This is a genomic window from Sinomicrobium pectinilyticum, assembly GCF_003725735.1.
In the GTDB taxonomy this organism is placed as follows: Bacteria; Bacteroidota; Bacteroidia; order Flavobacteriales; family Flavobacteriaceae; genus Sinomicrobium; species Sinomicrobium pectinilyticum.
Window position 1 is genome coordinate 1 of sequence record NZ_RJTM01000013.1, and the last position, 57,671, is coordinate 57,671.

The following is a 57,671-nucleotide window of genomic DNA, read 5'->3' on the forward strand; positions in this document are numbered from 1 at the left end:
TGGTTTACCGTCAAAGCAGTTGGTTATGACATCAGAAGCAACCCCAACCCGGTTAGCGGTTAACGTAACCCGGTTTACCGTCAAAGTAGTTGGGTATGACATCGGAAGCAAACCCGTTAGCGGTCAATGTAACCCGGTTTACGGTCAAAGTAGTTGGTTATGACATCAAAAGCAACCTGTTTAGCGGTTAAAGGGAATGGGTTAGCCGCTCAACCAACTACTTCCGGCGTCAAAGGGATTGCTTTAATGGCCATTTTCCGGGCTTTAAAGCGGGAGTAATGGGTTGGGTATTGTTTTGATCTTATCACCGATATGTATATATGCTACGGGCTGTGCCTTTCTTTGCTTTCTGTCGGAAAAATGCTTGCCCGGCGTATAATTCCCCTATAAGAAAAACCCGGGTTAATCGTGAATTACATAATTAACTTTATCAACCCCGGTATTTCCGCTTTCGGGATTATAAGCGTAAACGGTCAATTCGTAATTTCCGGCCGACTCCACAGGGATATTCCCCTCAAACAGGTTTGTCTCGGTTAGTGACATATCGATGTTTTTGATATGTTTTCCGTCCTTTTTAAGGATCCCCTTGACTTCCATGTCTTCGGAATCCCATGTACCGCCTTTGTTTATAACACATCCGCACATCATGACAATATTGGCTTTGACCCGGATAGGGGTATCTTTTACCGTACTCAGGGAAATATACTGGTGGGTACGGGGTTTTAAAATATCGATGATAAACCCGGGAATTTCCAGGATAATGCCCTCCCCCAGGATATGCTTGCCCGGAATGAGCCATAATTCGGTAGTTGCCTTCACCTGTGCCTGTTTATTGTTGAAAGGAGATAGCACTTCTATATTGACAAATGTCGGCTCATCGATATTAATCGTAGCCAGGAACCTGGCCGTCTGTTCATCTGCAATTGAACTCTCTCTTTGTTTGGGAGTGTTCATTATAAGGTCGGTATTTCCCGTGCTGCCACTGGTTTTCCCTTCGGCCAGAATACGGTTATTGGTTTTGTCCCTGATGATAACATGGGCACCCCCCAGGGAGCTGCCTATAAATTTGGCGTCTTTTGCTTTTGCTCTTACGATTATTCTGGTCTCGGTAGCGGAGGCCGTTATACCGGAAAGCAGTATAAGGGCAAGAAGAATGGATTTTTTCATAATGTTTGATTATCAGGTTAAAGGTTCGAGTCCTGCTTCCGATGGCCCCGATAGCTCTATCGGAATCAGGATTATTGAAGTTACTTTAGGTTCTGTAAATTTTTTGCCACGAATACACGAATCTCTATAGGAACTCGTCTTGAGTTGTTTCATTTAGGCGAAAAGCCACTATTTTGCAGCAAATTATAATAACTCAAGACGAGTTCTATAACCCATAGTAATGTGAAAAAATGATTCGTGAATCTCCCGGTTTAGGGTCGGGACAAGCTGTGGCAAACAGATCTTCAGTTTCTATCCAGTCTGTACATGAGCAGAAATAGCGTATAGAAACCTTTGGTAATGCTTTTCCGTAAGACCTTAAAAGCCTTACCGATCTGGTTCTCTACGGTATTGATGGAAATGCCCAGGTATTCCGCAATTTCAATATTGGTAAGGCCGCTCTTTTTGCTTAACATAAATATTTCCTTACACTTCGGAGGGAGCTGTTCTATAGTGTCGAAGACCTGTTTTATAAGCTTCTCGTTTCTCTCCGTATCTTCAGATTCTACAATGGTATTAAGATTACATCATCATCACCCCGAATATGGAACTGCTGGGACCACCCCAGCAATATACGGATACGGAAACCTATTACAACTGGCTGAAAAAAGGAACAACAGCCGTAAAATAAATTTTAACATAAAATGACGGGACATTTGGGGGTGGTAGGGGTATTACTATAATAGAGTATCACTTAAATAACCAGGTCCTTTTTAATAATGATCGTTTAGTGTATGGCAAAATTTGTTTTGGATAGCGTTGATAAGGGATTGAATGAGATTGATGGGAGATTGAGTAAAGATCGATTCTTAATTATAGGTTCAATCTTCCGGCGTAGTCAGGTCAATCTCCTATCAATCTTTAGACTGTCCGGGGTAAACTGATTTTCCGGCAAAATCAGGGAAAAACAAATTTTGTCATATACCAAGTAATAATCGGTAAAATTTTTCCACCCATTCAGGTTATTTTGGAGTCATAAGTATGTACAGATCGATTAAAAATTAAAAATAAACAGATGAAACCGATATGATTATTTTGATCATCAAAGGTTCCGTTCCTGTGCTGAGTTTATCGAAGTATGACCATTGAAAAACAATAAAATAAACACATGAAAATGAAAATATTAAAAACCCTGAGCCTGTTTTTGTTATCGGGTATTTGTTTGAATACGAATGCCCAGACCAAGGAAGAAGTTCCGTTTGATCCATCCATACGGCACGGGATTCTGCCCAACGGGATGACCTATTACATCAAACACAACGAAGAACCCAAAGAAAGGGCTTCCTTCTACTTTGCCCAGAATGTGGGATCTGTCCTCGAAAAAGAATCGCAACGGGGACTGGCCCATTTCCTGGAACATATGGCCTTTAACGGTTTGGAGCATTTTCCTCAGAAGAAGATGCTGGAATACCTGGAAAAGAACGGGATAAAGTTCGGGAGTGAGATCAATGCCTTCACCTCCTTTGATGAAACGGTCTACAACATCAGCAAGGTGCCGGTGACCAACGAAAAGCTGCTGGATTCCACCCTGCTGGTGCTGCACGACTGGTCCGGTTTCCTTTCCCTGACGGAGCAGGAGATCGATGCCGAAAGAGGGGTGATCAACGAAGAGTGGCGAACGCGCAACACCCCCGGTTTCCGGGTCTCGGAAAAGGTATGGACCGAAGGGGTAATGCAGGGCTCGGTCTATGCCAACCGTATGCCTATCGGGCTTATGGATGTGGTCAACAATTTTAAATACGACGAACTTCGGGACTATTACAAACGCTGGTATCGTCCCGACCAGCAGGCGGTTATTGTGGTCGGGGATGTCGATGTGGATAGGATGGAATCGAAGATCAAAAAGGTCTTTTCGTCTATCCCCCTTAAAAAGGACCTGCCGGAGCGAAAAACCTTTGATGTTTCTTTAGATGGAGATATCAACTTTATAGCATCGCTGGATAAGGAGATCGGAAGTACAAGTATCGAATTCATCGTAAGGAATAAGGCCAAAAAACTAAAGGGATATGATTACCTGGACCATGAGATACTGAAAAATGTGGTCTCGTATATCCTGAACAACAGGTACAAGGAACAGACCGTAAAGAAAGACTGCCCGGCATTATCGGTCAGTTATTCCTGTTCGAATTTTATCAGGCCGCTGGATATTCTGGGCCTGTATATTGAGCCCAAGACCGACAGGGAACTGGAGAGTTTCGAATTTGCCCTGACTGAACTCCTGCGGTTTGTAAGGCACGGGGCTACGGAGGGTGAATTGCAAAGGGCAAAACTGTCCATCAAAAACAGTAGCCTTTCTTTTTTAAAAAATAAGGATAAGATAGATAGTGATACCTATGCCCATAATATTTACCAGCATTTCTTTACCCGGAACCCTTTACCGGACGTCACCCGGGAGGTGAACTATACGATAGATCACCTGGAAACGATTACCAATGCGGATATCCTGGCCTATATGCGTACAGTATACAAGGAAGAGGATATCGTGATAGCCCTCAAAGGTTCCTCCGAACATACACACCCGGCCGGAGACGAATTCATAAAGCATTTTGAGAAGGTCAATGCACAGGAGTTGAGTCCGTATACGGATACCACGGACGACCAGCCTTTGATCGCCGCCGATCTTAAGGAACAGCCGGTAGTAAAGACCATGGAGATTACCGGGCTGGATGCCCGCCAGTATAAACTGGGCAACGGGGCTAAAATCATTATTTACCCGACTCCGTATGATAAGGACAGGATCTATCTGCAGGCTTATAGCCCGGGAGGAAGCTCCCTGCTGGACAAGGACCTTTTACCTTCCGCGGATGTGGCTGTCTATGTAGCCTCTCAGTCCGGGTTGGGAAGCTTCGATAAAATAGCCTTGGAAAAAAAGCTGGCCGGTACGGACACCGCTTTGGAACTTTCCATAGACGAGTTGTCAGAATCCCTGTCCGGGAACAGCACCAAATCCGATATCGAAGTATTGTTCCGGAAAATATACCTCAGTTTCGAAGCCCCGCGGTTTGACCGGGAAGCCTATGACGTTGCGATGGAAAGTTTTACCAAAAACCTGGAGCAGAAACAAAAGTATAAAAAGAGTATTTTACAGGATTCCATGTCCCTGGCCCTGACCGCACATCACGCGAGAACACTGGTATTCAATCGGGAATTCCTGGACCGGATAGCTTTTGAAAAATTAGAGGAGATCTATACCGACCGGTTTCGGGGGATTGATGATTTTACCTTTGTCTTTGTAGGGGATATCGATGAAGCGCAATTGTTAAAACTGGCCCAAAAGTATATCGGGAATATAAAACCGGACAAGCGCAAAGAGCAATATGTGGATCACAATTACGCACCTGTTAAAGGTAAGACCGCATTCAGGATTGTGGAAGCCATGGAAACGCCGCAGGCCACGGTCAATATGGTTTTCAAAGGAAAAATGGCTTACAGTTTTGAGAATCGTTTAAAGGTAGGTATTGCCGGGCAATTACTGGAAAAGGCTTGTCATGAGGTCATCCGGGAAGAAGAAGGAGGAAGCTATGGCGTCGGCGCCCGGGCCGTGTTAAACGATATCCCCAAAGCCCAATACACCATATCAGTAGGTTTTGACTGTAACCCGGATATGGTGGACCGGTTGGTGAAGGTGGTATATGACCAGGTGGATAAACTTTCGGAAACCATGGATGCCGAGGACCTCAGGGAGGTCAAGGAATCGATGATCAAGGCGCGTAAAGAAGCTGTTAACAATAATAGTTACTGGATGAATGTACTGACGTCCCATGTTTTTTACGGCAGGGATATCCATACCCTGGAGGACTATATCCATGCTATTAATGGCATAACCCCGGCAGCTATTAAAAAAACAGCAGGTCTGATGCGTAAAAATGCCGATGTTGTTGAGGGCGTATTGGTCCCGCAGAAGTAAAACCGCGGATTATTCGCTGTATTTCCGGGAATAGGAGCGACCAGCTCAGGAAGAAAGTAATATTGTAAATCAGCGTTGAATTTATGAAAACGGATTACCAGGCCATGGAGACCGACTGTCATTTTAAAAGTTTTAAAACACAGGTTATCGGCGGCCATCAGTGCAGTTTTGAGTCCCCCTACGGCCGTCAAAAGGTATTATATGCGGACTGGATCGCCACGGGAAGGTTATACGGGCCGATAGAAAAGAAGATTGTAGAAGAAGTGGCACCATTCTTTGCCAACACCCATTCCTTTTCGAGTGAAACCGGGAAAATCACAACCCATATCTATAAAGAAGCGCGTAGAATAATTAAAGAGCATGTTCATGCTCATGAAGATGATATCCTGGTGACTACAGGTTCGGGAATGACCGGGGCGCTGTCCTGCCTGCAACGGATCATGGGCCTCCGGAAATACCAGTACTGGGGTTCCGAGGAAAAGCCGGTGGTGTTTATAAGCCATATGGAACATCACTCCAACCAGGTATCGTGGCTGGAAACCCATGCTGATGTTGTTATTGTCCCACCGGATAAAAACTTAAAGCCGGATGCAGGACATTTGGAAAGCCTGCTGGAGAAATACAAAGACCGCAAGCTGAAAATAGGCTCCTTTACGGCATGCTCCAATGTCACCGGGGAGATCGTGGATTACAAAACGCTGGCTAAAACAATGCATGCCCATGGCGGACTGTGTTTTATCGATTTTGCCGCCTCGGCCCCTTATGTACACATGGACATGCACCCGGAAAACAAAAAAGAACAACTGGATGCGATCTTCTTTTCCCCGCATAAGTTCCTGGGTGGCCCGGGAGCCTGTGGGGTGCTTATTTTCAATAAAAAACTGTACGGGAATGAGGCACCCGATCACCCCGGAGGCGGAAATGTCAAATGGACCGATCCCTGGGGCGGCTATGCGTATTTCGAGGCTATAGAAGTAAAAGAAGACGGGGGAACCCCCGGGATTTTACAGACCATAAAAGCCGCATTGGCCATCAGGCTCAAGGAAAAGATGAACCCCGACCTGATGGCGGTAAAGGAAGAACATCTGATAAAGCTGTTTTATGAAGAATTAAAGGATGTAGCAGAAATAAACTACCTGGGAGATTGCCAGGCTCAACGTATCGGGTGTATTGCCTTCAACATTGAGGGGATGCATTACAACCTGGTGGTACGGTTGCTGAACGACCGTTTCGGTATCCAGGTGAGGGGAGGCTGGTCCTGTGCCAGTACCTATGCCCATTACCTGTTTGGCCTTGATAAACCATCTTCGTCGGTAGTGATGAAAGAGATAGACGAAAAGAACCTGGAGCACAAACCGGGTTGGGTACGAGTTTCCCTGCACCCCACTATGGATGCCGGAGAAGTGAAATATATCGCCGGGGCTCTCCGGGAGATCATCCGGAACAGGGAAGACTGGCCAAAAGATTACAGGTATAACCCGGCAACGAATGAGTTTGAACTTTTAAATGATGTATCCTATCCCAACATACGGTTAGCGGAGGTCTTTGATATTTCATAAAAAACGAATAGAAAAATAACACAACCATAGCTCCCGGAGGGGAGGACATACGAAGCAATCAAAAAAAATATGACAAACGAACGCATTACGTGTCTTATCATAGGATCAGGACCCGCGGGATATACGGCGGCGATCTATGCCGCCAGGGCGAATATGAACCCTGTTCTATACCAGGGGACCCAACCTGGAGGACAGTTAACAACCACCAACGATGTGGAGAACTTTCCCGGGTTCCCGGGGGGTATCACCGGCCCGGAACTGATGGTTCAGTTACAACAACAGGCCGAACGTTTCGGGACGGATATCAGGAACGGGTGGGTGACGCGGGTAGATTTTACCGGTCCGCTACACAAAGTGTGGATTGAAGAAGAAACAGAACTTCACTGCGATACGGTGATCATCGCTACCGGGGCCTCGGCAAAATACCTGGGCTTGCCTTCCGAGCAAAAATACCTTGAATCGGGAGGCGGAGTTTCGGCTTGTGCCGTATGCGACGGTTTTTTCTACAGGAACCAGGAAGTTGTTATCGTTGGGGCCGGGGACTCGGCCTGTGAAGAAGCCCATTACCTGTCAAAACTCTGTAAAAAAGTGACCATGCTGGTCAGGCGAAATGAATTCCGGGCTTCCATCATTATGGAGGCCAGGGTCCGGAATACAAAGAACATTGAGATTTTATTCAATACGGAAACGGAAGAGGTTCTGGGTGATGGCCAGTTGGTAACGGGAGTCCGTGTTAAAAACAATGATACAGGGGAGACCAGGGAAATACCGGCAACCGGTTTTTTCGTGGCGATAGGACATAAACCCAATACAGATATTTTTAAAGGGCATATCCGCCTGAATGAAACAGGATACATCATTAATACTCCGGGCACGGCACAGACCGGTGTGGAAGGTGTTTTTGTATGCGGGGATGCGGCAGACCATGTGTACCGGCAGGCTATTACGGCGGCCGGGACCGGGTGTATGGCCGCCCTTGAGGCCGAGAGATATTTGTCTTCCGTGGAGGTTCATGCCATGGGGTAAGGATATAAAACCAATTTGCTAAAATAATGTTCAGTTTTTGTTAGTATTAGGGTAAAACTGATGTTGTCAGAAGAAACTATATTCAACTTTTGTTCTCATGTCACTTTATCAAAGGTTGGTTATTTGAATTAGCTACGGTTTCTTTTGAAATAAACCCGGGGTGAGGTGAATTCACTCCGGGTTTTGATTTTTTGACCAAAATCAATGTTAAAGTTTTTTCAATGGCCTCTTTTCTAGCTTTAGCACCCGTTGGTAAGATCGGCCTGAAGTTTTTAAACCGTGATCATGGTATCCCGTAAGCCCGGGCATGATCTTATCCATTATTCACGTTAAATTAAACAAACCTTAATTCGGGAATCATATATGGCAACGGTAAAAAATGTAATTTCATAACAGAACTTAAAATCCTCTTTATCATGAAACTTTTATTTGCTTTGCCATTTCTTTTTTATGTAGGCTTAACTTCTTTAAATAAAGAAGAAACAGAAGAGACCTTTACCGTATTTGTAGAAGTGACACATTACCAACCTGATGGTTATGCGGCTAAAAACCTTTCTACCAACGAATGGATCTATACCGAACGGGGACAAAATTTTTTTGAAAATTTACCCGAAGGCACGTATAGGTTTACAGCTTATGAAGGCTATTTTTGCGGGGCCTCAAGTAAAACGGTTACCATTTCCGATGATATAGCGGTTAACGGTGAAATAACGGTAGAATTATCAGGTTGGTGTGAATAAACGTTCGGTAATGTGAGAAAGAGCTATGTAGCTTTTATCAGATAATTACCCGTTGTCATTTACCGGTCTCAAAAAAGTTTAAAACCGGAGCTGTCTAAAAAGTCCCGGACTTCTGTTAAAACCACAAAGCGCACAAACCTGCCGGCAAAGGCAGGGTAGGCACAAAGAAACCAAAGCGTTGAATATAGCGTAATCAAACGCTTATTCCTTTGTAAACTTTGTATATTCTTTGCCGATTTTGTGATTAAAAATCTTTTTAGACACCTTCCATCCTTTCGGGTTCTAAAGGTTATTTACGTTATGAATTCACGAATGAATATGGGTTTGTACGTATAAAAATATCGGTGAATTCGTGGCCAAACAGATTTTCAGCCTGCCACAAACCAATGGACTTTAGGTCCGTAGTAGTTTGATTGAAGAACAGTCTGAACTCAATATGCCGGGAACGGCGTATTGAGGTTTTATTTCATGCCCGCCTATTTCCGTGAATCCGGTTTAAAAATGCTTTTTATCTTTATAGCCTATTAAAAAGCAGGAAGACGGGCCATGGCTTCCTGCAAAATGTCTCAGATCGGATATGAAAGAATCTATAGGGATCAAACAGATTGCAAAACTGGCGGAAGTATCTATCGGTACTGTGGACAGGGTGCTCCATAACCGGGGAGGGGTGTCCAAGATCACGGAACAAAGGATACTGGATGTGGTTAAGAAAACCGGGTATAAAAAAAATACGGTAGCCAGCCGTCTTCGGCTCGGCACTCATAAAAAAGTAAAAATAGCCGTGCTGATTCCCGAAGCCACGGATAATTGGGGGTATTGGGAACTCCCTAAGAAGGGAATGGACAAAGCAGCAGAAGAATTGAAGGACCACGGTATCGAGATTACCTATTTTTACTTTTCCGACCCGCTTGTTTTTATGTCCATGAGCCGGAAAATGCTCAGCACGCATTTTGACGGTATAGTCACGGTCCCCTTTTTCACTCCTGAAAGTGACCGGTTATTCAGGAAAGCGAGGGAAAAGAAGGTGCCTGTGGTATTTCTCGATACCCGGATAACCCTCGGTCACCCGGGTTACTTTATCTGCCAGGACGCACACCAGGCAGGATTGGTCGCGGGCAGGCTGCTGCACGGGCTGGTAGGAGAAGGGGTCTACATCGTATTGAACATAGTCAATGCCAAAGGGCTGCATGAAAACAACAGGCAGAGGGAAAACGGATTCCGGGAATTTTTAAACGCCGTTAACAGGAAAGGGAAAATAGAGGTATATACCATAAACTACCCCTTAAACCAACCCCTGGAAGCCATCCCCGATGTAGCGAAATTGTTGAAAGACGAAAGAAGTAAAGGGGTGTTTGTGACCAATTCGCGGGCGTATATGCTTCCGCCGGTTTTTCGCAGGTACGGTGTAACGGATGTCCCTGTGGTAGGGTTTGACCTGAACAAAGAGAACATGGAGTGCTTAAAGCGTGAGGAAATAGCTTTTCTCATTAACCAGAAACCGGAATACCAGGGCTATAATGCCATAAAAGGATTGTTTAAGTTCTTAACGGAAGAGGATGCTTCCGAACTGCATGTAGATATTCCGGTTGAAATTGTCGTAAAGGAAAACCTGCATATTTTTTAGAAGCATCCCCTGTGTATAATATATGGAGGAACCGCAACCTAATCGGGGTATCCCGGGTTTTGGGGATATTCGTTCACGGTGCGGTCTATCTGGTCGAGCGGGATGGGGCGTAGGGAATGATAATCCTTGATATTCCCGGCTCCTACGGGATTGTGAAGCCGTACCCTTTCCACCAGTTTTCCCGTCCTTACGAGGTCCCACCAGCGATAGCCTTCGCCGTAGAGTTCACGTGCCCTTTCATCGAGTATAAAATCAAGGGTGATGTCCGATGCCATTACTTCCATTTCCGCTTCCATGCCCGGTTGAGCTGCCCTGTGCCTTACCACATTAATATCTTCGGCAGCACCTGTGATATTATTCTGCATTAACCTTGCTTCCGCCCGGAGTAAATAGGCATCGGCCAGGCGCATGAGAATATGATCGCGCTGCGATGGCTCTCTCTGGTGATCGGGACGGGTGGGATCCAGCCATTTCAGTACGCTCGGATAGAGCCGTTCCGTGTATTCGTCTTTCGTGATAACCATATAGGGCTTTGTATCCTGCCGGGATTGCGGCCATAGTTTATCTTTCCCCGGACCGGGAATATAAACCGCCGTATCCCCCAACTGGAGCTTTTGGCTGGGGTTGTTCGTATACCAGACATGAGTAAAACCTTCGTCGTATCTCGTGTCTTTTTCCCTGTCCCACAAGGAGAGTAAGAAATCGGTGGGCTTGAACCTCTTCCAGGGCCGCCCGTTTTCCACATCCCTGGCCATGCCGGGTAAAATATCATATTCCATCAGGAAAAAGAGGTGCCCGCGGTGCCCTAATTCATCCGTTTCATCATCGACCTGGGTTTTGGAGTTGATGACCGAGAGTATGACCTCGTCATTTTGTTTATTGCCGATATCCCACAGGTCTGCGTAACGGTCCAGGAGCCTGAAGCCGTAATCTTCTATAACATGCGTAAAGAGGGTTTCCGAACGGGTGGCGTCATCTCCTTCGGCCGACTGGGTATAGCTCCTGGTAAGAAGTACTTTACCCAGCAGGAACTGGGCGGCCACTTTGGTAACACGCCCGTAATCCGATTGGGTGTCGGGTAATGCGCCGACGGCGTATTCGAGGTCGGGAATAATGGCCTGTTTATAAATTTCCGCACTTGCCGTTCTGTTGGCCTCGATTTCCACACCCTCCGATTCTTCCAGGCTGAGATGGGCATCGCCGTAGGTGGTGATAATATTGAAATAAAATAACGCGCGTAAAAAACGGACTTCCGCAAGGCGGGTGCTTTTCAGGTTTTCGTCCATTTCCAGGCTTTCGGACCGTCCTATCACGGCATTGGCCTGGTTAATGCCTTTGTACCACTCCCGCCAGGCGTCGCGGACATAATCGTCCGAGGCATTAAGGCTGCCGTCATAGATGTTGTAATATTTATGTCCGCCGTCCGAGCCGTTGGTAAAGATATCGGTACCGAAGGTGGTCATGGTGAAGCCTGCTTCCTGTCCGTAAAAGGTCTTTAACCGGGCATAAGTGGCTTTAACGGCATCCTCAAATCCTTTTTCGGTTGTGTAATGAGACGATGCGGAGATATCGGTTACAAGATCTTCTTCCAGGAAATTATTACAGGAAGTAATAAGGAACGCCTGAAGTATGGTAAAACCCAAATATATTTTTCTATTCATGATTTATGGCATTTATCGGTTAAACGGGTCCGTAATATTTTTTCGGGGAGCAGGGCGATCTGTAACAGGTATTTTTTAAAAGCCCACTTTTAATCCCACGAGGTACATCTTGTTGCTGGGAATGGTATTATCGTTTAATTCCCCGTTACTATCCGGATTCCCGGTGTTCTCCGGATCGAAGGTGTCAAATTTGGAAATAAAGAACAGGTTTTGTCCGGAAACATAGAGCCTTAAAGAGGATAGTCCCAGGCTTTGGGTTACGGATTCGGGTAAATTATACCCCAGGCTCACATTGCGTAATTTTATAAAGCTTCCGTCAAAATAACTCATGGAGGAAGCATCCCTGGGCCTCTCCTGGTTTTGATTGGGACGGGGGTAATCGTTTGTGGGATTGTCTATGGTCCAGTAATCCACATCCAGGTTATTGAACCGGCCGAAAAGGGTATTATTGTCGTCGTGGAAACGGCTGCGTACCATTTGCCCCTGCCGGAAATAGAAGAAAAAGCTGAAATCGATTCCTTTATATTCAAAACTGTTGGTGATACCCCCATAAAAATCAGGCACATCGGAACCGAGTATCATCCTGTCATCGGGACTTATTACACCATCACCGTTCACATCCCGTAACTTTATCTCTCCCGGGACCTTTCCTTCGGTGGCAGCCGCCAAATCTACTTCATCAGCCTGGTAGATACCCGCTTTTTTGTAGTCGTAAAATACATTGATAGGTTTTCCTATGAACCATTGGTTGCCGACGTCATCTATGGGCCGGCCGTTCTCATCCCTTAAGGCCAGTTCGGTGATCTTTTCCCTGTACCCCGCAATGTTGAAGGCCAGGTTCCATTTAAACCCTTCCGGATGGTCTATGATATTGGCATCGATATTGAATTCCAGTCCCTTACTGCTTGTTGCCCCGATATTCTGAAGAATGTTTTCATAACCGGAGGTATACGGGAGACTGCGCTCCAGGAGAATATCGGAAGTTTTGGTATGGTACCAGTCGATACTTCCCTGGATCCTTCCCCGGAACAGGCTGTAATCCAGCCCGATGTCTATGGTTCTGGACACTTCCCACCCGAGGTTGGAATTGGCTATTTCATTCAACCCCAGGCCGAGAGCGGGACTGTTGCCAAAGGCATAAACCGTACCCTCCAGCCTTCCCGCGGTCTGGTACGGATCTACGGAAGTATTCCCTACTTCCCCGTAAGATGCACGCAGTTTGAGGTCGTCGAAAAGCCGGGAGCCCTGCATAAAAGGTTCTTCGGAGATACGCCATCCCGCAGAGAAACCCGGGAAAGCGTTCCATTTGTTGCCGGGGGCAAGCCTGGACGAGCCGTCTGCCCTTAGCGATGCCTGGAAAAGGTATTTGCCGGCAATGTCATAATTTACCCGTCCCATAAAGGATGCGAGACTCCATTCTACCAGTCCGGAAGTAATATCGCCTTTGACAGATGCCGAGCCCAGGTTGTAGAATTGTTGTTCTTCATAGGGGATATTGGATACCCCGGCAAGCGAGTTCTCCGTTCTGGATTTCTGGATACTTTGCAGTAGGGTCACTTTCAGGTTGTGATCTTCACCGATGGTCTGGTTGTAGGTAAGAAGGTTTTCCAGGGTGTACCCGAAATTGTCATTGTGTTCTATGGAGGCATTTCCGGGGCCTCCCCGGTTGGCATTGGTATAACTGCCCTGGAACAGGCCGCGCCGCCTGTAACGTATATCGGGCCCGAAGGTCGTGGTCCATTTCAGGTTGCTGTTGATATAGATGTCCAGGTATACCGGTGCGAAAAGGCGGGTGAATTTACGTTCGTCTATATAAGCCCCTTTTACAAGTTCGCTTAAAGGATTGGTCCGCAGGCCGTCATTCGTAGGCAAAAAGATGAGGTCGCCGTTGGCGTCGCGCGGGATACCCAGCGGATTATTCAATAATGACTCGGAAATCGCAGCCGAAGAGCCCCAGTTTTGTATGGCATGCGATATGGAAAAGGAAATACCTACCTTGAACATATCGCTTATCTTGTGATCGAGGTTTACCCGCCCCGTATAACGTTCGTAATCTATGGTGGGAATAATCCCCTCTTCTTTAAAATAGCCTATGGAGGTGTTGAACGTGGTTTTTTCCGATCCGCCGCTGACACTGATCTGGTGATTGGTCTGCCAGCCGGAGCCAATGACTTCATCGAGCCAGTCCGTTGACCTTCCCTCGGCTATGGATCTAAGCTCAACGGGATCTAAAAAGATCTTTTCGTCACTTGGTATCGTCCCGTTCCAGGAACTTCTTTGGGATTCCCGTTTCATCCGGGCAAACGCTTCCCCATCCATCATATCTACCAGCTGGGTAGCTGATGTTATTCCGAAATGACTGCTGTATGATACCAATGTTTTTCCGGCTTTCCCCCGTTTGGTAGTAATGAGGACGACCCCGTTGGCTCCCCTGGAACCGTATATAGCTGTTGCGGCGGCATCCTTTAGTACCTGCATAGACTCGATATCCTGCGGGTTGATGTCGGTAATGGAACTCGTTCCGCTGATCTGGGGGATTCCGTCTATAACATACAGCGGGTCGTTGGAAGCCCCGATGGACCGGCGCCCCCGTATCCTCACCGTGACATTTTCCCCGGGTCTTCCGCCCTGGGGAACGATATCCACGCCGGCTACCTGGCCTTTTATGGCATCCACACCGCTGGAGGTCGCTATTTTTTCGATAGCCCCGGCATTTACCGAGGAAATCGCCGCGGTTACTTCGCCTTTTTTCTGGCTGCCATACCCCGTAATGATAACCTCATCGAGCGATTCATAGTCTTCTTCCATAATTACTGCTACAGGGCTGTTGTCCGTTATGGTGACGCGCCGGGTTCGCATTCCTATATAGGAAAATTCGAGCACATCACCGGTTTTCGCCTCTATACTGAAATTACCGTCAAAATCTGTGACAACTCCCCTGGTCGTGCCTACCAGTTGCACGCTGACACCGGGAAGGGGGGTGTTGTTGGTATCGTGGACCGTACCGTTTATTTCCTGTTGGGTGTACATAGGTATTCCAGGACCTTCGGCCGCTATGGTACCGGATAGAAAACATCCTCCCAGTAAAAATTGCAGAATGAGCGACCTGCAGCGGGATAGTACAGGAATGAAAATCCTGGCCTTGAGCTTTTTCTTCATGGCTTAAGTTTTGGTTTCGTATTTGGGGATCGTTAACGTTAACGAATGACAAATATATAAAACAATTGATGTTTTTTTGTCATAAATTCTGTTTTATGATTAAAATGAAACAGAATTACCATAATTTGTAAATGCTGCCACATGTTTTTTACAGGAAACAGTTCTCCCGCCGGAGCGGGTGTTTCAGCGTTGTACAGCAGATAAGAAAAAAGTGTGAGGTCCAAAAAGATTTTTAACCACAAAGTCAGCAAAGAATACACAAAGTTCACAAAGGACAATCTCAAATTAAAAGAACAGAACAAGACTATAAATTATAATGTTTATCAATATTAATGCATCACCAGCATTGCATGACCTATAATTACTTTAGCTTTTATCCTGAAGTTTATAAGGAAATATTTTTCTATATGTTATAGGTCAATTCCTTAGTATCCCGTACATACTTTTCTTTTTACACGAAATGAATATAAGATTATTTTTGTAGTCCTGCTATTCACCTTCTGCCGGGGTAAAACCATCTGATTTTCTTTTTGTTGTATTTATTGTACAAATAATTGGCAAAAGAATGTAATTAATGTTAATTTTTTTGTCTTTATATTAGCATATATTCTTTTAATATAAAGAAACGAGTCGTTCATAAACAAAATCATGTCGTTGGTATAAATTTTTTTTAAGAAAAATTTAATAATCCTACTTTAAACTTTTCTTAGAAGCCGATCTTTTTCATAAAAGGAACACGGGTGTTTTTTATTCCTGCTTTTTGTGAAGAAACAGCTTATTCATAATATCGGAAAGACCCTGGCTGAAATCATCTTTTTGTCAAATCAAAAGAGTAAAAAAACAACGGATAATAGTATTTAAGGGATTTCTGCCTTGTTGTTTAGCCGGTTTTATGTATAGGAACGCACTTAATTAAACAACTAACAAACTTTACTTTATGAGAAAAAAAACCTTTACGAAAGTTCGTATCGTGCTGCAAAATGCCATGGGTGTTTTGCTTTTTTGTTGCGTGTTCCTGGTGTCAGGGCACGCATCCGGGATATCTTCGGATGGAGTGACTCCGGCTTTTTTATCTGTCTCGGGAAAGGTAACTTCCGAGGATGGCGCGCCCCTGGTTGGTGCGAGCATCATGGAGAAAGGGACGACCAATGGTGTCGTGGCCGATTTTGACGGGAACTATACCATAGAGGTAAGTGGTCCGGATGCCGTTTTGGTAGTGTCTTATGTAGGTTTTAAAACCTCCGAAATACCCGTAAACGGGAGGGGAGTAATAGATATCACACTCCGGGAAGACCTGGCACAGCTGGATGAGATAGTGGTTATAGGTTATGGTACACAACGGAAACAGGATCTTACGGGTGCCGTGGCCGTGGTGGACGTAAACGAGCTGAAACAACAACCCGCTGCCAGCCCCGTCGAAGGTTTACAGGGAAAGGCCACCGGTGTGCAGATCATCAATAACGGGGCACCGGGAGCCACTCCGCAGATACGTATCCGGGGTTTCAGTACCATCAATAATAACGATCCGTTGTATATTATTGACGGTATGCCCTACGAGGGGAAACTGAGTTGGCTGAGTGCTAATGATATCGAAAGCATGCAGGTGCTAAAGGATGCTTCTGCGGCATCCATTTACGGTGCCCGTGCCAATAACGGTGTGGTTATCGTTACCACCCGTAAAGGGGTAAAGGGGAAGCCCCGTATTACATTTGATACGTACTACGGAACGCAGGTGCCGAACCGGAACCGTTTCCCGGATTTCCTGAACCCGCAACAGTACGGGGAGTATGTGTACCGGCAATATATCAATAAGCCGGGAGCCACGCCCGGCACCGATGGCACTACCGGATCCAATTACGGTTCGGACCCGAACCGGCCCACGCTGCCGGAATACCTGCTGGCGGGGACAAAAACAGGGCACAATATTACCGCGGCAGATGCCGATCCGGCGAAGTACCGTTATGTGATGGACCCGGAGCAGTATTATACCATTGTCAAGGCTAACCAGGCCGGTACTAACTGGTTTGAGGAGATTACACGCAGTGCGCCCATACGAAATCACCAGTTGAGCATACTCGGCGGCGGTGAGAATGCTACCTATGCGTTCAGTGCGAGTGCCTTTAAGCAGGACGGGACTTTCCACCATACAGGATTTGAGCGGTACACGGTTCGCAGCAACAGCCAGTTTACCTTTCTCGATGACCGGTTGACGATCGGAGAGAATATGCAGTATTCCGCGACCAGAGGCGTCGGGTTCGGTGTCAATGAAAACACATCCGGCGAATATCAGGCCGAGGACTCTCCCATCGGCTGGGCCTATCGTATACAGACCATTATACCGGTATATGATATCAACGGCAACTTTGCCGGTACTAAGGGCGATAAAATGGGTAACGCCGATAACCCGCTGGCGGTATTGTACCGTGCCAAGGACAATGTCAATAAAAGCAACCAGTTTTTCGGGAGCGCTTATGCTGACCTCGAACTGATCGAAGGCCTTAACTTCCGGACCACTTTCGGCATACGTTATGAGAGCTTCGACGGCAGGTCTATCGGGTATCCCAATCCGGAACGCTCGGAAGGGAGTTACACCAACAATACCCTGGAGGAGTACCAGGGCTATAATCGTGAATGGACGTGGTCTAATACCGCTACGTACAAAACTACGTTCAACGATATACACAATCTGACAGTGCTGGCAGGTACCGAAGCGGTAGAGTCCAATTTCCACCAGCTGACCGGTAACGGGAATGACTTCTTTATATCGGGTGATCTGGATTATTATTACCTCGGTACGGCAGCCAATACTTCGGCCACCAGTGAAGGGGCTCAAAGTTCCCTGTTCTCTGTTTTCGGCAGGGTGGATTATTCGTTTGACGACCGGTACCTGTTTTCGGCCACCGTTCGGCGCGACGGATCTTCCAACTTCGGACCGGACAACCGGTATGGTACTTTTCCGGCAGCAAGCGTTGCCTGGAGGCTGTCCAACGAGAATTTTATGGAGTCGGTTTCCTGGATGGACGATCTGAAATTCAGGGTAGGTTACGGGGTTACCGGTAACCAGCGCATCCCCACCTTCCAGTATCTGAGGCGGTACGCCTCCGGGATTAACCAGTCCTTCTACCCCATCGGCGGGGGCAATGGCCTTAGCAGCGGGCTGTGGACCAGTGATTATGACAACCCGGACGTGAAGTGGGAAGAGCTGAAATCGATAAACCTGGGCCTCGATTTTACCCTGCTCGACAATACGATAGACGGATCGATCGAGTGGTTCGACCGGCGTACCGACGGGGTGCTGTATCCCGTTCCGCAACCCTCTGCTGCCGTGGGTACCGGCAACTCGCCCTTTATCAATTCCGGGAAGATCAAGAATGCCGGTATTGAGATCGGGGTGAATTACCACTTTAACCCGTATGCGAGCGAAGACGATTTCCGGTTTGATGTAGGGGCCTTTTTCTCCAAATACAACAACGACGTCATGGAACTGGCACCGACTGTTACCGAACAGCCTTACCTGACGCTGCGCGGTGTAACAACCTCGGTACTAAAAGCCGGGGCTCCGTTCGGGGCTTTCTATGGCTATCAGGTAGATGGTATTTTTCAGAGTGCGGAGGATATTGCCAACAGTCCCTCTTATGAAGATGCCCGGGTGGGCGGCTTTAAGTTTGCCGATATTAACGGCGATGGAACGATTGATGGAAACGACCGTACGGTGATTGGTAACCCACACCCGGATTTCATTTATTCCCTCAGCCTGAGTGCCGAGTACAAACGCTTTGATATCAATATGTTCTTCAACGGGTCACAGGGCAACGATATTTTTCAGTTGACCCGCCAATACACCGACCTCTTTGCATTCCCCGGTGCGGTAAGTACCCGTACGCTGAACGCCTGGAGCCCGGAAAACCCGAATAGCAACATACCGTCGGCTTATGCCGATGCGCCGACTTTTGAGCGCCAGTCCTCCAGTTATTATGTGCAGGATGGCAGTTTCTTCCGGATGAAAAACCTGCAGGTGGGATACACTGTGCCTGTGGAGGAGATTTTTCAGGGATATGTGTCCAGGCTAAGAGTTTACGCCAGTGCTACCAATCTGTTTACCATTACCAACTACACCGGTATGGACCCCGAGGTGAGTCAGTACTCTTCTACGTTTTCGGCCCCCGGGGTAGATATGGGGGTTTACCCGGTGCCACGCCAGTATTTACTGGGATTCAGTGTTACGTTTTAAGACATGAGACATGAAATCTGAGAATATTTTAACCAATACAAATTTTTCAATGATGAACATACGATATACAATAGTTGTGGCGGTTGCACTGCTGCTGGGGATGGGGGGCTGTAGCTCGGATTTCCTGGAGCAGAAGCCGCAGGGAAAACTGATAGACGAACAGCTGAACAATACCAAGGCAGTAGAATGGTTGCTTACCGGAGCTTACGGCCTGATGAACGGTAACCGTGATGGTACCTGGGGTAATTATGCGGCGGCCCCGAGCCAGTGGCTTTTCGGGGATGTGGCCGGGGGAGATGCCCATAAGGGAAGTGAAGCTGCAGATCAGGCTACCATGTTTGATATTGAGCAGCATACGGCTATCCCGGTGAATGAACACCTGTCCACCATGTGGAACAATTACTACGAAGGTATTAACCGGTGCAATACGACCTTACGCCGGCTGAAACTGGTGCAGGAAACTGCCGAAGAAACCTTCAGCGACGAACGGGCTACGGAGATCGAAGCAGAGGCTAGGATGCTGCGCGGGCATTATTATTTCTTCCTGTGGAGGGTATTCAGGAATATTCCGTATGTCGATGAGACCCTTTCTACCGAAGAAGCAGCCCAGACACCCAACAATGTAGATGTATTGCCGTTTATCGAAGCAGATTTCCGGTTTGCTGCGGACCATCTTACGAATACCCCGCCAATGGGGGATGAAGGAAGGGTAGACGGGATTGCTGCAAAAGCCTACCTGGGCAAGTTATACCTGTATGAACAGAAGTATGCGGAAGCTCTTGCCTTATTCAAAGACGTTATAGCCGACAGGCCGGACCTGCAGACATTACCGTTCCTTGACAATTTCAACATCAATACGGAAAACGGCCCGGAGGCCATTTTTTCGGCCCAGCATGCCATCAACCCGAATGGCAGCGGTGATAATGCCAATGTGGGGGATATGTTGTCGGGACTGTACGGTTCGGCGCCGGTGAATTGCTGTGGCTTTTTCAACCCTTCCTTTGACCTGGTCAATGCATTCCGGGTTACGGGAGAAGGGCTGCCTATGCTTGATGGCGATTTCCGCAATGATCCCTATACATCGGATTTCGGACTGACCGGCGATGCCCAGGAAAATTACCAGGTGGACCAGTCCCTTGCGGTGGACCCCCGGCTGGATTATACCGTAGGGCGAAGGGGTGTGCCTTATCACGACTGGGGGATCATGCCTGGCAATGAGTGGATGCGTGATCCTGCTTTTCACGGCCCTTTTGTGTCCTATAAGCGCCTGTTGGATGAGGCGGATTTTGCAGGGAACACCCAGTCCGGAGGGGTCACTTATGTGACCGGATTGGACGTTCATATTATCCGCCTGGCGGATGTGTACCTGATGGCGGCGGAATGTGCGGCGGAAACGGGCGATCTGCCTTACGCACAGACTATGGTCAATGCCGTACGGGAACGGGCGGATAACCTCCCGCGTAAAAAGATAAATGGCAGCGATGCGGCTGCGTATAGCGTAGAACCCTACCCGGCATCGGCATTCGGTTCGAAAGACGACGCCCTGAAAGCCATCCGCTTTGAGCGCAGGCTGGAACTCGCGCTGGAAGGACACCGGTTCTTTGACCTGGTACGCTGGGGTATCGCCAAAGAAGAACTGGAAACCTACTCTGCATTCGAAGGCAGCCTTATTGAGGTATATAACGGCCTCTCCTTTTCGGAAAAAAATAATATTTTCCCGATTCCACAGGATCAGATCGATCGCAGCGGTGGAAACCTGCAACAAAACCCCGGCTACTAGTCCCGGTTTTACAGGTTTATATCTGAACAACACCCTCCCGGCATTTCCGGGAGGGTGTTTTCTTTTACGGACAATAGTGCGATGGTCAGTATTTCGGTTGATCTTCTTTTTCAGCAAAAGGGATTTCCGGGTCGCATATTTCACTGATCAATCGATAAAGCTGTTCTTTGAAATTCCGGAATGTTTCTTCGGTAATGCCGTAATCTTTTTCGGATCTGGACGCTCCTTTTTTGGCAAATTTCAGAAAGCCTTTCTGAAGGTTTTTAAAGGAAATGATGGCTGCTTCGGCAGGAAGGGAATACGAACTGTTACGGGTGAGCATATACGAGTAACACAACAACTGGAAAGCTTTACTGTACTTGTAATCGATGATGAGGTTTTCCCATTCCGCGAGTTCCACATCCGCCTGGTCCACCCTTCCGGTTTTGTAATCGATAAAGCAGAGTACGCCGTTGGTCTCTTCTACACGATCTACTTTTCCCTTCAGGTATACCGGGTAGGAGATACCGGGAACATCTATGGGGACCTTCAGATTACTCTCGATTTCAATAATTTTTATAGCATTTCCGTCCCGGATGCGTTTTGCTTCTGCTTCCAGGAAATTTTTCAGGTATTGTTTGGCCACTTCATAGCTGAGCAGGTTTTTTCCGCGGCTGAAATCCCCACCTTTGTAAACTTCTGCGAATTTAAGGGCTATGACGCCGTTTACTTTACTTTGCATGTCCGCCACATGGTCCGGGGTCAGTACCTGGCCGGTAAGAGGCTTGTAGAGGTCTTCGAGGGTATCGTGAATGATGGTCCCCAGGGTATTGGCGGCAATGGTTTCTTCCACTTCGTATTCGTCGCTCACTTTCAGGACGGACTGTTTATAGAATTCTATAGGGTTCCGGATGTAATTGCTGAGAGAGGTCGGGGAAAAGCCTTTCTCTGCCATAATCCGTATGGTTTCCATAAGGGAGGGGGTTTTTTGAACGGGGGCCTGTGGCCCCGGGAGGTTTCCGACCTTAGGCACGGCGATTCGCTCGCGTATGCTGTGGTTTTCCTGCCGGAAGGTTGTCAGCTGTTGTATGAAGCGGCTTTTTTCCCCGCCGTCGAAAGATCCGGGGTCCGAGTTATAAAGCAGGTAGACGTTACGGGTGCGTTGCAGGAGCCGGTAAAAATGATACGCATAGATGGCATCCTTTTCTTTGTAAGTAGGGAGGCCGTAAGCTATTTTTATGTCAAACGGAATGAAAGAGTTGCCGGATTTTCCCGAAGGAAGGTCGCCTTCGTTCACAGAGGTCAGGATTACGGTTTCGTAGTCGAGGTTCCGGCTCTCGAGCACACCCATTACCTGCAGACCTTCCAGGGGCTCTCCCTGAAAATCCACTGTTTGCTGGAGCAGGAGTTCCCGGTAGATGCCCGTGAGGGCGTGAATGGATATGGCCTGGTATTTTTCGTTGAAAAAACGGATCTGGTTGAAGATTTCGTAAAAGCGATAAAGATATTCCAGGAATACCTGGTTTCCCTGCAGGGCATAAACTTCTTTTAGCCGCAGGGTCAGCGCACTGCATTTCCGGATAACATCGTCCGCTGTAGTGTTTTCCCTGGAAAAAAACAGGAGTTCGGTGACCGGTACAATATCTTTCCCTGTATCGGCAATGAGTTCGGAAAAGGCGTTTTGCAGGTGCTCCTGTGTGACGAAAACAATATTATTGTCCTGAATGGTCCGGATGAACCCGGAAGCCAGATCGCGACCCTTGTGAAAGAGCAGGGTTTTGGAAACCGGATGGGATACGAGGTTTAATACGTTCTGATAATACCATTTTCCTGACTGCTCGTTTTCAAGTGTCTGGAAAAAAGCGTGAAACCACGAAGCTACAGGACTATAGGCAAGGGGAAACCCGCCTGTTATATTGACGCCCTCCAGATCTTCGGGAATGGCGTTCAGTACCGGGTTCAGCAACTCTTCATTGCCCAGTACCACTGCCGTTCCTTCCAGTTCTTCCCTGTTCTTCAGTTCTGACAGGATAGCGTGGACATACATGGCCTGCCCGGTTTTTCCGGGAATACCTATGATCTCTATATTTTTTGGCTCCGAAAAACGGTTGTCGATATGTTTAAAAGGGTTTTTCTGGTAGTATTTCCATTTCCTCTTGTATTGTCGCATGAAGAGGCCTGCATCGTGTTCCGGGTCTTCCATAAAAGTCCTGTCCGTATCCCAGTATACTTCGGCCCCGGCTGCCAGGAACTCCTGTAGTATGGAAGATTCTGCATTATTCAATGCATTAAAACCTATGAAGATATGTTTCCGGTGGTTGTTGTGGTGCAGATAGTGCTCGATATTTTCTATCGCTTCCCTGTAAATAAGCCCCTGGTACCCGCACTGGCCGGCCAGCAGTTCTTCGCGAAGCGCAGTGTAGTATGTGCCCAGCGTCTTCCAGAATTCGATATACTGTTCTTGTAAGGGTGTTTTCTGGTCGGAGAGGTACCAGTGGTCCAGCTCCTTTACGGACGACAGGTGAGAAAAGATATCTTCGGGAGCGATGAGGTAACGGTCGATTTCGTTAAAATCCTGGAGCATGACCTGTGCCCATTTGGAAAAGTTGTAGAAATCTTCCTGTTGCTCCTGCGGAGTATTTTTTTGGTATACGGCGTAAAATTCGAATATGAGCTGAATGTTGGAAATAAGGCTGAGGCCGGACAGTTCCTGTACAAATTCTTCCACACTGGAGATCTGCGGAGCAAAGACGGTCCGGGTCATCCGGTTTTGTATTTCCCTTTTTAAAAACACACCGGCCCTTTTTCCGGGTACGACGAAGATGATATCGCTGATATTTTCGTTTTCGGAAAGAATAGTTTCGACGACTTCGGCCAGAAAGGTTTTCACGGTTGTTGCTGTTTATGGTTATTGCTGGAACTGCCGGGTAAGGCAGGTATGTGCATAGCATTTTTCAAAGTCTAAAAATAAAAAAATCCCGCCCTGATTTTTCAGGGCGGGACTTTTATTTATCTGAAGAGTTTAATTTACTCTTTTACCAGGTTTATTTCAACCCTTCTGTTTTCCTTTCTACCTGCTGCAGTAGCATTGGTAGCGATAGGCTTGTCTTTTCCAAAACCGATGGAAGATAATCTGGAAGGATTGATACCTTTTTCAGCCAGATATTTTCTTACGGATTCAGCCCTTTGCTCGGACAGTTTTTGGTTCAGTGCAGCGCTACCTGTGCTGTCTGTATGACCTTCTACAGTGAATTTGGAATTCGGATATTCGTTAAGAACACTGATTATCTGGTCTAATACTTCGGCAGACTCGGGCTTGATAGTAGCTTTTCCGGTGTCAAACAGAATAGTTTTGGCAAACTCGTTCAGTTTTTTCTGAACTTCTTCTGTTACTTCAGGACAACCTTTGTTGGCTACGGTACCGGCTACATCAGGACAAGCGTCATCTTTATCAGCTACTCCGTCACCGTCTCTGTCAGGACATCCGTTAAGGGATGCAGGACCGGCTTCGTTCGGGCAGGCATCGTCTTTATCGGCGATACCGTCACCATCAGAATCGGGGCATCCGTTCATTTCTACTGATCCGGGAGTGTCAGGACAAGCGTCGTCTTTGTCCGGAACACCGTCACCGTCAGAGTCGGGACATCCGTTAAGTTCGGCAGGACCGGCTTCGTTCGGGCAGGCATCGTCTTTATCCGGAATACCGTCACCATCAGAATCGGGGCATCCGTTAAATTCGGGAAGTCCGGCTACTTCAGGACACTCATCGTCTTTGTCATAGATACCATCGCCGTCAGTATCTGTTCCGCCGAATTTAATGGCAATACCGGCGAGGTGTTGGAAGTGAGGAGCCAGATAGTCCTCGAAAGAGTGTTTGTAGCTGGATTGCAGGGTAAGGCCGATGTTATCGGTAAACCAAAGGTTGAAACCTACACCTCCGTTAAGCGTTCCGGCACCGATTTCATCTATCCACGTATAACCTCCACCAACTTCGATGAACGGATCGAATACTTTTCCTTCTATGAAATTGTATTTTACGGTTCCGTCCACACCATAGTATGATAGATCATCTACATCTGCATCGCCCCATTTATCTATTTTATTAAGGGATCCCCTGACACCAACGGAGAATCCGTCACCTACATAGCGGGAAACAGCTATTGTAGAAACGGAAGGGAGAATATTCCAGTGGTCGCTGACATTGAAATACTCATCAAGCCACTGTCCCATTCCGGGTTGATTGGTGGGGTAAACATCAACGGCGTTTGCACCAAAACTCACCTGCCATGGGTTATTGGAATCTTGCGCCTGAACATTGCTAAACCCTATAAGCAAGAGTGCAGCAACAAATAATTTGCTAAGATGTTTCATGTTCAATTATTTAAATTTTAAGTATTAATTAAGAGCAAATGTAAGCCGTTACGGCATATTAACAAAGATAAATATAGTAATTTTTTTGTTTTTATTAAGAAAATACAACGGTTTTAAATAACATTTAATTCCTTGCCTACCTCTGTAAAAGCCTGAATAGCATGGTCTAAATGTTCTTTTTCGTGTGCGGCGGATAATTGTACTCTTATTCTTGCTTTTCCTTTAGGAACTACCGGATAGAAGAACCCGATGACATAAATCCCTTTTTCCAGGAGCTTATCTGCCATTACCTGGGATAATTTGGCATCGTAAAGCATTACGGGAACAATAGCGGAGTCACCGTCTATAATATCAAAGCCGGCCTCTTTCATCCCTTTTTTGAAATAACGCGTGTTTTCTTCCAGTTTGTCCCGGAGGGCAGTGCTTTCCGAAAGCATATCAAATACCTTGATGGAGGCACCGACAATAGAGGGGGCCAGGGAATTGGAGAATAAATACGGCCTGGACCGCTGCCGGAGGATCTCGATAATCTCTTTTTTACCGGTGGTATACCCGCCCATGGCTCCGCCCAATGCTTTGCCCAGCGTTCCGGTGATGATATCTATTTTGCCCATAACGCCTTTTTCTTCAAGGGTGCCGCGTCCGGTTTTTCCGATAAACCCGGCGGCATGGCACTCGTCTATCATCACCATGGCGTCATATTTTTCCGCCAGAGCACTGATCTTGTCCAGCGGGGCTAAGAGACCGTCCATGGAAAAGACACCGTCGGTCACCACGATCTTGAACCTGGCACCGTCCGCATCGGCTTGTTGTAATTTGGCTTCCAGGTCTTCCATGTTGTTGTTCTCGTACCGGTAGCGCATGGCCTTGCACAGGCGTACGCCGTCTATAATGGAAGCATGGTTCAGTGAATCGGAGATAATGGCGTCTCCGGCGGAAAGAAGGGGTTCGAATACACCTCCGTTGGCATCAAATGCCGCAGCGTATAAAATGGTGTCTTCGGTGCCGTAAAAATCGGCGATTTTCTTCTCCAGTTCTTTATGGATGTCCTGTGTGCCGCAGATAAACCTTACCGAAGACATACCGAAACCATGGGTGTCGAGAGTGTCTTTGGCAGCCTTTATGACTTCCGGGTGGGAGGAAAGCCCCAGGTAATTATTGGCACAGAAATTAATAACTTCTTCACCGGTGGAAATTTTTATGACCGCATCCTGGGGAGAGGTTATAATACGTTCTTTTTTGTATAGACCATTGTCTTTAATGTCCTGTAACTCCTGTTGCAGATGTTGTTTTATTTTTCCGTACATATCTATCGGTTTGTGTTTAGCAACAAAGGTAAATAAATGTTCGTACACATGTTGTTGTCCGAAACGGTATTCCCCCGGTTTTTATTGTTTTTGCATGGTTTTTCAGGAAAAGCGGCCGGTATTGCTCCTTAAAAAAGAAGGCCGCCCGGAATATCCGGACGACCCTCATGAGCACTGTGTTTACTACCCGGTATTCTACCGGATTGCCCCAAAAAAATAAACAACAGTACAGGCCCTGTTACAGGCCGGTTTCAATTATTTTATCCCCTTTTGTGTAAACCAATTTTCAAAAAATATTTTGCGGGGATTTATTAATTATACACCGGGAACGGACAGAGGTCCCACGTGAATTCCATTTTTTTTATTTCCGGCGTTATATAAGCGGGTCCCGCAAGGGCGTGGGATGCAGGGGAGGGGGTAAATACGGAATACCGGAAGAGGATAATGGGATGTTTATTTCTATATGGGGTAGATGCGGATATCGCGGTCTATGAATACCAGAAACTCTTCGGTAACGGTATAGCCCATTTCGGAGAGGATGTCTTTGTATTGCCGTAGTTGTCGTTCGTATTTTTTATCATACCCCCCCGTTTTGTAATCGAGGATAACGGCATTGCCCCCTTCGTCGACCGCTATCCTGTCCGGCCGCAGGGTTTCCCCTTGTAGGGTAAAGATGTCTTTTTCATTGAACACGGTATAAGCAGGGGTGAAGTATTTACCTATCTGCGGATGTGTTGTCACGGCCCGGAGCCGCTCCGTAAATTTTGCTTCATCGGAAGGAGGTATGGTGCCGCGTATTACTGCCTCCCGGACTGCGTTCTCCACATCGGAGCTATAGCGCACCTGTGCCAGAAGGTTGTGGTAAATGTTCCCCGTTTCGATGGCCTCGTCGAGACCGGCGCTCCACAGGGCGCCGGACCTGGTAATAATGCGGAACTTCTGCCTTTCCGAAATGTTGGAAACATACGGAATGTAAGGCGTATCCGGTAAAAATGTTTCCCGCGATTTTTTTTGCAGCATGCCGGCGGCTTCCCTGGTGGGAAAATCGTAAACTTTTTTTCCTTCGTTCCAGTACCCTTCGGCTTTGAGAAAATGGATGAATAAGCCCGAAAAAGACCTGGTGTTTTCCCTGCCGTCTCTGTCGATATCCGTTTTACCTATAATATGGAGTTGTTCCACCGCACGCGTAAGGGCTACATAGAGGATATTAAAACTGTCCAGTTCCAGTTTGGCATCATACTCGGCTACCATCGCTGCCCCGTAATCGCCGAGGTACTCCAGGTCCTTGTTCTTGGATATCAAAGCGTAAGGTATGCCGAAGGTGTCTTTGTCGACAGGGAACCAGACGAGCGGGTCGCGGTCCTCGTATATATTGGTATCGGCAAAGGGAAAGATCACCACGGGGAACTGAAGCCCTTTGGATTTGTGAATGGTCATGATCTGAACGGCATCAATACCTTTGGGGGCTACGATACCGAGGGTGTCTTTTTTCTTTTCCCAATAGGTCAGGAACTCGGCGGGCCCGGTATGATTACGGTTTACCTGTTCCAGGACCACATCCAGGAAATATTGCAGGTAGGCATCGGAAAGATCATTGAGCTCAAAACAGGCTATGGCATACTGAATGGCATCGTACAGGGAACGTTGCAGAAAGATTTCGGGAGAAAAATTGCTCGCATCCCATACCGGGGACATATTCTCCAGGCCGGAGCAGAGGTAGCGGTGCTTGTCTGCCACATTTTCTTTTTCTGCGAGGAACATGAGTAGCTGTAAGCGGGTTTCCCTGTTTTCCGGCTGTAAAAAACAGTACATCAGATGAACCAGGAACAGTATTTTCGGGTGGTTTTTAAGTAAAAGGGATTCGGAGGAAATAACCGGGATACCGTTTTCCTGCAAATGTCCTGCCAACAGGGCGCCCTGGTCTTTCTTCCGGGTAAGTATACAGATGTCATTCATGGTAAAACCCTGCTCCCGGAGCGCTGTTATTTTTTGTAAAGTGAGATCGCAGTAATCCCTGCGGATGTCTTCGCTCTCTTTGTCCAGGAAAGAAATGCTTACCGCCCCGCCTTTCTTGGAGTTGGGTTCCTGGTGGCTCTTATTCTCGTAAAGGTCCCTGTACTGGGGAAATGATAAATGTTCGGCGGTATGCCGGAAGAAACGGTTGTTGAACCGGATGATCTCGTCAAAACTGCGGTAATTGATGGGAAGGGGCTCTACTTCCTGTTTTATCTGGAAAGGTGTTTCTACTTCATTGTACAGGTTGATGAACTGTTCTGCCTTTCCGCCCCGCCAGCGGTAAATAGCCTGTTTGGCGTCGCCTACGAGGAGCAGCGTGCCCCTTTTTCCGGCGACGGATTCTCCTTCGAGTGCGTTACCGATAAGCGGCTGGAGGTTTTTCCACTGCATTTCGGAAGTATCCTGGAACTCATCAATGAAATAATGCCGGTATTTTTCCCCGAGACGCTCATAGATAAAAGGAGCGGGCTGGTCCCTGATGACTCCTGCCAGGATGCGGTTAAATTCGGAAATGGGCATCAGGTTTTCGGTTTCCTTGATGTGGTTTAACTCCTGGTTAATAGCGTTCAGCAGGGACAGGGGAATAAGTTTACCCCGGAAATTCCGCAAAAACTGCGTGTGGAAAAACAGCGTTCGCGTATTTTCGAAAAGAGATGCTATCTGCGGTTGCAGCTGATCTATGATACCGGTCTTTTCCGGGTTTTTCTTTTCCGTAGCTTTGGTGTAAAGTGGTGCCGAACGGATTTCTTCCTGCCATTTCTTCTTCTGGAAATCCGTGCTTTTTAAAGCGTTCTCTTCGGCCTTTCGAAAAAAAGTCGGAATGGAACTCCGGGTAAAATCTTCCGGGGCCAGCCCGTGAGTTTCCATTGTGGTAAAGAATGTGCCGGCGTTTTCGGCAAGCTGCTTTTCGTCTTTCCGTATCTGGTTTTTGAGCAGGGAGGACAGTTTTTTCAGGTCGGCCAGTTCTTTGTTTTCAATTTCCCGGATGTGCTCGTAATGGTTTTCCTCAAGCAGCAGCCGGGCTGTTTTTTTCAGGTCGAGACTGATGTCCCAGCTTTTATCGTCGTCGGCTTTTTCCAGCGCAAAGTCTACAAGTACCCTGGTCAGCAGCTGGTCTTCCCCGGCTTTATAGACAAGCCTGTCTACTGCTTCATTAAGCAGGGAAACGGTATCTATGGCCACTTCGAAATTTACGGGAAGATGAAGGTCATGGGCAAAGGCCCGCAACAGGCGATGGTTGAACTTATCAATGGTGGCAATATCGAAAAAGGCATAGTTGTGTAAGATCCTTTTCAATACTTTTTTTGCCCTGTCGTGTAGGGTGAGCTCGTCGAGGTCCAGTTCCTCCCGGAGCTGGTCAAACATATGGGTGGGCGAGGAGAGGATGTTTTCGGAAGCCATCTCGCGAAGGCTGTTTATCACCCGTTCCTTCATTTCGTTTACGGCCTTGTTGGTAAAGGTAATGGCAAGTATTTGTTTATAAGTATCCGGGTATTCGGAAGCAAGTAATAGTTTCAGGTACTCCCTTACCAGTGTAAAGGTTTTTCCCGAACCTGCCGATGCATTGTATATTTGAAATGGAGTTGCGGACAAATCTTATATAATTAGGGTTCTGCGGAGAGACGATTTTGAAAAGAGAAAAACAGAAAAGATGATTGGCGGTATTTGCTCAAATGACTTTCCGGCACTTTTCCCCCTTTTCTCTCCCGGGAAATCACCGGTTTACCCGATATGTGATTTCTATGGCAAAATAAGCAATCTTTATGAGTTCTTTACTATTTATTATTATGGATTGTTTAAGTTTATACTTAAATTTGTTACTTACAAGTATTAACTAATAATCTAAAATTTGATATCATGGCTTTTGAATTACCGAAATTACCGTATGCATATGATGCTTTAGAGCCTCATATTGATGCACGTACAATGGAAATACATCATACGAAACACCACAACGGGTATACCGCAAACCTGAATAAAGCGATTGAAGGAACAAACCTGGAAGGGAAGTCTATTGAAGAGATCCTTACCGGCCTGGATATGGGGAACGCTGCTGTCCGGAATAACGGGGGCGGGTTTTATAACCACAACCTGTTCTGGCAGATCATGTCTCCGAACGGGGGAGATGCTCCTTCGGGTGAACTGGCTGCGGCTATCGACGAGGCCTTTGGTTCTTTTGAAGCTTTTAAGGATGCGTTTTCAAAAGCCGCTGCCACAAGGTTCGGTTCCGGGTGGGCATGGCTTTGTGTGCACAAAGGAGGTAAAGTGGAAGTTTGTTCTTCTGCAAACCAGGATAACCCGTTAATGCCCGAAATAGGTTGCGGCGGGACCCCGATACTGGGACTGGACGTATGGGAGCATGCCTATTACCTGAACTATCAGAACAGGAGACCGGATTATATCACGGCATTTTTTAACGTGATAAACTGGGATAAAGTAGCTGAACTTTACGCAGCCAATAAGTAAAACGGACAGTAAAGTTAAACATATGAGAAGCGGGGCGGAAAGTCCCGCTTTTTTTATGCGGTATCATACGGATTTTTCCGGGACGGACGGGTGCCGGGTTCCCGGGGCACGGGCCGGAAAGAAAAACCGGGGGGATAGGGGAATAAAAAAAGGCGGAGTGAAACTCCACCTTTTTGCCCCAAATCTTACCATGAACTTAACCTACTTATGCTATGGTGATTCAAATGTATGTCGGGAAATCTTACCGGTAAAATTAATTCGATGAATTACATATAAATCCGATAAAGAGAAGGTTATGAAAAAGTTATTTTTCGGTTGTGCCTCATAACTAATAAGCCCGCCCTTTATTGCCTTCGTAAAAATTGATAAATGCCCGGTTTACTACCCGGTTACCACCAGGTGTGGGGTAGTTTCCGGTAAAGTACCAGTCTCCCAGGTTTTTGGGGCATGCCTTGTGGAGGTTTTCCACGGACTGGAAGATTATCTTTACTTTGGCCCGGATATCATCCGTGCAAAGGAGCTGCGATATTTTTTCGGATATCTCTTCATCGGTAAACGGAGCGTATAACTGCTGTACCGCATTTTTCACATCCGTATCCGGGTAACCCACCTGTTCCCTGCATTCCCCGTATATTTTTTCTACGACATCATAAGTGCCTTTTTCTTTATGTAGTTCAAGGGCAGCACGGAAGGCTACAAGATCTTCCAGCCGGGCCATGTCTATACCGTAGCAATCCGGGTACCGGATCTGCGGTGCAGAAGATACCACAACAATGGATTTAGGGTTCAGGCGGTCCATCATCCGGATGATACTTTTCTTCAGCGTAGTGCCCCTTACTATACTGTCGTCGATGATTACCAGGTTGTCCTCCGGTTGTATAACACCGTAAGTAACGTCATAGACGTGTGCGACCAGGTCGTCCCGGCTGCTGTCTTCCGTAATGAAAGTACGGAGTTTTACGTCTTTGATGGCTATCTTTTCCGTCCGGAGCCTTCTGGACAGTATCTCCGTAAGACGTTCGTCGGTAAGGGTTTCTTTTTCGTCCAGTATCTGCCTGTTCTTTTCCTTGTTCAATTCGTCTTGGGCAGCTTCTACCAGCCCGTAAAAGGATGTTTCGGCAGTGTTCGGAATATAGGAGAATACGGTGTTGGAAGTATCTTTGTTGATGGCATCCAGTACTTTGGGCATCAGTAACCTTCCGAGGTCCTTACGCTCTTTATATATTTCGGCATCACTTCCTCGCGAAAAGTATATTCTTTCGAAAGAGCATGCTTTCCGTTCCAGCGGATCGAGTATCTTCTTGTGGGATATCTTTCCGTTGGCTTTTATGATAACCGCATGTCCCGGGGTTATTTCCTCTACTTTTTCAAAAGGTACGTTAAACACGGTCTGGATTACCGGGCGTTCCGAAGCAATGACCACAATTTCGTCATCGTGATAGTAGTATGCGGGACGTATACCTGCGGGATCGCGCAGTACAAAGGAATCACCGTGCCCTAACAATCCTGCCATGGCATATCCGCCGTCCCAGTTCTTGGCAGATTTCCGTAGTATCTTGGCTACGTTCAGCCTTTCCGCAATAAGGGGAGAGGCCTCCATTTTGTTGTAACCTTCGTTTTTTATCTCCTTGTAGAGCTTGGCTACCGCATCGTCCAGAAAATGCCCGATCTTTTCCATCACCGTTATGGTATCTGCCTTTTCTTTCGGGTGCTGTCCGAGGCGGATGAGGTTGTCAAAAAGCTCGTTGACATTGGTCATGTTAAAATTTCCGGCAACAATAAGGTTGCGGTGCTTCCAGTTGTTCTGGCGCAGTAAGGGCTGTACGTTCTCAATGCTGTTTTTGCCATAGGTACCGTAACGCACATGTCCGAGGAACAATTCACCGAGATAGGGGATATGCTTTTTCTGGAGTTGCACGTCATTTTCATATTCCGGATTTTCTTTCAGCGTGTTGTTTATCCGGGTATTTATCTGGGAAAAGATATCCTGTATGGGTTGCGACTGATTGGAACGTACCCGGCTTATATACCGTTCTCCGGGATTTACGTCCAGTTTGATGCTGGCAAACCCGGCGCCATCCTGTCCGCGGTTGTGCTGCTTCTCCATCATCAGGTACATCTTGTTTACCCCGTAAAATGCACTGCCGTATTTTTCCCTGTAGTATTCGAGAGGTTTCAGGAGTCTTATTACGGCAATACCGCATTCGTGTTTAATAGCGTCGCTCATCGATGTTGTTGTGTTTGTATGAACTAAAAAGGCCCTGAAAATTCAGGGCGCGATATTATGTTAATTCTATTTCGAACTGTGTCAATTGCTTAAACTGCAGGAGTCTTTGCTGTATTTCCTTTTTCGAGAGCTCCTGCATTCGCTCCGTTCCGAATTTCTCTACGCAGAAAGAAGCGAGATTGGACCCGTAGATCACTGCGTTTTTCATGTTTTCAAAGGAGGTGTCTCCTGTTGCTGCAATATATCCGGAAAAAGCCCCGGCAAAAGTGTCGCCGGCGCCCGTGGGATCAAATACTTCTTCCAGGGGAAGTGCGGGAGCAAAGAAAACATTGTCTTTGTGGAATAACAGCGCACCGTGCTCTCCTTTTTTAATTACTACATATTCCGGTCCCATTGCTCTTATTTTCTGCGCCGCTTTTACCAGCGAATATTCATTGGTGAGCTGACGGGCTTCTTCGTCATTGATAGTGATGACATCTACCCTGGATATGACCAGCATAAGCTCATCCCAGGTGTTGTTCATCCAGAAATTCATGGTGTCCAGGACAATGAGCCTCGGTTTTTCGACCATTTGATCTATAACCCCGAGTTGTGTGCCGGGATGCAGGTTTCCCAGCATCACCACATCGGCATCCTTGTAATTATCAGGGACCACAGGGTTGAAGTCTCCGAGTACATTGAGCTGTGTTTCGATAGTGTCCCTGGAGTTGAGGTCATTGTGGTATTTACCGCTCCAGAAAAAGGTTTTACCTCCTTTTACTATTTCTATGGCTGATATATCGATGTTCCTGTTCTGTAAGAGGGATAGGTATTTTCCGGGGAAGTCCTCACCTACGACGGATACGATGGCAATGTCAATGTCGAATTGGGAAGCGGCCAGACCAATATAGGGAGCTGCGCCGCCGAGAATTTTGTCTGTTTTACCAAAAGGAGTCTCTATAGCATCAAAAGCCATGCTACCCACTGCTAACAGTTTACCCATGCTGAAATTTTTTGCAAACTTACGCAATTTTATTGCTTTCAGAAAATGGCCTGCCTTTTTATTGACGGGGTTGATATAAACCGGTTGAGCTCCGGCCGGCGGGAATCACGGATGAGGTCTTTATCCTGCCGCAAAGCCGTGATCCGTAGCCAGTTTTCCCTGTTTGGAAGCCTCAACGGCCAGGAAGTCGCAACGCTCATTCTGCGGGTGGTTGTTGTGCCCCTTGATCCAGTGGAAATGTACTTTATGCCTCCGGTATTCTTTGAGGAACTCGGTCCAGAGATCCGCATTTTTTTTCCCTTTGAAATAATTGCGCTCCCAGTTGAATACCCATTTTTTTTCAACCGCATCGGCCACGTATTTCGAATCGGTAAATACTTTTACGTTCGTACCCGGATGTTTCAGCTTTTTCAGGGCTGCGATAACCGCCATCAGTTCCATCCGGTTATTGGTAGTGTGTTTAAAACCCTGTGAAAATTCCTTTACGTATCTTTTTCCTACCCATTCCATTACAATTCCGTATCCTCCGGGGCCGGGATTTCCACGGGCGGCGCCGTCGGTATATATATGTACGTCAAAAGTGCTCACAGGCAAAAGTGTTTAAGCCGTTGTAAAATTATTTCTGTGTTTTATCCCTTTGTCAGAAGCTTTTCGATTACTTTGGGGAAATGCTCGTATTCCAGGGCATGGATTTTATGTGCAACATCCTCGGGGCTATCGGATGGCAATACTGCGGTTTCGGTTTGGAAAATAACCGCACCTTCGTCATAATTTTCATTGACATAGTGTATGGTGATGCCGCTTGTGGTTTCCCGGTTTTCGGTTACGGCCCGGTGAACATTAAGGCCGTACATGCCCTTACCGCCATATTTGGGCAGCAATGCGGGGTGTATGTTAATAACGCTGTCGGGGAAGGCGCGGAGGATATTGTCGGGGAATTTCCACAGGAAACCGGCAAGTACAATAAGGTCCGGCCCTATACTTTTGAGTATGTTCAGGATAATATCGGAACGGTAAAGGGCTTTGCGGTTGAAGTACAGGGCTTCGATATCGTGTTTGTCAGCCCTGTCCAGCACACCTGCATTTCTTTTGTTCGAAAGCACCAGGGCCACCCGGACGTTCTCACTGTCTGAAAAATAACGTATGATATTTTCCGCATTGGTTCCGGAACCCGAAGCGAATATGACAATTTTTTTCACCGATACTTGTTTTTACGGGGTAAACGGATGATTACCGAGGTCGGATGAAAGCCGTTCTTACTAGGCTTTTCTCTATATGTATAATCATCGTCCGTGCCCCTGTTTATCGCAGCAAAAGAAAGAATAATAATTAAGAATTAGAAATTAAAAGTAAATTCGGTATCTTATTTTTTATTAAATTACAGCCACATTTTGGAACTTAAATGTTGTTTTCAACCAAAGTTTTTTATTTTTGCCAACAATTTAAATTTAAAAACTAAAGATTATGTCAGACATTGCATCAAGAGTAAAAGCGATTATCGTAGACAAATTAGGTGTTGATGAAAATGAAGTTGTGCCGGAAGCTAGCTTCACAAACGATCTCGGCGCAGACTCCTTAGACACTGTGGAATTAATCATGGAGTTTGAAAAAGAATTCGATATCCAGATTCCTGATGACCAGGCAGAAAATATCGCTACGGTAGAGCAGGCAATAAAATACATTGAAGAAGCAAAATAAGGAAGAACATTATATGCAATGAGTACGGATAGAATGCTTAGCTTTGTTTAAGCATTCTGTTTGTGCAAAATATATTGTATTAAATTATCTACACGTATTCGGGCTATGTCTGATGGACCCGGACTTGACAAAGAAGCAAGGTATGAAGGAGATATCTGAAATATCTCCTTCTTTTTCCCTGTGTTCGGGTAAAGTTTTGCAAGGTTGAAAAGCTAGTTATCCCCCAGATCGTATCCTGTTATTCCATACTTTTTTTGTATGTTATGGGAACAGTTGGTGGCGGAAAGCGGATAGCGTAGTCGTTATCGGAACAGGTGTAACAAGCGCCCCGGAGGTTATTCCCCGGAAATGAGGTTCGTAGCGTATACATTAAAAATAGTTTGGACTAAATTTATTCGAATGAAACTAAAGCGAGTTGTTGTCACAGGATTAGGAGCTTTGACCCCAATAGGTAATACTGTGCAGGAATATTGGGAAGGCTTGAAAAACGGCGTGAGCGGTGCTGCTCCCATAACTCATTTTGACGCTTCTAAGTTCAAAACGCAATTTGCTTGTGAGGTTAAAGATTTCAACGTTACCGATTTTATAGACCGGAAAGAAGCGAGAAAACTGGATAAGTTTTCGCAGTATGCCATAGTGGCCTCGGATGAAGCGATCGCAGATTCCGGGATAGAACTGGACAAGCTCGATAAAGCACGAGTGGGTGTTGTCTGGGGTGCCGGTATTGGCGGTCTGGAAACTTTCCAGGAAGAGGTGCTCAATTACGGAAAAGGAGACGGGACCCCAAGGTTCAATCCTTTTTTTATCCCGAAAATGATAGCAGATATGGCCCCGGGGCTGATCTCTATCAAACACGGTTTTATGGGGCCTAATTATACGACGGTATCTGCATGCGCCTCTTCGGCAAATGCCATGATAGATGCCCTCAATTACATTCGCCTCGGCTATGCCGATGTTATTGTTTCCGGAGGATCCGAAGCGGCGGTTGCAGCTGCCGGAATGGGAGGATTTAACGCCATGCATGCATTATCTACCCGTAATGATGATCCTAAAACAGCCTCCAGACCTTTTGATAAAAACCGCGACGGGTTTGTTCTCGGTGAAGGAGCCGGGGCATTGATCCTCGAAGAGTACGAGCACGCAAAAGCACGCGGAGCTAAAATATATGCGGAACTGATAGGAGGAGGACTCTCTGCGGATGCATATCACATGACCGCACCACATCCGGAAGGAACAGGGGTGAAAGCCGTAATGAAAAACTGCCTGGAGAACGCCGGGTTGAAACCCGAAGATGTGGATGCTATAAACACGCATGGAACATCAACTCCCCTGGGAGATGTTGCCGAGCTCAAAGCGATTACGGAAGTGTTCGGAGAACATGCGAAAAACATCAATATAAACTCTACCAAGTCCATGACCGGGCATTTGCTGGGTGCGGCAGGAGCAATAGAAGCTATTGCCTCCATACTGGCCATCCAGCATAAACTCGTGCCCCCGACGATAAATCACAGTACACCGGATGAAAAGATTTCCCCGGAACTGAACCTTACCCTGAATAAGGCTCAGGAAAGGGATATCAGGGTGGCTATGAGTAATACCTTCGGTTTTGGCGGGCATAATGCCTGTGTAGTGTTCAAGAGACTGGATTAGTATAGGCAGGTATTGAATGAAAATTGTTCAGAACATATTAAATTCCCGCTCAGATGAAGACGGGAATTTTTTTTTAGTACTTAAAAAAATACTGGGTTTTAACCCCAAACATCTGGACATTTACCGGAAGGCGTTTACGCACCGGTCCGCCAACAGGAAAGACGCTCAGGGCAACCCGGTGAACTATGAACGCCTGGAGTTCCTGGGCGATACGATGCTGAGCACTATTATATCTTACCACCTCTATAAAGAGGTCCCTTCTGGAGATGAAGGATATCTTACCAAAATGAGGTCCAAAATCGTGAGCAGGGAACACCTGAACGAACTGGGAAAAGACCTGAACCTTATCGCTTACATCAACTCAAAAATATCAAAAGACAGCTTCGGGGACAATATTCACGGTAATCTGTTCGAAGCGTTACTGGGAGCCATTTACCTGGACAGAGGATATAAATACTGCGAGAGGTTTGTTTATCGCAAAGTTATTGAGCCGTATGTGGATATAGAGCGGCTGGAAGGAAAAATAATAAGCTACAAGAGCTTTGTTATAGAATGGTGCCAGAAAGAGAAAAAAACATTTCGCTATGAGGTTTATGAGGACAGCGGAAACGAATCGCTCAAACATTTCTCGGTAAAATTGTTTATAGACGGAAATGTGATCTCCAAAGGCAGGGCAACATCCAAGAAAAAAGCAGAAGAGCAGGCTTCGAAAAGAGCATATTATGCCTTGCAGGATAAAATGGGGTAAACTAAATCGTTTTCGGACTTTAAATTATAATTAAACCTATAGTTATTGTTGCCTAATCTTCTGTAGAATCATATATTTACACTTCCATGTACACTATATGGCTACACTAAAATTGTCAGATGACTTTTATGAACCTACCTGTTCTCTAGTTGCTGTTCATTGCCCGATGGAAGCATATCGGCTGGCTTATTTTTTAAACTTACATCTCCAGATCGGATTGAGGAGGACTGCCGGGAAAGAACCGAATGAAGGCGACATGTTGTCCGAATATTACGAATGGGAGAACCGAATGGAAGAAACAGTGTGGAGTCTTATTGTCAATGCTACAAGAACAACGGTTTCATCCGCCGGAAACGCCCTGTTTCCGTCAGATGTACTGACGATGACAAAGTATCTTATTCCGGAAATGAAAAAAGTAGATTATTTTTTAAAGATAGATAATGCGGAAGGTTATGACATAGATAGACAAATAGTACAAAGAATAAATAAAATACCTCGGATAGCTACTGCCTATGAGGTAGATGTAAACCAGCTAAAATCGAAACACAATTTAATTTTTTTATAATGCCAAACAGAAAAAAAACAAAAATTGTTGCCACATTAGGCCCCGCTACAAGCAAGAAGGAAATCCTGAAGGAAATGATAGAAGCGGGAGTAGATGTTTTCCGTATTAACTTCTCCCATGCCAATTATGAAGATGTAGCGGAACGTATCAGGATGATACGGGAACTGAATGACGAAATGGGATATAATACTTCTATCCTGGCCGACCTGCAGGGGCCGAAACTGAGGGTAGGTGTCATGGCGGAAGATGTTGTGGTGAACAAAGGAGATGAGATAACCTTTATTACCGGAGAAGAGTTTAAAGGCACCGGAGAGAAGGTGTACATGAATTACAAGGCATTCCCCAAAGATGTTAATCCCGGTGAACGTATTCTGCTGGACGATGGTAAGCTTATTTTTGAGGTAGTGAGCACCGACAGGAAAAGTACGGTAAAGGCCAAAGTGATACAGGGAGGGGCATTAAAATCAAAAAAAGGGGTAAACCTACCCAATACCAAGGTTTCGCTGCCCGCTCTTACGAAGAAGGATATAGAAGACGCTATTTTCGCTATTAAGAACGACGTAGACTGGATTGCGCTCTCTTTTGTGAGGGATAGCCAGGACCTGCTGGATCTGCAGGAGCTCATCAAAAAGCATTCGGATGAGAAAATCCCGATCATTGCCAAAATAGAAAAGCCCGAGGGTGTAGAGAATATCGATAAGATCGTGGCGCATTGCGATGGCCTGATGGTTGCACGCGGAGATCTCGGTGTGGAAGTTCCCGCCCAGGAGGTCCCGCTCATCCAGAAACAGCTTGTACTTCGTGCCAAAAAAGCAAGAATACCGGTGATCATTGCTACGCAGATGATGGAAAGCATGATAACCAGCCTTACACCCACGCGTGCCGAGGTAAATGACGTAGCCAATTCTGTTATGGACGGTGCGGATGCCGTAATGCTTTCTGGGGAAACATCGGTAGGAAGCTACCCGGTACAGGTTATTGAAAAGATGGCCAGCATTATAAACAGTGTGGAGCATTCGCCGCTGATCAAAGTACCGCAGGAGCCTCCGCATATACGTACCAAAAGATATATTACCAAATCGGTTTGTTACCACGCTGCGCTGATGGCAAACGAGATCCAGGCCAAGGTGATATCCACACTTACCAACAGTGGCTATACTGCTTTTCAGATTTCTGCCTGGAGACCTCAGGCGTACATCCTTGTCTTTACCTCGAACAAAAGAATAGTTACACAACTCAATTTGCTTTGGGGGGTAAAAGCATTTTACTATGACAGGTATGTATCTACGGACGAGACCATAGAAGACGTTAACGGCCTTGCCAGGGAACGGGGATTTGTGGAAACCGGGGATATGATGATAAGCCTTGCTGCGATGCCGATCCAGGAAAAAGGGATGGTAAATACGCTACGGGTCACGGAAATTCATTAATGTAAGGATACCGGTCCGGATCTCGGATACACTTCCGTTAGAATATAAATACTGTATTATAAAAGCGCAGCCGGAAATATCGTTACGACATTTCCGGCTGCGCTTTTCTGTTTGGCATATTTGCTCAGAAATCGAATTTCAGCTGCACAGCCACCTGCTCTTCTTTTCGGGTGTTCAGGTTGGAAAGGGAAATCCCGAGAAGGCGGACGGAATTTTGCAGTTTTTCCTGGTAGAGCAGTTCTTTGGCTGTTTCGAGGATAAGGCTTTTGTCTGCGATAAAATAGGTAAGGGTTTTGCTTCGTGTTTGCAGGGTGAAATCGCTGTATTTTATTTTAAGGGTTATGGTTTTGCCGGAGATACGGCTGCGCAGGAGGCGCTGTTCGAGTTCTTCGGCAATGTGTTCCAGGCGTTCGAGCATGAATATTTCGGAAGAAAGGTTTTCGAAAAAGGTCCGTTCCGCACCCACCGACTTCGGAATGCGGTCCGGTTTTACGGGGCTGTTGTGGATACCCCGTACGATGTGGTAGTAATGTGTGCCCGACTTGCCGAACTGTTCTTCCAGAAAAGCGGCGGATTTCTTCTTCAGGTCCTTTCCGGTAAAAATCCCGAGCCGGTACATCTTTTCAGCGGTGACTTTACCCACGCCATAGAATTTTTTAATATCCAGATCTTCCAGAAAAGGGATTACTTCTTCCGGGTTTACGGTTTTCTGTCCGTTGGGCTTGTTGTAGTCCGATGCAATTTTGGCTATGAATTTGTTTACGGATATCCCTGCGGATGCCGTAAGTCCTGTCTCTTCCAGGATACGTTTCCTTATTTCGGAGGCTATAAGTGTAGCGGAAGGATTTCCTTTTTTGTTTTCAGTGACATCCAGGTAGGCTTCGTCCAGGGACAGCGGTTCCACAAGATCGGTATATTCGTAAAAGATGTTCCTGATTTTCCGCGATATTTCCCGGTAGCGGTCAAACCTGGTCTTGACAAAGATGAGGTCCGGGCACATTTTACGTGCAAGGGCACCGCTCATGGCACTGCGTACGCCATATTTCCTGGCCTCGTAGCTGGCCGCGGCAACAACGCCCCGTTTGTTTCCCCCGCCAACCGCCACAGGTTTTCCGCGAAGGCCGGGATTGTCCATTTGCTCTACCGAGGCATAGAAGGCATCCATATCGATATGGATAATTTTACGGTATGTAAGGATATCACCCATTATTAGCTAACTTTGGCAAAGTTCCGAAACTTTGGTCAATAAAAAGGGAATGATAGAAACAGAACGTAAATTTTTGGTGAGATCGGACGGGTTTAAAAAGGAGGCGAAGTCCGCAACCCGTATCGTGCAGGGGTTTTTAAATACGGACCCGGAAAGGACCGTACGCATACGCATAAAGGGAGATAAAGGCTTTATAACGGTGAAAGGAAAATCAGATGCCGGAGGGATGTCTAGGTACGAATGGGAAAAGGAAATTCCCGCAGGGGAGGCCGAAGAACTTTTGCTGCTGTGCGAAAAAGGGATCATAGAGAAAACCAGGTACGAGATACCAAACGGAAAACACTTTTTTGAGGTCGATGCGTTTGCCGGAGAAAATACGGGGCTCATTGTGGCGGAGATCGAACTGTTCTCGGAACAAGATGAGTTTGACAGGCCGGACTGGTTGGGAGAGGAGGTGACCGGGGACCGTCGTTACTACAATTCGCAGCTGAGCAGGAACCCATACAGCACATGGGATGGGGAGGAATAAAAAAACCGTCGGGCATTACATGGAATGACCAACGGTTCTCTACAATTAACCATTTATTAAAACGAAAACAAAATTTTTCTTCCGGGTCCCTGTGATGTTCCGGGATATGAGCTTATACTGCAAAACCCTGTTTACAGATATATTCCGGTTCCATTAACCCGCGGAGACTGTTGGTTATAAGATATTCCAGCACGGTGTCTTTGTCATAATCATCCAGTAGTTTTTGGGAGAAGATCACCTCGTCCATACGTAAAAGGTACAATTCGCAAAACAGTTCCAGGCGTATATTCTCTCTCAGTTGCTTTAACTGCTGGGCCTTTTTCAGCAGGTTAATGATCGTACCGTATACGATGTCTCTCTTGAAAGCTTCATATTGGGTATACGCCTCCGGATAATATTTCTTCAGTCCGTGCAAAAAAGAGGGATTGAATGATTGTAATTTGTCGATCCCCAGTTTGTGGAACCTCACAATACAATAGAGGGGATTGTCTTTCTGCTTTTGCTCAATACAGGCCAGTTCCCGTCTGATGTTATTGAGCAGGTACTGAAAACTGGCGGAAACCAGTTCGTGCTTGTTACTGAAATGCTGGTATATGGTCTTTTTTGAAATACCGAGTTCGGCAGCCAGTTGATCCATAGTGAAATTTCGGCTGCCGAACCGGGTAAAATTAGCGATAGATAACTTTAAAAACTCTTCTTTGGTTATCATCTTCCGGTATTATTTCCACCCGCCTCCCAGTGCTTTGTACAGGGAAATGATGGCATTCAGTTGTTCATACCTGGAATTAATATAGTTTAATTCCGAATTCAGCATTTGTTCTTTCGCTGTCAATACTTCGAGGTAGTTGATCATACCATTGTTCAGTAATTCTTCGGAATATTCCGTCGCCAGGGAATAGGCATCCAGTTCTTTTTTGCGGATGTCTATCTTTTCGGTTTCGGCCTGGTATGTATACAGGGCATCGGAAACTTCTTTGCTTGCGGTTAGCAGGGTTTTCCTGAACTCCAGCAGTGATGCCTCCTGTCTTGCTTTGGAAGCTTCGTATTCGGACTTTATCTGTCTCCTGTTAAAGATAGGTTGAACTAACCCTCCTGTAATGGTTGCAAAAAGAGATCCGGAGTCCAGCCACTTGTCAAAGTCTATACTCTGAAAACCTCCCGTAGCGGTAAGCGTCAAGGAGGGATAGAAATTACTTTTGGCCACATTGGTGAGTTCAAAAGCATTGATGAGCCCGTACTCGGCGGCAACCACATCGGGACGGTTCTGCAGCAATTGTGCAGGGACACCCAGCCTGAGTTCGGTATCGATATTCTGGTTTTCCAGACTGCCTCTTTCGATAGTCCCGGGCGTTTCCCCCAGAAGAATGCTCATGGTGTTTTCGAGGATCTTTATATTGGCTTTGAGATCCACCAGCAGGGCTTCTGCGGTGTGAAGCTGTGCTTCGGTCTGTTTTACACCTACTTCGGTTACATTTCCGGCATCTTTAAGGGCCCTGGTGGTTTCGAGGCTGGACCTCCTGTTTTCTATGGTCTCTTCGGTGATCTTCAGTTGCTCGTCAAGGGCCAGTAACTGGTAATACGCAGAGGCGATGGAAGCTACGAGTTCCGTTTTCACTGCCTGATGGGCCGATACGGTTTGCAGGTAAGAAGCCAGAAAAGCCCTGCGGTTGCTTCTTATTTTTCCCCAGATGTCGGCTTCCCAGGAGAGATTTCCGGTAAGCTGGAACTGGTCTATATGGCCGCTAAAGAAAGATCCGAATTGGCTGTTTTGAGCCAGGAACTGCCGGCTTGCATCAACTCCGATACTGAATGTAGGGAAATACCCGGCCTTCCCTTGCTTCATGTAAGCTTCTGCAGCGACGATCTGTTGAATGGCTATACGGATATCCAGGTTGTTTTCCAGTCCTTTTTTTATGTGATCCTGTAAGTAAGGGTCCGTAAAGAGTTCTTCCCAGGAAACGTCTGCCATGGAGATACTGTCTTGCGGCAGTTCGTCCGTACGGTAAAGCCCTTCGGTCTCTTCCACTTCCGGGCGCTCGTAGGTCTTGGCTACGAAGCAGGATTGCATGAGAAATGCAAACCCTGCTATCGCAGTTATTTTAAAGATTCTTTTATAATTCATATCTTATCGTATGGTGTTGTTAGCTTTCTTTTGATTCTTCCTGTACAGATTCAAATTCCGGGGTTCCACTTATGCGTTCCTGTAACCACTGAAACACGACGAAGAGCGTAGGGATAATGAATACTCCGACAAGCGTACCGATAAGCATACCAAAAGCAGCACCGGTACCTATGGAGTTGTTACCTTCGGCACCTACACCTTTGGCAAGGACCAGGGGCATGAGCCCTACGATAAATGCAAAGGATGTCATAAGGATAGGTCGCAGACGTGCTTTACCTGCATCAATAGCAGCCTCTACGATAGACATGCCATGTTTGCGCCGTTGTATGGCAAATTCCACAATAAGAATGGCATTTTTGGCAAGCAACCCGATAAGCATGATCAGCGCTATCTGGAAGTAGATGTTGTTCTGCAGTCCGTCAAGTTTGGTAGCAATGAACGCACCTGCCACTCCCACAGGAAGCGATAACAATACGGAAAGCGGTAAAATGTAACTTTCGTACTGGGCTGCCAGGAAGAAATATACGAAGAGGATACTCAGGGCAAAAATGATAATGGACTGTCCGGCCGAGTTAATCTCTTCACGGGTAAGTCCCGAATATGCCACTTCATAGTTATTTGGCAGCGTTTCTTTTGCCAGTTTGTCGATAGCTGCAATGGCGTCTCCGGTACTGAATCCTTCGGCAGTAGCCCCGTTAACGGTTACGGCGTTGAAAAGGTTAAAGCGGTTTACCGTTTGGGGCCCGTATACCCTTTTCAGTGTTACGAATTCCGAAATAGGCGCCATTTCTCCATTACCGTTACGTACAAACATACTGTTCAGGCTGGACTGGTCTTTACGATCATCGGGTTCGGATTGTACGAACACTTTATATTGTTTTCCGAACCGGCTGAAGTCGGTTGCATAAAAACCACCGATATATCCCTGAAGCGTAGATAATATGTCGCTAATACCAATTCCGGCTTCTTTGGCCTTGGGAACGTTTATCTCCATTTCCAATTGGGGGTAATTGGTGCTGAAAGAGTTGGAGGCAAATCCGATCTCCGGGCTCTGGTTCAGTGCGCCGACAAATTGTTTGGCTACATTGTCCAGGTCTTTTATGTCTCCTGCAGCGCGGTCGAGAATTTGCAGCTCGAGGTCGGAATTACCGAATCCGGGTACGCTGGGAGGGGTAAAGAAGATGATATTGGCATCGGATATTGCCGCGGTCTTCTGGAAAAGCTGGCCTACAATGGCATCGATCGAAGTTGCGTCAGTAGTACGTTTTTCCCAGTCTTCGAGGATAATGAATCCCATGGCATATGAGCTACCCGAACCGGAGAAGAAGTTCCTGCCGTTTATCAAACCGGCTGCCCGGATACCTTCTATACTGCTGATAATGTCGTGCAGTTCCTCGGTTACACTATAGGTTCTGTCCAGAGAAGAACCGGGAGGTAATTCAACGTTGACCATGACAAAACCACGGTCTTCCGAAGGTACAAAGCCCGTAGGTGTGTTGTTGTTTGCCCAGAATATACCTAGTACCGCCGCAATAAGGATAACTGCAGTGATCCATTTGTGCTTGGTGAGAAAGCCCAACGATTTGGCATATTTCTCGGTCATCTTGTTGAAAGCGATGTTGAATGCGCTATAAAAACGTTGCAGCACATTTTTCTTGGCGTCCGGATGATCTTTATGAGGTTTGAGGAATATGGCACACAGGGCCGGGCTCAGCGTCAATGCATTGACTGCCGAGATCAGGATGGCCACAATAAGGGTTACCCCGAACTGTTCGTAAAATACTCCCGAAGGCCCCTGTATAAACGTAATGGGCACAAAGACGGCCGCCATAACCAAGGTAATGGATATAATGGCCCCGCTGATCTCACTCATGGCCGATACGGTGGCGTTCAGCGCGTTGTCGTACCCTTCTTCGAGCTTGGAATGGACGGCCTCGACGACGACAATGGCATCATCGACCACAATACCGATAGCCAGGATCAGTGCGAACAGCGTGAGCAGGTTTATCGAATATCCGAATAACTGCAGGAAGAAGAACGTACCCACAATGGCCACAGGTACCGCAATTGCGGGTATCAGTGTGGACTTTACGTCCTGCAGGAAGATGAATACCACGACGAAAACCAGTAAAAACGCTTCTATCAGGGTGTGTTGTACCTTTTCGATAGACGCGGAAAGGAATTTGTTGGTGTCATAGTACACGACATAATCTATCCCTTCGGGGAAATTGGCTTTCAGGTCGTCCATTTTGGCATGGATAGCTTCTATAACTTCCTGGGCATTGGAACCGGGAGTCTGGAATATTCCGACATTAGAGGCCGGGTAGGTCATCGTACGGCTCAATCCGGTATAAGAGAAAGCGTCGAGCTCTACCTTGGCGACGTCTTTAACCCTTAAAAACCTGCCGTTGCCCAGAGCCTTTATAACAATATCTCCGTATTCTTCGGCTGTTTTATAGCGTCCTTTATATTTGATAACATATTCGAAAGACTCTCCCGAGTTCTGGCCGAGTGATCCTGCGGCAGCCTCAAGGCTCTGCTCACCGATGGCACCTATAACATCGTTGGTCGTGAGGCCGTAAGAAGCCATTTTGGCGGGGTCTATCCAGATACGCATGGAGTAATCCTTGGCTCCGAATACAGATACGTCACCGACCCCTTTTATCCTTTGTAATTCGGGACGGATATTTATGCTCAGGTAGTTCTGTACAAAGGTGTCATCATAGTCAGGGTTTTCGGAATATACCCCCAGGTACATCAAGGCCGAGTTCAGCCGTTTTTGTGTAATTACCCCGGAACGGGTAACTTCGGACGGCAAAACGGAATTAGCCCTTGCTACCCTGTTCTGTACGTTTACCGCAGCAATATCGGGGTCAATACCTTGTTCAAAATACACCTGGATGGTAGCACTACCGTCATTACTCGCGGTAGAGGTCATATAGGTCATTCCTTCCACCCCGTTCACCTGCTCTTCTATAGGGATGATTACACTTTCCAGAATGGTTTCTGCGTTAGCTCCCGGGTAACTGGCGGTTACCTGTACCGTGGGAGGTGCAATGTCGGGATATTCCGTGACGGGCAGCGTGTAAAGCCCCAGAACCCCGAGTATTAGGATGATGATCGATATTACTGTGGATAATACCGGTCTTTCTATAAACTTTTTAAGCATGGTTTTTTCCTATTTGAATACGGTGTTAAATGAATTTACGATGCTGTCTATACTGGTGGGTTGCGGAGCGATTTTCATCCCCGGTCGTGCTTTTCCGACACCTTTGCCCAGTATTTCTTCATTTTCTTTTATGCCGTCACTGATAACCAGTAAGTTGTCCACTTCTGCCACGGATTCCACCGACCTGGAGTAGATAGAATCATTATCTGCTACGATATAGACGAATTTTTTACCTTGTTGTTCAAAGGTGGACAGTGCGGGTATAACCAAAGCATCGTCGTATTGTTCCGGTACCAGGATGGTGCCGCTGCTTCCGTTTCTCAGCAAGCCGGTGGGGTTCGGGAAAGTGGCCCTGAAACTTACCGTACCGGTTTGCGGATCTATTTGCCCTGTAATGGTCTCTATGGTCCCTTCTTCTTCGTATTCGGAACCATCTGCAAGCAACAGCTTTACTTTGGGCATGTTTTTTGCCTTATCATCCAGTGTTTTGCCTTCCACACTTCTCGTAAAAGAAATAAAGTCTTTTTCATTCATGGAGAAGAACGCATACACTTGGTCTATGCTGGATACATTGGTCAATGGCGTAGCATCGGTGGCACTCACCAGTGCCCCTTTGCGGAAGGGGATGGAACCTACAACGCCATCTACCGGGCTTTTAATGGTTGCATAACCTATATTGGCGGTAATACTGTTATAATTGCTTTTGGCTTGCGCCAGACCGGCCTTCGCGGTTTGCAGTTGTATCTGGCTTATGATACCCTTCTCTACCAGGGGCACAAGCTTATCTACTTCTACCTGTGCTACATCTACCTGTGCCTTGGCAGCTTCTGCGTCCTGGCTCAGGGAGAGGGTTTCGAGACGGAAAAGTACCTGTCCTTTTCTGACGTTTTCGCCTTCGTCTACCAATACATCCTGTATATAACCGGAAACTTTGGCACGTACGTCACTGCTTACCACACCCTCTATGCTGGCCGGGAACCGCTTATAGGCCATAACATCCTTTTTCCCGGCTTTTACTGTGGGAAACGGCATAGCCATAGCCTGTTGTCCCTGAGGTTGCCCTCCGTTACAACTTGTGAGGAACGGAACAATCCCGGCAATTGCCACCATGTATTTTAAAATAGTTTTTGTTCTCATGTCAGTCTGCTTATTATTATTGGTTTATGGTGTTTGAAATATTTTCTCTTAATCGTATGAGGTTATTCAGCATTTCATCGGCAAATTTGATGTAATGCTGGTTGAACATAAGTCCTGCCTTATTTGCTTCCAGGTCACTGTTTTGCATGGACCTGGTCTTGTAGCAATGTACTTTTTCTAATAGTTGCTTTTCCCTTTTCCACTGTTCTATTTTCTCATCCAGACGTACCAGCATCTGGTCCGGGGCAATTTTAAAATATCGCTTTCTGTCGCCTGTTTTGGTAAAATAGGTGATTTTTCCCGTTGACTGTAATAGTTGTAAATTGGTAGAAACAGAACTTTTGCTGGCTTCCAGTTTTTCCAAAAGCTCATCAAATGTTATCCCGCCTTCTCCCGTTAGGACCATAATAGAAAAGATCCTTGCAGACAGCGGAGAAAATGCCTCGTTTTTCTCAAAATAAACTCCCAGTTCTTCTATCAGATTACATTTTTCCTTCTCTAAGTCTTCACACTGCATATGTACTTTATATGTTGAAAATTCGGGCAAATATAGCTAAGGTTCGTTTTATACCGAACCAAAAAGGAGTTAATTTATTGTTAAATAAGGACCGGAATCGTTCTTGTCTGGCCAGAACAGGCTTAACGTGAAATAGCCGTCCGGCTCACTTTTTTGTTTTCCGGGCATACAATTTTGCAGAAGCGGAGCCGGGGGGGCGGAAGTAAAAAGGAGTGTGGTAATATTACCAGGGCGTGAAAGAAAGGAAAGCGTTTATCTTTTGACTTCGATTCTGCGTTTGATCTCATTCCCGAACTCATCGATAACCGTAATAAGATGTTTCCCTTCTTCCGGGAGGACGGCCATTTCGTGAAAGGTCCTGGTGTGTCCGAGGAAGTGCTCGTCCAGGTACCAGAATACGGTAGTCCCGGGTTTGGAATGCGCTATCTTTACGACCAGTTTATTGGTAGTCCCTTCAAAGTTCTTGGGCAGCACAACCGTCCGCCCTTCTTCCGGGTAGATAAAATCCATGGCAGCCGGACCTTCGGTAAAACAATCGGCACGAAAGGGAGGGAGGCTTTTATAGCCGGTATGGTTTGTTTTGTAATAGTATTCCATAATAGGGGGAAGTGTAAACCACGGTTCCGTTACAATATTGGTCACGGTTTCGCAGGAGGTATTGATCCTGTACCGGCGGTTCTGGTCCAGATGAACGAGATGGTGGAACGGACAGGGGCTTGTACGCTGACCTGTGAGCGGGATGCGTATGGTCTTTTTCGGGCATAGGGGAGTGGCCATATAACCGCTATTGCGGCATACTTCGGCCTCCGCCAGTTCGTCAAAAGGTACAGGGAACGATGCAGATACGGGTAAAGCATCAAATACGTCAAAGAGTACAGGGGCTGCCGCGGTAACACCGGTCAGGCCGGGTCTTCCTTCTCCGTCCGCGTTTCCTGCCCAGACACCGACCACATAATCTTTGGTGACCCCGATGGCCCAGGCATCCCTGTTCCCGAAGCTCGTCCCTGTTTTCCACGCGATCCTTTTGGAAGAATCGAAGTATTGCCAGGCCTCGTTGCCTTCCGGCCTGTTCAGTTCCTGCATGGCCTGAAAGGTAAGGTAAATACTTCCGGCATCCAGTACGGTTTTTTCCCGTGAAATATCCCCGAAACCGGCTTTTTCCCCGGCCATCCACACGGGCTCCGTGAATTCGCCGGTATAGTATTCGCTGGAAGTTTCCCGGAAGTGGTTTACGGTAGAAGCCAGTGAAGCATAGGTTTTGCACAGGTCCCACAAGTTGCTTTCGGCTCCGCCCAGGATCAGGGTAAGCCCGTAGTAATCCGCAGGTTTGTCTATGTCCTTCAGGCGGAATTTTGAGAGTTTGTCCCTGAAACGTTCCAGCCCATATTCCTGGAGCATCCGTACAAAAGGAATGTTAAGCGATCGGGCCAGTGCATTGTCTGCGGCGACGGCTCCGTCGTATTTCGGGTCAAAGTTTTCCGGGGTATAGCCGGAAATCTGTGTAGGGACATCCGGCACCAGGGTATGGGGCAATAGTTCGCCTGCATCCAGCATGGCGGCATAAAGGAAAGGTTTCATAATACTGCCCGTACTCCGGGGGGCGTGGATAATATCCACATCTTTCTGATGTTTTTTGTCCGTAGGAGTGTTGCCGGTATAAGCCAGGACTTCGCGGGTATGGACATCCATGACCAATACGGCGGCATTGTATACTTCGTTTTGTTTCAGTATCCCGTAATGCTGTTTTACAATATTGTTTACCCTGTGTTGCAGATCATGGCTCACGGTGGTACGAATTCTCTTTCCCGCATGGTTTCTCCCGGCGTATTGCAGCAGATGCGGGGCAGTTTGCGGCAGGGGAAAGGGTTTTTGCGGTAATGGTTCCGTAATGGCCAGTGTATAGGTAGTAGAATCGATTACCTCTTTTTCAAGGAGCTTTTTTAGCAGCCGGTTTCGTTTTTTACGCAGGGTTTCCTGGTTTTTTCCGGGGTAGATGAGGGCAGGAGCATTGGGCAGGACCGCCAGGGTAGCACTTTCGGCCCAGGACAATTGGTGGGGTAGTACGCCGAAATAACGCCATGCCGCTACATCCAGCCCCACTACATTGCTGCCGAAGGGGGCATGGGAGGTATACAGGGCGAGTATTTTTTGTTTGGAACAGCGCAGCTCCAGCCGGGTTGCCAGTATGATCTCAACAAATTTTTCAACGTAAGTGCGCCGCTTCCCGTCCCGGGAAAGACGAATGACCTGCTGTGTAATGGTACTTCCGCCACGGATTACCCTTCCTGCTTTCAGGTTATGTACCATGGCTTTGGCAACAGATACGGGGTTAAAGCCCGGGTGATAATAAAAATATTCATCTTCGAAGTGGAGGATGCACTGTTCGAATTTTTCCGGGACACTGTCACTTTCGGGGAAACGCCACTGCCCGTCCTCAGCTATCCTGGCGCCGAGCAGATCCCCGTTTTTACTTTCTATAACTGTTGAAGAAGGATCGCGGAACAAGGGGTCGGGCAGGCAAAAAAAATAAATGATAAGTAACACGATAAAGATCGTGATCTTAACAGGATGTTTTTTTATGAAGCGTATAAGCCGGTGCAATGGAAATTTGTTTTACCGGATGAAATTATTCTTTTTTCCGCAAACGGAACAGGCTTGGTTGTTAAAAAAAGGATCGGGCTCATAATAGTTTGGGAGTTGGTTAGTTTTGGAGTTGGTTAGTGGGGTATTTGGTAACGTTTTTAGCTGATACCGGATGCAGGAGAATGAATTCTCATCACAATGTGGAAAAACAGACTTTCCCGGCACAAAACAGAATGATAAAGAAGAGACAACTCAGAACTCCCAACTAAAAAAACTCCGCAACTTTTACACTTGTTTTCAAAAAGAAACCGCCCTTGTGCAAGTACGGCAAAGGGCGGTTTCCAAACTAAATAACCAACCAAAAATCAACTAACCTTTATTTTTCTGCTTTCGCTTTGTCTTTCTATCTGTATGGTCTTGTCTATGACCTTTTTTCGTTTTCTTCCTGCAGGTTCGGTTTTCTGCCCGGAATTGCCTTCCGGTCTCAGGCACCGGATGAACCTTCTTCCTGTGAATTGATATATACTTCCGGTACGTATATGGTATAATTCAATGGTTCTCTCATCTATAACGCTGAGTTCAAAACGTTCATTGTCCGGTGATTCATAATCTAATGTTAAAACTTTGAGGTCCGGTTGGCCCGAAACGTTAAAGATTTCGTATTGCCCTTTATAATCCCAGAAAATATGGTCGATATTGGTGCCGGGGCGATCTTTTGATGACCAGAACTTTCCCCCGGAATCGGGGAGGAACTGAAGGAAGTTCTCCCTGTCAAAAATATTTGGTTCTCCCTGCCCGGATGTATATGTTTTCTCCCAGGCCTCATATTCCTGGAGGAAATAATGGATGTTCTCGTAAAATACCTTGTCATAATCGAAATTACTCCTTTGATACCCTATCAGGAAATACGAAGTACCGGAATAAGGATTATACAACTCTATTTCGTTGTTTGCGGACTGGTAAACTTCAAATTCCCATTGCCCGTCTATATCATGATCGATGACTATGGAGAGGTCGTAGACATCATAATATCCTACGTCTATACCAAAACCATTTCCGGTTGTCCCTATGCCCGCAAGGTTATTATTGGCATATAGTGTTCCGTTCCTGAAAGATACGGTAAATGCATTCTGGAGAAAGGGAACTTCCCCGTTCCCGGCAGTGCTGTGGATATCCACATACCAAAGGTCATAAGAAGATAAAAGCTGGTTAAGGGAGATATCATCATCAAAATAATCGTCCTGTACGGAACAGGAAGCTACTATCCCCGAAATCAGAATACATCCTAAGAGTAATTGTATGTTTTTCATAGCGTACATTTTTGAGTTGTCCGAAGAAGTATTACCAATTCCTGTGCCAAAAAGTTAATATATTGGTAATCAAAAGGTAATGGATTGGACTGTTTTTTGGTTACTTTTGGTGTATGAAATGCCCGGTTGCGCAGGGGGTGGTATGATGGAATGTATGGGGATAAAAGCGGGTTTTGCCGGGCAGAATTAGGTTGTCGTATTAATGAAACATACTGTAATGAGTGCTATGAAAATTACCGTGATCGGCGGAGGGAGCTGGGCCACGGCCATTGTTAAGATGTTATCGGAAAACCTGAAAGAAATCGGCTGGTATATGCGCAACACTTTTGTGAAGGAGCATATTCTGCATGAAGGGCATAACCCCAACTACCTGAGTGCGGTTGAATTCCACCCGGAGCGGCTTCGCCTGACAAACGATATAAACGAAGCCGTCTCCTATGCGGATATACTGATCTTTGCGGTACCTTCGGCCTTTCTGCATTCTGAACTGGAAAAGCTTACCGTTCCCATAAAGGATAAGATTATTTTCTCGGCGATAAAGGGTATTGTACCCGAAACCGGGCTTATAGTAGGTGAACACTTTCACAATGAATACGGCATACCTTTTGAAAATATCGGGGTTATCACAGGGCCTTGTCATGCGGAAGAAGTTGCCCTGGAGCGGTTATCATACCTGACGATTGCCTGTGCCGATCCGGAAAAAGCCAAAATGCTGGCAAAAAGTCTTGCAGGCGACTATATAAAAACGAAGATATCCGATGATATTATCGGTACGGAATACGCTGCGGTATTGAAGAATATTTATGCGATAGCTGCCGGAATAGCCCACGGTCTGGGATACGGGGATAATTTTCAGAGCGTCCTGATGAGTAATGCCATAAGGGAGATGCGGCGCTTTATAAAGCGGGTGCATAAAATGAAACGAAATATCAATAATTCTGCTTACCTGGGAGACCTGCTGGTTACGGGATATTCCGTTTTTTCACGAAACAGGATGTTTGGCAATATGATAGGCAAGGGATACACGGTAAAATCGGCCATGATGGAGATGAGTATGGTGGCCGAAGGATATTATGCGGCTAAAAGTGCACATATCATAAACGAAAAGCACGACAAAAAGATCAAGACCCCGATTATGGACGCTGTTTATAATGTGTTATACGAGGGAAAAGAACCCAAAAAAGTATTCAAGAAACTTTCGGAAAAGCTGGATTGACAGGGCTGGTCCTTCTTTATATTTACCCGGGTGAGTGTCTCCCGTAGGGAAAGCCCGGATCAGGTAAAAAAAGGTTTTTGGAGTTGGGGAATTCGGAACTTATATGGTATATGCAACGGAATGCATAGTTTTATAGGGGACTGAAAGCCTGTTTGGAGAAGGCTCAAACAACCATTGACATATCCGTTATTCACGGCCGGAATTTGGTGGGACTAATCTTGATAACCGTCGCGAAATGCTTGATAATAAAGAAGAATCTCACAACTAAAGAACTCAGAACCTGGAAAACACCGGGAAGCGGTTTGAACTTTAAAATGTATTCGTACTTCCGGGTCTTACCTGTAAAAATTCATCTCATCGATATATTTCCAGACGGCCGGGTGCAGAAGCGGGGTAACGTTTTTCCCCTCTTTTATGTCCCTGCGAATGGCCGTTGAGGATATTTCTATGACAGGGGCATCTATTTTGCGGATCCGGGGATGATCTTGAAGGGGGGGAGGCTCCGGTGCAGTGGTTATCCTGGGGTATACATATACGGAGTGGTTTTGCAGTATGATGTCGTGGTTTTTCCACTTGTGGAGGCCCTTAAGGTTGTCTTCGCCCATGATAAGACAAAATTCCCGCCCGGGGTACTTTTCCTGAAGATGTACCAGTGTATTTACGGTATAATTGGGTTGAGGTAATTTGAACTCTATATCCGAAGGTTTCAGCTTTTCCAGTTCATTCGTCGCCCGGTATACCATTTCCAGGCGGTGGTGGTCCGGGAGGAGGGAATTTTTTTTCTTGAACGGGTTGTGCGGGGTAACAACCAGCCATATTTCGTCCAGATCACTGTGTTCGGCAAAATGATTGGCTATGATAACATGCCCGATATGAATGGGATTGAATGTCCCGAAATAAAGTCCGGTTTTTTTGTGTATTTCCAAAGCAATGACTTGTATTACTTGTTCTCCCGGTTTACAAATTGATCTACCAGTTGTTCTGCTTCCTTCAGGGCAGTTTCCAGGTCGTAATTTTGGATGATCTTGTCGAACTGGGGAGCAGTGGCCAGCTCTACCGATGCTTTTGCGATCCGCATGTTGATCTTGTCTTCGGGCTCGGTTTTGCGTTTCTTCAACCGTATTTTCAGTTCGTCCACACTCGGGGGTTTAACAAAAACTGCCAGGGTCTGTTCCGGGAATTTCTTTTTTATGCGGAGCCCGCCCGCTACATCTATATCGAAAATAACATGTTTGCCTGTGGTCCATATGCGTTCTACTTCACTTTTCAGGGTGCCGTAAAAATTATCCCGGTAAACTTCTTCCCATTCCAGGAAGTCGCCTTGTTTTATATGGTTTTTAAACTCCTGGAGGCTGAGAAAGTAATAATCTTTCCCGTCTACCTCGTTCCCCCTGGGAGCGCGGGAGGTAGCCGATATGGAAAAATCGAGGTTCAGTTTTTCAATGCCGAGCAGGTGGCGTACGATAGTGGTTTTTCCGCTGCCGGAAGGAGCGGAAAACACGATGAGTTTGCCTTGTTGGGAATCGTTGTTTACCATGTTGTATAATCTAGTTTTGAGAGTACTTCCTGAAAGATCCTATAATACGTTAAGTACCTGTTCTTTGATTTTTTCCAGTTCGTCTTTCATCTGCACGACCAGTTTCTGCATGGGCGCATAATTGGCTTTAGAGCCGATAGTATTGATTTCCCTTCCGATCTCCTGGGATATGAACCCGAGCTTTCTACCGTTGGAATCGTCAGATTTCAGGGTGCTGAGAAAGTAATCGAGGTGATTGGACAGGCGTACCTTTTCTTCCGTGATATCGAATTTCTCCAGGTAGTATATAAGTTCCTGTTCAAAACGGTTCTGATCTACATTTTCGCGGATATCCGCTACGGCTTTTTCAAGGCGTTCCCGAACCTGGACCATCCGCTCCGGGTCTAGCTGTTTTACCTGGTCCAGCAGGGAAGAAATATTGTTTATCCGCAACAGGAAATCCTTTTCCAGGGCTTTTCCCTCTTCGCTGCGGAAGGTGCTGATCTCTACCAGTGCTTCCTTAAGGGCCTGATTAATGGCTTGATATTCTTCTTCATCGATATCGCTGCGCTCTGTTTTGAGCGCATCCGGCATTCTTACCGCCATTTTCAGAAGCTCTATCTCTTCTCCGTTAACAATATTTTTCAATTGTTTTATGTACTGGTTCACCACAGCTTCGTTGACCTGCGATGAGGTTTCTTCTCCGGTGATCTCCACGTACAGGCTGAAATCCACCTTGCCCCTTACCAGGGTATTGGCAATGGTACTCCGCATCTGTAGTTCTTTTTCCCGGTACTGGGAAGGTATCCTGGCATTAACATCCAGGCTTTTGCTGTTGAGCGATTTCAGCTCTACGGTTATTTTTTTGGTGGAAAGTTGTATTACAGACTTCCCGAAACCTGTCATAGATTTTATCATCCGGTTTTTTTAAAGAAAAGTTGCACAAAGGTAAGTAAAATAGAAAAGTTTAGAAAAATGTTTGAAAGTATAGTAGTATTCAAAGGGAAAAGACGGAGAAAAGGATGGAGGATTTTGCGAACCCCGGCTTTTTGGTAATATTAAATTTTTAAATATTTTAATGCAACATAGTTGCGTTTGCAATGATTTCTAAGGTATATTTGCCTTCAAAAATTTGAAACATGAATACTTTTTACCGCAAATTATGTAAGGGCCTTCTTTTGGGGCTTGGAGTGCTGATTTCCTCGTGTGAGGATGAAGAGATCATATCGGGCTATCTTGCGCCGCTGGATATGGAACAACAAGTAAATCTGGTCTATGGGACACAGGCAGAGTTGGACCTGGCGGGAGAGCTTACGAAAGATCAGCATGTAAGTTTTGAAATTACTTTTGAAGAAACGGAAGACCTGAAAATTACGGATGATGTAACGCTCCGGGATGTTTTGGAGCGGTCCGTGACTTTTAATTCCGGATCAGGCAAAATCGAGATAGACACGAAAAATCTATATCCCAACGCCATGCAGTCGGAAATATCAGGGGCCATACTTCCCGGGACGTATCAGGTTACGGTAAGTGCTCATTCTTCCGAAGGTTTTAAACCGGTACAACAAACATTTTCCCTGAAGGTCCTTCCGGCCAAACTTGAAATTGAAGAAGTGGATAATACCGAAGCCATTCCTTATGCGTATGCTTTATATGACCAGGGAGAACTGAACTATTCCCTGAAAGTCCCTGATTTTTTTACTTCCGATATGTCCTGGGAACTTCACATGAACGGATGGCCCGATCCGAATATAACGGTCCGGGACCATCGGATCATCGTAAGGGAAGGGGCAGGAGATGAAGAAAAAAAGACTGAATGGACCTATGACCTGATCCCTTCACTGAAAAAAGATGGCTTTACAGTGGCATCCAGGCAGTTCCGGGTAGTGCTTTTACCGGAAATGAAATTTTTTTACGGGGCCTATTATTCGGAGTACGACCTGTCTGTGACGTTAAACCAGCTCTATATAGGGCTTTACGATGCCTTTGAAAGTAACCCTCCGGTGTTTTACCCGGAAAAATACAAGCAGAGT

The 57,671-nt window shown here is 46.4% G+C and carries 39 protein-coding genes (1 of these 39 running past the window's edge); 16 read left to right on the plus strand and 23 right to left on the minus strand.

Annotated elements, in window-relative coordinates; translation table 11 throughout:
• Positions 1 to 402: 402 nt before the first annotated feature.
• Entirely contained in the window at positions 403 to 1,167 is a 765-nt protein-coding gene (locus ED312_RS02820) for a hypothetical protein (protein ID WP_123214493.1), read from the minus strand.
• Between the two features lie 284 nt (positions 1,168 to 1,451).
• Positions 1,452 to 1,718, minus strand: coding sequence for a sigma-70 family RNA polymerase sigma factor (locus ED312_RS02825; RefSeq protein WP_123214494.1), 267 nt, complete (start codon positions 1,716 to 1,718; stop codon positions 1,452 to 1,454).
• 602 nt (positions 1,719 to 2,320) lie between these two features.
• On the opposite strand from ED312_RS02825, the gene ED312_RS02830 reads away from it, so the two are divergent.
• The 5 genes from ED312_RS02830 (at position 2,321) to ED312_RS02850 (ending at position 10,062) form a co-directional block, all read left to right on the plus strand.
• Positions 2,321 to 5,113, plus strand: a complete 2,793-nt coding sequence (locus ED312_RS02830) for a M16 family metallopeptidase (RefSeq protein WP_170164435.1) — start codon at positions 2,321 to 2,323, stop codon at positions 5,111 to 5,113.
• A gap of 83 nt (positions 5,114 to 5,196) precedes the next feature.
• A complete protein-coding gene (locus ED312_RS02835) occupies positions 5,197 to 6,672 on the plus strand; it encodes an aminotransferase class V-fold PLP-dependent enzyme (protein ID WP_123214496.1) in 1,476 nt (491 codons plus the stop codon).
• Between the two features lie 69 nt (positions 6,673 to 6,741).
• Complete coding sequence (trxB, locus tag ED312_RS02840) at positions 6,742 to 7,698, plus strand: thioredoxin-disulfide reductase (protein ID WP_123214497.1); 957 nt, start codon at positions 6,742 to 6,744, stop codon at positions 7,696 to 7,698.
• 416 nt (positions 7,699 to 8,114) lie between these two features.
• Positions 8,115 to 8,438: a hypothetical protein gene (locus tag ED312_RS02845; RefSeq protein WP_123214498.1), complete on the plus strand. Its 324-nt coding sequence runs from the start codon at positions 8,115 to 8,117 to the stop codon at positions 8,436 to 8,438.
• 577 nt (positions 8,439 to 9,015) lie between these two features.
• Positions 9,016 to 10,062 carry a substrate-binding domain-containing protein gene (locus ED312_RS02850; protein WP_123214499.1) on the plus strand — a complete coding sequence of 349 codons (1,047 nt, stop codon included), beginning with the start codon at positions 9,016 to 9,018 and terminating at the stop codon, positions 10,060 to 10,062.
• 38 nt (positions 10,063 to 10,100) lie between these two features.
• On the opposite strand, the gene ED312_RS02855 is transcribed toward ED312_RS02850, so the two are convergent.
• Together ED312_RS02855 and ED312_RS02860 are read right to left on the minus strand one after the other, a co-directional pair.
• The gene (locus ED312_RS02855; RefSeq protein WP_123214500.1) at positions 10,101 to 11,723 is read right to left on the minus strand and encodes a RagB/SusD family nutrient uptake outer membrane protein; all 1,623 of its coding nucleotides are present in this window, start codon (positions 11,721 to 11,723) and stop codon (positions 10,101 to 10,103) included.
• Positions 11,724 to 11,798: 75 nt separating this feature from the next.
• Positions 11,799 to 14,882, minus strand: coding sequence for a SusC/RagA family TonB-linked outer membrane protein (locus ED312_RS02860; protein WP_123214501.1), 3,084 nt, complete (start codon positions 14,880 to 14,882; stop codon positions 11,799 to 11,801).
• Between the two features lie 937 nt (positions 14,883 to 15,819).
• On the opposite strand from ED312_RS02860, the gene ED312_RS02870 reads away from it, so the two are divergent.
• Together ED312_RS02870 and ED312_RS02875 are read left to right on the plus strand one after the other, a co-directional pair.
• A complete protein-coding gene (locus ED312_RS02870; RefSeq protein WP_206363195.1) occupies positions 15,820 to 19,113 on the plus strand; it encodes a SusC/RagA family TonB-linked outer membrane protein in 3,294 nt (1,097 codons plus the stop codon).
• Positions 19,114 to 19,162: 49 nt separating this feature from the next.
• The gene (locus ED312_RS02875; protein WP_123214503.1) at positions 19,163 to 20,893 is read left to right on the plus strand and encodes a RagB/SusD family nutrient uptake outer membrane protein; all 1,731 of its coding nucleotides are present in this window, start codon (positions 19,163 to 19,165) and stop codon (positions 20,891 to 20,893) included.
• Between the two features lie 85 nt (positions 20,894 to 20,978).
• Here ED312_RS02875 and ED312_RS02880 read toward each other — a convergent pair whose 3' ends face one another.
• The 4 genes from ED312_RS02880 to ED312_RS02895 all read right to left on the minus strand — a co-directional run bounded on the left by ED312_RS02880 (position 20,979) and on the right by ED312_RS02895 (position 30,159).
• Entirely contained in the window at positions 20,979 to 23,762 is a 2,784-nt protein-coding gene (locus tag ED312_RS02880; RefSeq protein WP_123214504.1) for a PD-(D/E)XK nuclease family protein, read from the minus strand.
• A gap of 137 nt (positions 23,763 to 23,899) precedes the next feature.
• Positions 23,900 to 25,243, minus strand: a complete 1,344-nt coding sequence (locus ED312_RS02885; protein ID WP_123214505.1) for an OmpA family protein — start codon at positions 25,241 to 25,243, stop codon at positions 23,900 to 23,902.
• 113 nt (positions 25,244 to 25,356) lie between these two features.
• Entirely contained in the window at positions 25,357 to 26,550 is a 1,194-nt protein-coding gene (gene kbl / locus ED312_RS02890; protein ID WP_123214592.1) for a glycine C-acetyltransferase, read from the minus strand.
• Between the two features lie 459 nt (positions 26,551 to 27,009).
• Positions 27,010 to 30,159, minus strand: a complete 3,150-nt coding sequence (locus ED312_RS02895; RefSeq protein WP_123214506.1) for a UvrD-helicase domain-containing protein — start codon at positions 30,157 to 30,159, stop codon at positions 27,010 to 27,012.
• Between the two features lie 264 nt (positions 30,160 to 30,423).
• On the opposite strand from ED312_RS02895, the gene ED312_RS02905 reads away from it, so the two are divergent.
• Entirely contained in the window at positions 30,424 to 31,032 is a 609-nt protein-coding gene (locus tag ED312_RS02905) for a superoxide dismutase (RefSeq protein ID WP_123214508.1), read from the plus strand.
• A 328-nt stretch (positions 31,033 to 31,360) separates the two neighbouring features.
• Here the strand turns inward: ED312_RS02905 and ED312_RS02915 are convergent, their stop codons facing one another.
• The 4 genes from ED312_RS02915 to purN all read right to left on the minus strand — a co-directional run bounded on the left by ED312_RS02915 (position 31,361) and on the right by purN (position 35,440).
• A complete protein-coding gene (locus ED312_RS02915) occupies positions 31,361 to 33,259 on the minus strand; it encodes an amidophosphoribosyltransferase (RefSeq protein ID WP_123214510.1) in 1,899 nt (632 codons plus the stop codon).
• Positions 33,260 to 33,314: 55 nt separating this feature from the next.
• On the minus strand, positions 33,315 to 34,241 hold the full coding sequence (locus ED312_RS02920) for a PfkB family carbohydrate kinase (RefSeq protein ID WP_123214511.1): 927 nt from the start codon (positions 34,239 to 34,241) through the stop codon (positions 33,315 to 33,317).
• A gap of 120 nt (positions 34,242 to 34,361) precedes the next feature.
• Positions 34,362 to 34,829 (minus strand): ribonuclease HI, encoded by a 468-nt coding sequence (rnhA, locus tag ED312_RS02925; protein WP_123214512.1) that lies wholly within the window; start codon positions 34,827 to 34,829, stop codon positions 34,362 to 34,364.
• 41 nt (positions 34,830 to 34,870) lie between these two features.
• On the minus strand, positions 34,871 to 35,440 hold the full coding sequence (gene purN, locus ED312_RS02930; protein ID WP_123214513.1) for a phosphoribosylglycinamide formyltransferase: 570 nt from the start codon (positions 35,438 to 35,440) through the stop codon (positions 34,871 to 34,873).
• A 265-nt stretch (positions 35,441 to 35,705) separates the two neighbouring features.
• On the opposite strand from purN, the gene ED312_RS02935 reads away from it, so the two are divergent.
• The 5 genes from ED312_RS02935 to pyk all read left to right on the plus strand — a co-directional run bounded on the left by ED312_RS02935 (position 35,706) and on the right by pyk (position 40,332).
• The gene (locus tag ED312_RS02935; RefSeq protein ID WP_072316774.1) at positions 35,706 to 35,939 is read left to right on the plus strand and encodes an acyl carrier protein; all 234 of its coding nucleotides are present in this window, start codon (positions 35,706 to 35,708) and stop codon (positions 35,937 to 35,939) included.
• A 399-nt stretch (positions 35,940 to 36,338) separates the two neighbouring features.
• Positions 36,339 to 37,589: a beta-ketoacyl-ACP synthase II gene (fabF, locus tag ED312_RS02940; RefSeq protein ID WP_123214514.1), complete on the plus strand. Its 1,251-nt coding sequence runs from the start codon at positions 36,339 to 36,341 to the stop codon at positions 37,587 to 37,589.
• 16 nt (positions 37,590 to 37,605) lie between these two features.
• Positions 37,606 to 38,337, plus strand: a complete 732-nt coding sequence (gene rnc / locus ED312_RS02945; protein WP_123214515.1) for a ribonuclease III — start codon at positions 37,606 to 37,608, stop codon at positions 38,335 to 38,337.
• Between the two features lie 97 nt (positions 38,338 to 38,434).
• Positions 38,435 to 38,902, plus strand: coding sequence for an IPExxxVDY family protein (locus ED312_RS02950; RefSeq protein WP_123214516.1), 468 nt, complete (start codon positions 38,435 to 38,437; stop codon positions 38,900 to 38,902).
• On the plus strand, positions 38,902 to 40,332 hold the full coding sequence (gene pyk, locus ED312_RS02955; RefSeq protein WP_123214517.1) for a pyruvate kinase: 1,431 nt from the start codon (positions 38,902 to 38,904) through the stop codon (positions 40,330 to 40,332). The genes ED312_RS02950 and pyk overlap by 1 nt, the downstream gene beginning before the upstream one ends.
• A 124-nt stretch (positions 40,333 to 40,456) precedes the next feature.
• Here pyk and dinB read toward each other — a convergent pair whose 3' ends face one another.
• Entirely contained in the window at positions 40,457 to 41,539 is a 1,083-nt protein-coding gene (gene dinB, locus ED312_RS02960; protein ID WP_123214518.1) for a DNA polymerase IV, read from the minus strand.
• A gap of 49 nt (positions 41,540 to 41,588) precedes the next feature.
• Between dinB and ED312_RS02965 the strand changes: the two genes are divergently transcribed.
• On the plus strand, positions 41,589 to 42,068 hold the full coding sequence (locus ED312_RS02965; protein ID WP_123214519.1) for a CYTH domain-containing protein: 480 nt from the start codon (positions 41,589 to 41,591) through the stop codon (positions 42,066 to 42,068).
• A gap of 112 nt (positions 42,069 to 42,180) precedes the next feature.
• On the opposite strand, the gene ED312_RS02970 is transcribed toward ED312_RS02965, so the two are convergent.
• From ED312_RS02970 to ED312_RS03005, 7 genes are all read right to left on the minus strand, one after another.
• Positions 42,181 to 42,777 carry a TetR/AcrR family transcriptional regulator gene (locus ED312_RS02970; protein WP_123214520.1) on the minus strand — a complete coding sequence of 199 codons (597 nt, stop codon included), beginning with the start codon at positions 42,775 to 42,777 and terminating at the stop codon, positions 42,181 to 42,183.
• A 9-nt stretch (positions 42,778 to 42,786) separates the two neighbouring features.
• Complete coding sequence (locus tag ED312_RS02975) at positions 42,787 to 44,190, minus strand: efflux transporter outer membrane subunit (RefSeq protein WP_123214521.1); 1,404 nt, start codon at positions 44,188 to 44,190, stop codon at positions 42,787 to 42,789.
• Positions 44,191 to 44,209: 19 nt separating this feature from the next.
• On the minus strand, positions 44,210 to 47,359 hold the full coding sequence (locus ED312_RS02980) for an efflux RND transporter permease subunit (RefSeq protein WP_123214522.1): 3,150 nt from the start codon (positions 47,357 to 47,359) through the stop codon (positions 44,210 to 44,212).
• A 9-nt stretch (positions 47,360 to 47,368) separates the two neighbouring features.
• Positions 47,369 to 48,496, minus strand: coding sequence for an efflux RND transporter periplasmic adaptor subunit (locus ED312_RS02985; protein WP_123214523.1), 1,128 nt, complete (start codon positions 48,494 to 48,496; stop codon positions 47,369 to 47,371).
• A gap of 16 nt (positions 48,497 to 48,512) precedes the next feature.
• Positions 48,513 to 49,013, minus strand: a complete 501-nt coding sequence (locus ED312_RS02990) for a GbsR/MarR family transcriptional regulator (protein WP_123214593.1) — start codon at positions 49,011 to 49,013, stop codon at positions 48,513 to 48,515.
• 252 nt (positions 49,014 to 49,265) lie between these two features.
• Entirely contained in the window at positions 49,266 to 51,614 is a 2,349-nt protein-coding gene (pbpC, locus tag ED312_RS02995) for a penicillin-binding protein 1C (protein WP_123214524.1), read from the minus strand.
• A 347-nt stretch (positions 51,615 to 51,961) separates the two neighbouring features.
• The gene (locus ED312_RS03005; RefSeq protein WP_123214526.1) at positions 51,962 to 52,906 is read right to left on the minus strand and encodes a nicotinic acid mononucleotide adenyltransferase; all 945 of its coding nucleotides are present in this window, start codon (positions 52,904 to 52,906) and stop codon (positions 51,962 to 51,964) included.
• 217 nt (positions 52,907 to 53,123) lie between these two features.
• Between ED312_RS03005 and ED312_RS03010 the strand changes: the two genes are divergently transcribed.
• Positions 53,124 to 54,122, plus strand: a complete 999-nt coding sequence (locus tag ED312_RS03010; RefSeq protein WP_240643000.1) for an NAD(P)H-dependent glycerol-3-phosphate dehydrogenase — start codon at positions 53,124 to 53,126, stop codon at positions 54,120 to 54,122.
• Positions 54,123 to 54,457: 335 nt separating this feature from the next.
• Here the strand turns inward: ED312_RS03010 and nadD are convergent, their stop codons facing one another.
• The 3 genes from nadD to ED312_RS03025 are packed head-to-tail and all read right to left on the minus strand — an operon-like array spanning position 54,458 to position 56,556.
• Positions 54,458 to 55,042 carry a nicotinate (nicotinamide) nucleotide adenylyltransferase gene (gene nadD / locus ED312_RS03015; RefSeq protein WP_123214594.1) on the minus strand — a complete coding sequence of 195 codons (585 nt, stop codon included), beginning with the start codon at positions 55,040 to 55,042 and terminating at the stop codon, positions 54,458 to 54,460.
• A 20-nt stretch (positions 55,043 to 55,062) separates the two neighbouring features.
• Positions 55,063 to 55,659, minus strand: a complete 597-nt coding sequence (gmk, locus tag ED312_RS03020) for a guanylate kinase (protein ID WP_123214528.1) — start codon at positions 55,657 to 55,659, stop codon at positions 55,063 to 55,065.
• Between the two features lie 39 nt (positions 55,660 to 55,698).
• Positions 55,699 to 56,556 carry a YicC/YloC family endoribonuclease gene (locus tag ED312_RS03025; protein ID WP_123214529.1) on the minus strand — a complete coding sequence of 286 codons (858 nt, stop codon included), beginning with the start codon at positions 56,554 to 56,556 and terminating at the stop codon, positions 55,699 to 55,701.
• A gap of 221 nt (positions 56,557 to 56,777) precedes the next feature.
• Here ED312_RS03025 and ED312_RS03030 point away from each other — a divergent pair, with 221 nt between their 5' ends.
• On the plus strand, positions 56,778 to 57,671 hold the 5' portion of the coding sequence (locus tag ED312_RS03030; RefSeq protein WP_123214530.1) for a hypothetical protein. The gene runs 225 nt beyond the window's last position; only the first 894 of its 1,119 coding nucleotides appear in the window; the start codon lies at positions 56,778 to 56,780; its stop codon lies off the right edge, out of view.

Coding starts and splice junctions, on each gene's coding strand:
- ED312_RS02820 (WP_123214493.1), bottom strand. CDS start 1,167: ATGAAAAAATCCATTCTTCTTGCCCTTATACTGCTTTCCGGTATAACG.
- ED312_RS02830 (WP_170164435.1), top strand. CDS start 2,321: ATGAAAATATTAAAAACCCTGAGCCTGTTTTTGTTATCGGGTATTTGT.
- ED312_RS02835 (WP_123214496.1), top strand. CDS start 5,197: ATGAAAACGGATTACCAGGCCATGGAGACCGACTGTCATTTTAAAAGT.
- trxB (WP_123214497.1), top strand. CDS start 6,742: ATGACAAACGAACGCATTACGTGTCTTATCATAGGATCAGGACCCGCG.
- ED312_RS02845 (WP_123214498.1), top strand. CDS start 8,115: ATGAAACTTTTATTTGCTTTGCCATTTCTTTTTTATGTAGGCTTAACT.
- ED312_RS02850 (WP_123214499.1), top strand. CDS start 9,016: ATGAAAGAATCTATAGGGATCAAACAGATTGCAAAACTGGCGGAAGTA.
- ED312_RS02855 (WP_123214500.1), bottom strand. CDS start 11,723: ATGAATAGAAAAATATATTTGGGTTTTACCATACTTCAGGCGTTCCTT.
- ED312_RS02860 (WP_123214501.1), bottom strand. CDS start 14,882: ATGAAGAAAAAGCTCAAGGCCAGGATTTTCATTCCTGTACTATCCCGC.
- ED312_RS02870 (WP_206363195.1), top strand. CDS start 15,820: ATGAGAAAAAAAACCTTTACGAAAGTTCGTATCGTGCTGCAAAATGCC.
- ED312_RS02875 (WP_123214503.1), top strand. CDS start 19,163: ATGATGAACATACGATATACAATAGTTGTGGCGGTTGCACTGCTGCTG.
- ED312_RS02885 (WP_123214505.1), bottom strand. CDS start 25,243: ATGAAACATCTTAGCAAATTATTTGTTGCTGCACTCTTGCTTATAGGG.
- kbl (WP_123214592.1), bottom strand. CDS start 26,550: ATGTACGGAAAAATAAAACAACATCTGCAACAGGAGTTACAGGACATT.
- ED312_RS02905 (WP_123214508.1), top strand. CDS start 30,424: ATGGCTTTTGAATTACCGAAATTACCGTATGCATATGATGCTTTAGAG.
- ED312_RS02915 (WP_123214510.1), bottom strand. CDS start 33,259: ATGAGCGACGCTATTAAACACGAATGCGGTATTGCCGTAATAAGACTC.
- ED312_RS02920 (WP_123214511.1), bottom strand. CDS start 34,241: ATGGGTAAACTGTTAGCAGTGGGTAGCATGGCTTTTGATGCTATAGAG.
- ED312_RS02935 (WP_072316774.1), top strand. CDS start 35,706: ATGTCAGACATTGCATCAAGAGTAAAAGCGATTATCGTAGACAAATTA.
- fabF (WP_123214514.1), top strand. CDS start 36,339: ATGAAACTAAAGCGAGTTGTTGTCACAGGATTAGGAGCTTTGACCCCA.
- rnc (WP_123214515.1), top strand. CDS start 37,606: ATGAAAATTGTTCAGAACATATTAAATTCCCGCTCAGATGAAGACGGG.
- ED312_RS02950 (WP_123214516.1), top strand. CDS start 38,435: ATGGCTACACTAAAATTGTCAGATGACTTTTATGAACCTACCTGTTCT.
- pyk (WP_123214517.1), top strand. CDS start 38,902: ATGCCAAACAGAAAAAAAACAAAAATTGTTGCCACATTAGGCCCCGCT.
- dinB (WP_123214518.1), bottom strand. CDS start 41,539: ATGGGTGATATCCTTACATACCGTAAAATTATCCATATCGATATGGAT.
- ED312_RS02965 (WP_123214519.1), top strand. CDS start 41,589: ATGATAGAAACAGAACGTAAATTTTTGGTGAGATCGGACGGGTTTAAA.
- ED312_RS02970 (WP_123214520.1), bottom strand. CDS start 42,777: ATGATAACCAAAGAAGAGTTTTTAAAGTTATCTATCGCTAATTTTACC.
- ED312_RS02975 (WP_123214521.1), bottom strand. CDS start 44,190: ATGAATTATAAAAGAATCTTTAAAATAACTGCGATAGCAGGGTTTGCA.
- ED312_RS02980 (WP_123214522.1), bottom strand. CDS start 47,359: ATGCTTAAAAAGTTTATAGAAAGACCGGTATTATCCACAGTAATATCG.
- ED312_RS02985 (WP_123214523.1), bottom strand. CDS start 48,496: ATGAGAACAAAAACTATTTTAAAATACATGGTGGCAATTGCCGGGATT.
- ED312_RS02990 (WP_123214593.1), bottom strand. CDS start 49,013: ATGCAGTGTGAAGACTTAGAGAAGGAAAAATGTAATCTGATAGAAGAA.
- ED312_RS03005 (WP_123214526.1), bottom strand. CDS start 52,906: ATGAAAAACATACAATTACTCTTAGGATGTATTCTGATTTCGGGGATA.
- ED312_RS03010 (WP_240643000.1), top strand. CDS start 53,124: ATGAGTGCTATGAAAATTACCGTGATCGGCGGAGGGAGCTGGGCCACG.
- gmk (WP_123214528.1), bottom strand. CDS start 55,659: ATGGTAAACAACGATTCCCAACAAGGCAAACTCATCGTGTTTTCCGCT.
- ED312_RS03025 (WP_123214529.1), bottom strand. CDS start 56,556: ATGATAAAATCTATGACAGGTTTCGGGAAGTCTGTAATACAACTTTCC.